This is a genomic window from Collimonas silvisoli, from assembly GCF_018305005.1.
Taxonomy (GTDB): Bacteria; Pseudomonadota; Gammaproteobacteria; order Burkholderiales; family Burkholderiaceae_D; genus Collimonas; species Collimonas silvisoli.
The window spans coordinates 1-57,671 of the sequence record NZ_JAGQEG010000014.1 but is presented as its reverse complement, the minus strand read 5'-3'; the positions used below and the strand labels follow the sequence as shown (position 1 = coordinate 57,671).

Here is a 57,671-nt window from a genome sequence, read left to right as displayed (position 1 = left end):
GTAATCGAAAAGCCATCGTGGCCGTTGGCGACGGCGGCCGGTTTTTGCATCAGCGACAAGCCGATCTGCAGGTTGCCGTTGGGATTGGTCTTGATGCCGTCCACCTGGAAGTCGTGGCGATTCGCCAGGTGAGGCTGGAATTGCGCATCCTGGCGGAACCAGGCGTAGCTGTACTTCAAGCCGTTGATTTCGACATTGTCCATGCCGACGCCGGTGCCGGTCGGATTCCAGTAGTAATAATCAATCGAATGAATATCGTTGCGATGGTAATAAATCCGGCCGGCCCAGATACGCGCCTCCGGGTTCAGTCCGGGCAGGTTGGTCGCTTGCAGATAAGCCTGCGGCAGCCGCACCGAACCATTGGTGCTGGAGTTGAAATGCGGCAGGACATTGTTCGGGTTATACAAGCTGGCCATGGCGTCGGCGCTTACTGTCAGGCCGTTGTCGAAGGTGAACAGCTTTTGTTTCACTTCCAGTTCGCTATAGTCCTCGCACTCATTGCCGAGCCGGTATTTGCTGCTGGCGCCGGCCAGCTGGAAGCACGGTTGCGAGCTGCTGCTGCCGTTACCGCCTATCGGGGTGCCGGTGCCGGCGCGCAGATAGCCATGAAATTCAAAGCCGTCCAGGCCGGGGAAGCCGCGTTGGACAGTGCCGTCATCGGCACAGGCGATGCTTGTGACGGTCGCAGAAAGTACCGCGCAGAAAAGTTGTTTTCTCAATTTTGTCTCCTGTTTATAAGTTTTGTAAGCGGTTACAATCCGCCTTTTTAAAAATCGGGATAAAGCTCTTCTTTGATTGCTTTTATCCCGAGGTTGCTTTGTAAGCGCTTACAAGATATCTTTCCACTATTCCGGTGTCAAGCACAAAATGCATGCCGGAGGAGTTTTTCCGGCAGCATGGCTGGACAGCCGGTTGGCTCTTGATTCTCCGTGCGTCAGCTCAGTCTCGGATTCGGAATTGATGTATAAACGAAACAAAATGTCGGGCTGACGTAAAAACAGACGTGAAAGCATATGAAGATAAAAATCGATGATGTTGCCAGGCTCGCGGGTGTTTCCACCGGCACGATCAGCCGCGTCATTAATGGCCATTCGACGGTTGCCAAAGCTACTCGCATCAAAGTGCTGGGAGTGATGGAGCAGCTCGGTTACGAACCCGATCCGGTGGCGCGCGAATTGTCGATGCGCTCCAAGTTTACGCTGGGCATCTGGATCGGCGCCGGCGAAAATCGTCTGTCGCCCTATTTCAACCGCTTCTGGTTTGCCGTGTTGCGCGAAATGCAGGAGCGTGCCATCCAGTTTGTCGAGGTTCCTGTCGCGCTGGAGCAGATCAAGCGCCGGCTGGATGCGGTACTGATGTTCAAGTCGACCGACATCGACGAACGTTTGCGGCAGCTGACCGAGCGCAAGGTGCCGGCAGTGCTGATCGGCCATGATCCGCGCATCTCTTGCGTCGCCCCCGACGATGTCGCCGGCGGCACGCTGGCGGCGCAGCAATTCATTGCGCGCGGCCATACCAGGCTGATGCTGTTGAACGGCAACGCCGGCGTGCAGTGGGAAATCGACCGCAGAAAAGGATTTGTCGACACCCTGCTCCGCCACGGCTTGGATACCGAGCGCTGCGTGGTGCAGGGCGAGGCGTCGGTACTCGGCGGTTATCGCCTGATGCGGGAAGTGTGGAGCGCCGGCATGCGCCCCACCGGCGTGTTTTGCGGCACCGATGAAATGGCGATCGGCGCTTTAGGCGCGTTGCAGGATTTGCAGGTGCCGGTCCCCGAGGCCGTATCCATCATCGGCTTTGACGGATTAACCGCTGAACTATGCCCTGCCCTTACCTCTGTCGCGCAGAATATCGAAGCCATTTCACAGCATGCGGTGACGTTGGCGCTGGAGGCGATCGACGGCAAACCGTCGCGCCAGGTGGTGGTGCCGGTCACGCTCTACGACGGCAAAACGCTGGCCGACGCTGCTCAGCTCTGAACGGAGTCGACCAGTAAGTTAAGCTATCCGGCTATCCGCTTATCCGGCATCCACCGCGCGCGGCGCCGGATACACCTTGACCAGCACAATCCGCGGGCCGTTCATTTTCTTGACCACGATATCGAAACCGTCGAATTCGATTTTTTGCCCTTCATGCGGCAGATCGCCTAGCTTGGCCATGATCAGGCCGCCCACCGAGTCGACGTCTTCGTCGCCCTCGATCACGACGTCGATGCCGAGTATCCGCTCCAGACTGAAGATCGGCAGGCTGCCCTTGCCCAGCAAGGTGCCGTCGTCCAGGCGGCTCCATTCATTGTCGTTACGACGGAATTCGTCACGGATCTCACCCACCATTGCGCCCAGCAAATTATCGAGGGTGATAAAACCTTCAGGCTTGCTGCCCCTTTTACCGATGACGGCAAAATGCGGCGAGCCGGTGCGGAAGCGGCGGAACAATTCCAAAGCCGGCATGCGCGGCGACACGTATTCCACCGGCCGCAAATAAGCGTTCAGACTGTCGATCGACTTGCCTTCCTGCTGCGCGATAAACAAATCCTTCAGATGGATCACGCCCAGTACGTTGACGCCGCTCTGGTCGAAGTAGGGATAACGGCTGAAACGATGGCGATAAATGGTCTGCAGGTTTTCCGGCAGGCTGCGGGCCTGATGCAGGGCCGTGATTTCATTGATAGGGCGCATCAGGTCGGAGACCTCAAGTTCGCTGAAATCGAGCGATTGCGCCAGGACATTCCATTCGTCGCGGTTGAATTTTTCACCGATGTGACTGCCGCGCAGAATCAATTTCAATTCATCTGCCGAATATTGCGCGTCATGGCCGTGGGCGGCGGCCAGGCCGGCCAGGCGCAGGATCCAGTTGGCGCTGGCGTTGAGCGTCCAGATGGCTGGATACATGGCCCAGTAAAAGCCATACAGAGGCAAGGCGCACCACAGCCCTATCACTTCTGGATTGCGAATCGCCACGGTCTTCGGCGCCAGTTCGCCGATCACGATGTGCAGGAAGGAAATCAGGAAGAAGGCGAAGAAAAAGGAGATCCCGTGTATCAGCTCCGGCGAACTGACGCCGATCCAGCCGAACAGCGGCTGCAACAAGCTGGCGAAAGCCGGTTCGCCGATCCAGCCTAGCCCCAGCGAGGCCAATGTAATGCCGAGTTGGCAGGCGGACAGATAGGCGTCCAGTTGATGATGCACGGTCGCCAAAATGCGGCCCCGCAAGCCTTGGGTCTTGGCAATGGCGCGGATACGGGTCTGGCGTAGTTTGACCAGACCGAATTCGGCAGCCACAAAAAAACCGTTGAGTGCTACCAGAAATAATGCTGCGATAACCAATAACAGGTTGTTCAATGAATCTCTTTCATGAGTAATGACGGATGACAAGTATAGGGGATGGGGATGCTTTTAACAAAAACCATCAATCAGCCATGCAGAAGAACCGCTGCAGCTTCAGAGAAAGAGATAAGGACAGCACGTCATGGTCAGGGATCGTTCATCTTGTAAAACCCATTTCCCCTTACTAGGATGAAGAGTCATCCGGGCACTCGCGCTGTGCCAAGCGGTACCGTGGCCCCAATCGGAGGCGCCTCATGAATAATCACAAATACCTTATCATCGCCAGTGCCGTCGCCATCCTTGCAGCCGGCCCCGCACTTGGCCACGACGAAGAACACTCCCATGGAGAGCCGGGTACTGCAAAACTCGGCACCGTGAAGTTCCCAACCTCGTGCACTCCCGCAGCACAGCTCCAGTTCGAGAAAGCCTTGGCGATGCTGCATTCGTTCTTTTACCCGGCGACGCTCAAAGCATTTGAAGCCGTCATGCAGACCGATCCGCACTGCGCTATCGCTTACTGGGGGCTGGCCATCGCCCAACGTCCCAATCCGCTGGTCGGTCCGTTCGACGAGACAGCGCTCAAGAGCGGGTTGGACGCAGTGCAAAAGGGCTTGGCCCTGAACCCCAAGACCGAGCGGGAACGTGACTGGCTGCTGGCGGCCGAGGCGTTTTTTAAAGACTACGATAAGGTCCCGCAAGACCAGCGCACGATGGCCTACGAGCAGGCAATGGAACGGCTGATGCAGAAGTATCCCGATGATTCGGAAGCCGCAATTTTCTATGCCCTCGCGCTCAACGAGACTGCGTTGCATAGCGACAAGACCGACGCCAAGCAACTCAAGGCTGCGGCGATCCTGGAAAAGATTTACCGGGAACAGCCCGACCATCCGGGCGTCGCCCATTACCTGATCCACAGCTACGACTACACGCCGCTCGCCCAGCGCGGATTGCCGTTCGCCAAGCAATACGCGCAGATCGCACCGGCCGCGCCGCACGCGGTGCACATGCCCTCGCACATCTACTCGATGCTCGGCATGTGGGAAGACTCGGTTAAAGCGAACCAATCCGCGCTGGGGGTGATGCACGAAGAGGCCGCCATGCAAGCGACCCCCAACCGCCTGCGCGGCCTGTACGGTGCGGCGAAGGCGGCAGAGATGCTGAAGGACAAGCCGAAAGCCAAGGCGTATTACGAGAAGCTGGTCGTGCTCACGCAAAACGCGGACACGGTACGGCCGGAACTGCAGCAAGCGAAGTTGTATCTGAGCCGACGCTGAGTGTCCGCGCGGTCCGGTTTCTGGAGGGTATATCCGCTACTACAGCGTGGTCGCCAGCGCACACTGGCGGTAATGCTCCGCTGCCAACGCTTGCTGATCAATCGCCTCATGCAATTGTCCCAGTTTCAGATGCGCCTCGCGCACCGTGGCCGGCGCTACTGCATCCGACAAGGCGTGCTCCAGATGACGCTGGGCCTTGCCCCATAATTTTTGCTTGAAGCAGAAGCTGCCCAAGGTCAATTCCAGTTCGGCATCGTTCGGCGCCTTGATCGCCCAGTGTTCGCAATGCTCGATTTGCGACAGCAACTCGGGGCTGGCCTCGGCAGCAGCCGCATCGCGGTAGACCGCCAGCAGGCGCTGGTCCCACTCGACCGCCAGCGATTTTTCGACGATGGCGCGCGCCTCGCCATGCAAACCGCATTTGTTGAAAGCCTGGGCGCCGCGCATGGCGATGAACGGCTTGATCCGGTCTTCGCTGGGCACTGTGGCCCACAACCGTGTAATCGATTCGGCGTCGTGCGCATCGTCCGACAACAAACCGTCGTAAGCCAGCTCACGCAAGCGGGTCGACAGGGCTGGATGCAAGGCGTCGTGCTTGTTCAGGGTCCGCACCAGGCGCAGCACTTCCAGCCAGTTCTTGGCTTGCTGGTTGGCTTTCAAGGCCAGCCGCAAGGCGTGGATATGACGCGTGCCGCGGCCGTTCAGTTCGCTGACGGTTTGCAACGCCGCTTGCGACTTGTGTTCATCCACCAGCAAATCCAGGGTGGTGATCAGGCGCGCGGTTTTCAGCGGCTCGTTTTCTTCGATACTGGCCAGCCAGATATCGCGGCGCTCGGGTTGCCCCATGCGATGGGCGGCACGAGCGCCGATCAAGGCCGCTACGCCGAGGTTGTCTGGCAGTTCGGCGGCGCGCGTGGCGGCTTTTTCAGCCTGGCCGAAACGGCCCTCGAACAAGGACTTGAGAGCATCGCGCAAGGCATTATTGGAGGTGGTTTCAAGCTTGTGCCGGCGATAGCCGATCACCCGCGCAGGCAATTTCTGGGTCACCCGGATCGTCCGGATCACCACGTACAGGATGATGAATAGAATCGCCAGCGCTACGACGAAGAAATTCAGCGACAGGTCAATCCGGTATGGCGGGAAAAACAGCACCACGTTACCGGGGTTGTAACGCGCCAGCACGGCCAGGCCGATGGCGACTGCAAACAGAGCAACAAGCCGGAGAAAGAATCGCATAGGACTATGGCTTGCCTTTATAAGTACGGATCGCCGCGGGGCTGTCCAGCGCCGGCATGGTGATCGAAAGATTGCTGTTCTGGACCTGCTTCAGCATGGTCTGTACGGTCTGGGTCTGTTTGGCGCGGGTATCGAAATACTTGCTGATGGTTTCCTGGGCCGCGATCAGATCGCTGCGGAACGCCGACTCGTTACGCGACAGCAGACCGAGGCGGGCGTTGAGCAAACGCAGCTTCAGGTTCTCTCTGGCGTAGTAAGCCTGGGTTGGCGACAACAGCAAGGCGTCAGGCGTGGCAACCGTACGCACTCTGATCAACTGGCTGATCTCGGTCCACATCTCGGCGCTCCAGCTTTGCCATTTATCCTTCAGGCTGTTCTTCCAGTCAGCCACCACGGCATCGGCCGCAACTTGCGATTTGGGGATGCTGGCGCTGCCGGACGATTTTGCCTTGCTGCCGGCAAGCGCCTGGTTGTTCGGCTTGCTGACGCCGACGATCGGCTTCTCATCGGACAACAGCGGCATGCTGTCGATCTGGCCGATGACGCTGTCAAGGCGCACCGCGATGCCGGTGACATCCAGCGTCGGCAAGGCTTTCAGTTTTTCGATATCGCTGGCGATGGCGCGCCGCACGATGATGAATTGCGGCTTGTCGGAACGCGACAGGTTCTTGTCGGCATTTTGCAGCGCAATCAGTGCGCCCTGGACGTTGCCGGCCAGTTGCAATTGCTGGCTGGCGGTCGACAGCACGTCCTCGACCTGGGCCAGAGCCCAATCGTCGCTGTTGCGCGACAAATCCTTATACAGCTGCTCCAGCGCCAGTTGCTGGCTTTGCGACTCGACCTGCTTGCTTTCCAACACGCTGACCTTGCCTTGCAATTCCTTGGTCTCGTCCTGCACCGACTTGACCAGCACCTTGGTTTCGGTATTGGTGCTGTCGCCGACTTGCAGACGGCGCGCGATTTCCTGGCGCAGTTTGTTGTTCTCGCTATGCATCACCCACCATTGCCCGGCCAGCAGCACGGCAAGCAGCAGCAACGCAATGTAAATCAGGCCAAGCGGCCTTTTTGAGCTGTTGTTCGAACGCTTGTCTTGATTGACCGCATAAGGTTGCAGCACGGGCTGCGACGACGGCGATGCCGCCGCACTGACGGCAGGACCAGCAGGCTGGTTCGATTCTGGAGTGGGTATCGATTCGTTCATAGCGGGAATTGTAACGCGTCGAGTAGCCGTTCGTCGCCTGAGCCGGTGAGAGTCACATCGTTAAATCCAAGCGCATGTGCCGTTTCGGCAATACGGGCATGCGGGACAAGGAGTTTCTGCTGTTGGATTTTTGCAACACCGGCGCTGCCTTCGACCGCCTGCACCAGGTCCACCAGATGCCTGAGCGCCTCCGAACTGGTCAGTATCCAGTCGTTTTCGGTATTCAGCAATAATTGCAGCCGGCTTTTCAAGGCTGCATCGAGGACCGGCGCCTGGCGTCGATAGGCGGCGACGGCCTGCACCTCGACACCCGCCGCCAGCAAGCTGTCGGCAAAAAAATCACGGCCGCTTTCGCCGCGCACCAGCAACACTTGCAAACCGCGCAAGGCAGTCAGATCAAGTGCCTGCAACAGCCCTTCGGAATCGGTCCTGGCCGGATCCGGCGGACTGAAGATGGTGGCATTTTGCGCCGTCACGCCATGCCGCGCCAGCGCCGCCCGGCTGCCCTCGCCGACAATCCCGACCGCGAGCTGCCGCGGCCAGCTTGCGATATGGCGAAACGCGGCGTCGATCGCATTCGGGCTGACAAACACTACCAATGCATAAGTATTGAGTTGATCGAGGACGGCCCGTAAAGCGGTGGTGTCGCTTAGCGGCAGGATCTCCAGCAAGGGAAAAATCACCGGCTGGCGTCCGCGCGCCGTAATCTGCTGCGCCAGCGCGGTGGCTTGCGCCGCCGGCCTGGTGATGACGATCGGACGCAAGATCGGACTAGACTGCATGGCAGCCATCTGCTTGCCGGTATAGGAAAAGGTCACTGCGCCGTAACACTAGGCCTCCTTGCACAACGCCAGAATCGCCGCGGCATCCTGCGCTTCCAGTGCTGCGGCGATCTGTTCTCCCAAAACCTCAGGTGCGTCGGCGGCGCCGCTGGCGTCGGCAATTGCCACCCGCAGGCCGTCCGGCGTGGCGATCATCGCCCGCAAGCGCATCTGGTCGCCGCTGATGGTGGCGAACGCCGCCAGCGGAATCTGGCAACTGCCGCCAAAGGCGCGCGACAAGGTGCGCTCGGCAGTCACCGCCAACTCTGTGGGCCGATGATTCAATGGCGCAAGTATTTCTTGCAGATCGGCACGGTCGGCGCGGATCTCGATCGCCATCGCACCCTGCCCCGGCGCCGGCAAACTTTGTTCAGGCTCGATCAGGGCTTTGATGCGCGCGGCCAGGCCGAGCCGCTTGAGACCGGCAGCAGCCAGGATGATGGCGGCATATTCGCCGCGATCGAGCTTGGCCAGCCGGGTATCGAGATTGCCGCGCAAAGGCTTGATTTGCAGCAAGGGAAAGCGCGCAGCGATCAGGGCTTGGCGGCGCAGGCTGCTGGTGCCGACGATGGCGCCGGCAGGCAATTGCTCCAGGCTGGCATAGTCATTCGAGACGAAAGCGTCGCGCGGGTCTTCGCGCTCAAGCACGGCGCTCAGCGCAAAACCGGGCGGCAACTCCATCGGCATATCCTTCAGCGAATGCACCGCCAGATCGGCGCGGCCTTCCTCCATCGCCACTTCCAGCTCCTTGACGAACAGACCTTTGCCGCCGACTTTGGACAAGGTGCGATCAAGAATTTGATCGCCGCGAGTAGTCATTCCGAGGATTTCTATATTACAGTCTGGATATAATGCAGATAACCGGGCGCGCACGTGTTCCGCTTGCCACATGGCCAGCCGGCTTTCGCGCGATGCGATCACTAACTTGGAAGGGGAGGAGATTTTCGACACAGGTACTTTCAAAATTCAGCCATGCAGCGCTGTTACGGTAAATACAGAGCGACGCAGCCAAGACAGAGTTATCCAATCGCCAAGATTCTTCATCAAAACGCGTAATTTTCGCGCCGGATTTTAGCATGCGCTCTCTGCTGTCTCAGTTGTACTCTCTATATCAGATAGTTTATATAGTACGCGCTTAACCAGTTACAAGCCCTCTCGTTCCCCACCCCAGAAAAGCTGATTGCACTCGTCCATTATGGCAAAACAATTGAATTCTGCTGTCCAGGTAAAAAACCCCGCCCCTAATAAAGATGCTCCACTCAAAGAAGATATCCGTCTGCTGGGCCGCTTGCTGGGCGACGTGCTGCGCGATCAAGAGGGCGACACGGTATTTGAAGTAGTAGAAACCATACGTCAGACGGCGGTGCGCTTCCGCCGCGAATCGGATCCGCAAGCCGGCGCCGATCTCGACAAATTGCTCAAGAAACTCACGCGCGACCAGACCAATTCGGTGGTGCGCGCGTTTTCCTATTTTTCGCACTTGGCCAATATTGCCGAAGACCAGCATCACAATCGCCGTCGCCGCGCCCATCTGCTGGCCGGATCGGCAGCCCAGGCCGGCAGTGTTGCGCATGCGCTGAGCAAGCTGGATGACGCCGGCGTCTCGGGCGCTACCGTGCGTGACTTCCTGAAAGATGCGCTGATTTCGCCGGTGTTGACCGCCCACCCGACCGAAGTGCAACGCAAGAGCATCCTCGACGCAGAGCGTGAGATTGCCCGCCTGCTGGCCGAGCGCGACCGGCCGCTGACCGCCAAGGAATTGCGTGACAACACCGAGCTGCTGCGCGGCCGTATCGCCACGCTGTGGCAAACCCGCATGCTGCGCTATACCAAGCTGACGGTTGCCGACGAAATCGAAAACGCCCTGTCTTACTATCGCATCACTTTCCTGCGCGAGCTGCCGGCGCTGTACGACGACATCGAAGGTGAAATCGCTACCCAGTTTCCGACCCGCGCCCGCCACACCGGCGCCAGCGCCGAACTGGCGCCGTTCGTGCAGATGGGCAGCTGGATCGGCGGCGACCGCGACGGCAATCCCAACGTCAACGCCAGCACCATGCAGCGCGCCCTGACACGGCAATCGACCACCATCTTCGATTTTTACCTGGAAGAAGTGCACGCCCTCGGTGCCGAGTTATCGGTGTCGACCTTGATGGTCAGCGTCAACCAAGAACTGCTGGCGCTGGCGGAACGTTCGCCCGACACTTCCGACCATCGCGCCGACGAACCCTACCGGCGCGCCCTGATCGGGATTTACGCGCGGCTGGCGTCGACTGCGCGCGAACTCGGCGCCACCAACATCCTGCGTCAGGAAGTCGGCGCTGCCGCCCACTATGACAAGCCGCAGGAATTCACCCAGGAATTGCAAATCGTCGAAGATTCGCTGCGCGACAACCATGGCGGCGCCCTGATCAAACCGCGGCTGGCAACGCTCAAGCGCGCCTCCGAGATTTTCGGCTTCCATCTGGCCTCGCTCGACATGCGCCAGAGTTCCGACGTCCACGAGCGGGTGCTGACCGAGCTGTTTGCGCAAGCCCAGGTGGAAGGCGCTTACGACAAGCTCAGCGAAGAACAGAAGATCGAACTGCTGCTGGCCGAGCTGGCCAAGCCGCGCCTGCTGTACTCGCCGTATATCGCCTATTCCGACGAAACCAATTCCGAACTCTCGATCTTGCGCGCCGCCGGCGAAATGCGGCAGCGCTACGGCGCACGCTCGATCCGCAACTACATCATTTCGCACACCGAGACCGTATCCGATCTGCTGGAAGTCGTGTTGCTGCAACAGGAAACCGGCCTGCTGCGCCCCGAGTTGGCTGCCTCGGCCGCCGGCAAGGACAAAGCCGTAAGCGTGCCCGGCGCGCTGGATGTGATGGTGATTCCGCTGTTCGAAACCATTCCCGACCTGCGCCGCGCCGCAGCGATCATGGAGCAATTCATGGCCTTGCCGCCGGTGGCGCGGCTGATTGCCAAGCAAGGCAAGCTGCAGGAAGTGATGCTGGGTTATTCCGACTCCAACAAGGATGGCGGCTTCCTGACTTCCAACTGGGAACTGTACAAGGCCGAGATCCAGCTGGTGCGCGTATTCGATAACGCCGGCGTCAAGCTGCGCCTGTTCCATGGCCGCGGCGGCACAGTCGGCCGCGGCGGCGGCCCGAGCTACCAGGCGATCCTGGCGCAGCCGCCGGGCACCGTCAACGGCCAGATCCGTTTGACCGAGCAAGGCGAGATCATTGCCTCCAAGTTTTCCAATCCGGAAATCGGCCGCCGCAATCTGGAGTTGCTGGTGGCGGCGACGCTGGAAGCCAGCCTGATGCCGGATAACGCCGACAGCAAGCAGACCAAAAAGCTGGGCGAATTCGAGCAATTGATGGACGGCTTGTCGGAACGGGCTTACCAGTCCTACCGCAACCTGGTCTATGAAACTCCCGGCTTCACCGACTATTTCTTTGCAGCGACGCCGATCGCCGAAATCGCCGAGCTGAACATCGGTTCGCGCCCGGCTTCGCGCAAGGCGACCCGCCGCATCGAAGATTTGCGTGCGATCCCATGGGGCTTTTCCTGGGGCCAGTGCCGCCTGCTGCTGCCGGGCTGGTATGGCTTCGGCAGCGCCATCGAAAGCTGGCTGGAAGAAGGCCAGGACAGCAAACTCAAAAGCCAGAAACTGGCGACGCTGCGCGCCATGTACAAGGAATGGCCGTTCTTCGCCACCCTGCTGTCGAACATGGACATGGTGCTGTCGAAGACCGACCTGGCGGTGGCCTCGCGCTATGCCGGGCTGGTCACCGACCGCAAGCTGCGCAACAGCATCTTCAAGCGCATCGTCGATGAGCATGAGCGCACCAGCAACATCCTGTCGGCGATCACCGGCGCCAAGGATCGCTTGTCGGGCAATCCTTTGCTGGCGCGCTCGATCAAGAACCGCTTCGCCTACCTCGATCCGCTGAATCACTTGCAGGTCGAACTGATCAAGCGCCACCGCAGCGTGACTGCGGCCGGCCGGACCACCGAGGAACGGGTGAAACGTGGCATCCATTTGAGCATCAACGGCATTGCTGCGGGCTTGCGCAATACCGGCTAGCCGTCCGGACGGGGGAGCCGGCAGCTCCCCCCTGCAGTCATTGGCAAGTCAGACTGGATCGCTAACACCGACGTCAATACATGGGATTGAAATGCAATTTCTTCTGCTGTTGTTCTTTTTCATCGTCGGCCTGGCGCAAGCAGCCCCCCAGGCATCGATACAGTCGCTGACATTCCAAGGCAAGACTGAGCGTGGCGACGTGGTGGCAGCCAACCAGATCATGATGCCGTTCGTGACGATGACGAACCAGAAAGTGGCCGCAAAAATCAACGACTATCTGTTCAATGGCCAGTTTGGCGTCCTGGCGCCGAGACAACCCGGAAAAGTTTTCAGCGCCGCAGACGGCGTCGCCATCGACGGCATGGCGAGCCAGGAATTTTCAGTTTCCCGCAACGATGGACGCATCCTCACCATCGCGTTTGAGAACGAAGGTTGCGGCGCCTATTGCGAGAACTACCAGACCTATTACAGTTTCGATATCAAAACCGGGCGCATGCTCGACGCCGATGATGTCTTTACCGCTTCTGGCATGCGCGCTCTGGAACGTAGAATGGTCAAGGAACGGCAATCCCAGTACCGGGAGCTGCTGATATCGCTTAGAAGTGAACTGAAGGCAATCCAAAAAGCGCACGATGCAAAGAGCCAGGACACAGTCAACGATTTAAAAGAGAGGATTGAACTCAACAGCAACTGCTCCGGCGAGGGCACGCATACCGACCGCACCCCGGGCGCCAGCGAAGCGGCGCCAATGTTCAAATATTACAAATCCGAGTTCTCCGAAGATGCGTTCAAATTGACCGCAGAGCGATGCAGTAACCACGCCATGCGGGCGCTGGACGACGTTGGCGCAGTCACTTTGACGATTCCCTACGCGGAGCTCAAGCCGTATTTGACCGGCTATGGCACGGCGCTCCTGCTGAACCAGGGCAGCACAACGGCAAAAAGCAGCGTATACGGACAGTTTTTACGTGGCCGGATGGACGGCAAGATCGCCATCACCATGCTGCTGTACAAGGAAGCCGGCGACGCCGTCAGGGGGATATATTTTTATGACAAGTACCGCAAGCCGATCAGTGTCGCCGGCCGCGAGAACGGGAATCAGCTTGAGCTGACCGAGGCCGCTGCGGACGGTACGGAGGGTACCGAAAAAGCCAAGATGCAGCTGACCGTCACGGGCGATCACCTGCAGGGTCGCTGGATAGGCAAGACAGAATTCCAGGTTGAACTGGCGCCTTAAGGACGCACGCCATGGCCGCCATTCGAATCACCTGCTTCATTGCGCCGCTCGCTGCTTTATTGCTGACGATGAGCGTCAGCTCGCCAAGCCAGGGGCAGTCGCCCGGCCAGACCGATGATTCCATGCTTTTTTCCCGGGTCCGTTTATGCCCTTGCCGGCCGCAGACAACAAGGCTGCCGATAGTGTGGCGGGCTGGGAAGTGGGCGGGAAAGATTTTCGGAGCGGCGCCGGCTGGTGGGCACTGGCGTGCGAGCGCAACTGCGCTTTGTACGCCACCCGGCTCCAGGTCCGCAATGCCAAACATGCGACGGCGGACGGCTCGCAAGTCGATAGCCAGCTGCTGTCCTGGTCGCCGCTGCCATTCGCGCTGGACCGGGCGACACCCGCCAAATATGCGGCCGACGCCGGTGATCCACCGCAGCCGTTTCTGGTCGGCGTATTCAAACCGGTTGGCGCGCTGGCAGCGCTGCGGCTCCAGGCTGGCCCGCTGCAAACATGGCTGCATGCCGCAATGAAATTCTACCCCGCACCTGATCGTGCCGACACGATGGAAATCAGGATTCCACTTTCCGGCAATCAGCACGCCTCGCTGGTGCCGCGCGCGCAGCCTGCCGCCGCCGACCATATCGCTGTTCTCGAATTGCGTGCCTATGGCAAACGCCAAGCCTTGAATGGCTACAATAATCTCAGCCAGAATGAAGTTCTCAACCCCCGGCAAGTGTTGTTATGGGCAGGCGACCTCGACGGCGACGGTAAGCTTGATCTCATCATCAGCCACGATCGGCAGGACATCGATGTAGCCGTCTACCTGTCCTCCCTGGCTCAGCCCGGTGAATTGGTAGGCTTGGCCGGCAGCATGAGATATGTGTTTCCTGCTTCTTCCGGACGATGAGCGTGACAAGATTTCCAGCAAGCGCGGCCATGTGCGCAATGCTCGCAGGGGGTCTGGCATTCTTGGCTGCAGGGCCCGCTTACCCCCAGCCGCCGGTGACAGCCGCCGATAAGCCCGTCAGCATCGACTCTCTCTCCGGGGAATCCTGGCGCACTACCTTTGCAGTGCCGCTGGCAACCGGTGAGCGGGAAACCTTGTATTTCGAAAGGAACGGCGCCCAAGCGCGGATGTGGCGGCTCGACTGGAAGCACCTGAGCGCAAGCCCGTTTGTCATCGATGCGCTGCCGTTGACAGACAAACTGCGCTATACCGTCGTGCAATCCACGACAGGCATATGGTTCATCGGATCCACGGTGCTTTTGCTGAAGGCCGATGGCACCCAGGTCAGCGCGTCATTCGACGCCGATGAACCAACCGCGGTCGCCTTGAAAGACGGCTCTGTCCTGGTGCTGGGACGCAACCAGCACAACCATACGGAACAAATGCGCCGCCTGACGCTGACGGCACAGGGCATTGCAGTAGAGGACAAGGGATTGCTGCCGCACGCATCAAGCGGCTTGAAAGTGAATTACATGGCGCGTTACGGCGTTGCCGCGATCACTTTGGCCGACGGCCGGGTACTGACCGCAGGTGGCGGCAGTGGCCCCGATTCGCGGCGTACTGCCTTGATCGAGCCACTGAACGGACAGGTTCAACCGGCCGCCGATATGCCGCACAAGCGCACTTTCGCTACCTTGCTTGCGTTGCCCGACGGCCGCATTCTCGCTGCCGGCGGCGAACACCTGCGCTGCACCGACCACGATGTGCGCACGGTCGATGTCTATGATCCCAAACGCAACACCTGGCAAGCGCTGCCCGATCTGCCGTTTCCATTGTGTACGGACGCCTACTACGCCACCGGTCCCGCTAGCGCCGTGCTAGCGGACGGAACGCTGGTACTAGGCGCTCATCTGGAGCAGCATCTGCTGGCGCTGCGGCCGGCGCCGCAATCCGCTACCGGCTACGCAGCTTTCTGGGAAGTCATCGGGCCGACCAGGCGCCAGCGCATCAGCGGTGTCCTGCAAGCAGTCTCGCGCACCGAAGTGGCATTTGCCGGCGGCTTGCACCGAGGGCAGAACGACTGCTGCTACGGAACCCCCGGCGCTGAGCTGGTTTCATTGCCGGCGCAGCCTGGCCGGCAGCCGGACTTCACAAGCTTCGGATTGCCGCTGCAGGCGCCGGGCGCAGCGCAACGAGGCAAGCATGTATTCATCACTGCCGGGCATGTGTTCTCCTTCACCGGCAGCGGCCAGATGCGCTACAGCAGCCTGGCGGAAATACTCGATCTGGATACGGGGCAAGTCCAGCAACTGCCTGCGTTGCCGTTTGTCAGCGGCAGCGCGCAAGTCGTCTGGCTCGACGACGATCGTGTCTTGGTCAAGGGCCAGGTGGAGGACAATGACCGCGGCTTTTCGCCGGGGTCCAATTTGTCGTCTTACATGCCTGGCAGCGCCGGTTCGCTGGCAATCTACAGCCTGAAAAACCAGCGCTGGAGCAATCCGACGGCAATTCCGGAGCTCAGGGACGCCATATTGCTGGAAGGGCATGACGATGAGGCGATTCTGGGCAGCAAGGACGCCACGCTTTACCGGCTGCGGCTCTCCACGATGCAGATGGAACGTCTTGCGTCGTCGCCAGGCAAGCACACGGGCGCTGGCATACGTTGGCTGACCGGCGGCCGCGCCGTGTTCGCCGGAGGAGCGATGCAGCAAAAACGCATATCGCTGATCGATGAAGATTGCGAGAGCGCCGCCGACGACCCCGCCGCCGCGTGCCCGGAACATTTCGCTGGCTGGGGGCCGCTCCTGCCTGCGACGCGTTACCAGCGATTCACTTTGTCAGAGCAGCCCGGCCAGAGTCAATGGTCGCTTAGCGCGGCGAGCGCAAACCTGGCGGTTGATCCGGAGACACAGGATACGCATGGCGAAGAGCTGCAGACAATCATAGACGTGGATGGCAGAGTCACGCGCCTGCTGCTCCGCCCCGCCGCCAATCCGGCCTCTGTCGGCCAAAACGCCAGTCCCGGGCTGGCGATCGAACGCAGCAACGGCGCCGGGTCGGCATGGCAGCCCTTGCCCATACCCGACGGCGCCGTCGAATTCAATGATCGTCGTGATACGCAAGCATGTCCGCGCGGCTGCAGATTGTTATTGGCCCAAGATCCGCGGCAGCCGGCAAAGGAGCTCTTGTTTCTGCGCGAGGGAAAGCTCGAGGATGACTGGCTGTCGCAGGATTATCTGGCAGATGGCCCGGCTGGCGGGACGAAGGAACACACCCGCCAGCTGTTACGCGTCTGGTGGCTGGACGAGGGCACGCATCAGTGGCGGGAAATCCTGCAAGCAGAAGCTGGCGCCATGCGCAGCCGGCCGCTGGCCTTGAAGGCTCCGCTGTCTGGTCCGGGAGCGCAAATGCAATCGCTGGGATGGCACCTCTCTCATCCGGTCCTGTGGTTATCGCGCTGAACTGGATTGCAGCGTAGGCCGCTCGACGCCAGGCAAAGCCCGGCACGTGCCAAAAAAGCGCAGCCGCTCCCCTTTTTAGTGACAATTATCGGCAGCACACCCCAATTTGGTGAATTGGTACATCAATCTTGTATATCAGATTGGTGTATCAGCCTGTAATGACTGCCTGGCACACGACTTGCTGAGACAGCGGCATGACCGCCACCGCCAAATCATCGACCCACATCGCCGAACGGATTACCGAAGCGATGCTGGCGCGTAAGCTCGCGCCCGGCACCCGGCTCGGCGAGCAGCAACTAGCCGAATTGTTTGGCGTCAGCCGGACCCAGATCCGCGAGGCCCTGACGCGCCTGGTGACACGCGGCATCGTCACCGTCAGCGCCCGCCGCGGCTGGTATGTGATCGAACCGACGCCGGAAGACGCGCGCGACGCCTTCGAAGCGCGCCGCGTGCTTGAACTGGGCCTGTTGCGTCACGCCCGGCCGATCAGCCCGGACGCCATCCGCAAGCTGCGCCGGCATGTCGAACGCGAGCAAGCCTCGCTGGAGGGCGACGATGTCGCCACCCGCAGTTTCCTGCTGGGCGATTTCCATGTCTGCCTGTGTGAATCATTCGGCAACACCTTGCTGGCCGATACCCTGCGCGACCTCACCACACGCACCACGCTGACCGCCATGCAATACCAATCCTCGCATCACGCCAGGCAATCCTGCGCCGAACACGTCGGCATCGTCGCCGCGCTGGAAGACGGCGATCTGGCGCTGGCAGAACAATTGATGCACGATCATTTGTGCAATGTCGAAGCTGGCCTGGAACAATCGCTGCGCAGCGATCCCTTGTCGCCGCTACGGCAGGCACTGGCGCCGCTCGCACAGAATTCCGACTTTGCAACATCACCTCAGCTGAAGGAGTTTTAACATGAAATTTCCAAAAATTCTGCTTGCCGCGATGGTCGCGACCGCCCTGTTCAGCAGCACCGCAAGGGCCGATGCGCTTGATCAGATCGTCAAGAACGGCGTACTGAAAGTCGCGGTGCCGCAAGACTTCCCGCCGTTCGGCTCGGTCACCAGCGATCTCAAACCGCAAGGCCTGGACATCGATGTCGCCACGTTGATTGCCAAGAAAATGGGGGTCAAGGTCGAACTGGTTCCGGTCACCAGCGCCAATCGCGTGCCCTATCTGCAAACCAAGAAAGTCGACCTGATCATTTCCAGCCTCGGCAAGAATCCGGAACGCGAAAAGGTCATCGACTTCAGCGACGCTTATGCCCCTTTCTATAACGGCGTATTCGGCAGCGCCGATCAGAAGGTCAGCAGCGCGGCCGATCTGGCCGGCAAGACCGTCGGCGTAACCCGCGGTGCGGTGGAAGATCTGGAACTGTCGAAGATCGCCCCCGCCAGCGCCACCATCAAGCGCTATGAAGACAATAACGGCACCATCAGCGCTTTCCTGTCGGGTCAGGTGCAACTGGTAGCGACCGGCAACGTAGTGGCCGCCGCGATCATCGCCAAGAATCCGCCAAAGAAACCGGAAACAAAATTCCTGATCAAGAATTCGCCATGCTCGATCGGCCTCAACAAAGATGAAAAGAAGCTGCTCGACAAAGTGAATGCGATCCTTGCCGAAACCAAGAAAGACGGCGAATTGAATGCGCTCAGCGTGAAATGGCTGGGGCTGCCTCTGCCTGCCAGTCTGTAAGCACAGCTTACGATCTTAGGGCAAGAGATGAGTTACCACTTCGATTTTCTAGCGCCGTTCGACTATCCCGCCGTGCTCATCAAAGGCGTGCTGGTGACGATCGAACTGATCGCCATCGGCGGTCTGCTCGGCATAGCGCTCGGCGTCTTTGGCGCCTGGGCGCGCACCCAAGGGCCGCGTTGGTTGCGGCCGCTGGTCAGCACCTATGTTGAACTGATCCGCAACACGCCGTTCCTGATCCAGCTGTTTTTCATTTTCTTCGGGCTGCCGGGGATAGGCTTGCAGATCAGCGAGATGGAGGCGGCGCTATTGGCAATGGTGATCAATCTCGGCGCCTACAGCTGCGAAATCATCCGCGCCGGCATCGCCGCCGTAGCGCGCGGCCAGATCGAAGCCGGATTGAGCCTGGCGATGACCAGGATGCAGATATTCCGTCACATCATCCTGCCGCCTGCCCTGCAAAAAATCTGGCCGGCGCTGTCGAGCCAGGTGGTCATCGTTATGCTGGGTTCCGCCGTCTGTTCGCAAATTGCGGTGGAAGAACTGGCGTACGCCGCCAACTTCATCCAGGGCCGCAACTTCCGTTCATTTGAATCGTATCTGCTGTCGACCGCGATCTATCTGCTGCTGGCGATCGGCTTGCGGCAGTTGTTGCGCTTGATCGGCAACCGGCTGTTTGGCCGGCCCGTTGCCAGGGAGGCCGCATGATTTCGTTCTCGCTATGGGATATCGTCCGCAACCTGCTGCTGGCGCTGCGCTGGACCGTGCTGTTGTCGCTGGCGTCGTTCGCTCTGGGCGGCATGCTGGGATTGATCGTCTTGTTCCTGCGCACTTCCAAGCAAGCCTGGCTGCAGCGCCTGACCAAGATGTACATCGAACTGTTTCAAGGCACGCCCTTGCTGATGCAATTGTTCCTGGCGTTTTTCGGTCTGGCTTTATTTGGCCTGGAAGTGCCGGCCTGGCTCGCCGCCGGCCTGGCGCTGACTTGCTGGAGCAGCGCTTACCTGGCCGAAATCTGGCGCGGCTGCGTTGACGCCATTCCACGCGGCCAGTGGGAAGCATCGTCGTGCCTGGCGATGAGCTATATGCAGCAAATGCGCCATGTGATCCTGCCGCAAGCCTTGCGCATCGCGATTCCGCCCACGGTCGGCTTCAGCGTGCAAATCGTCAAAGGCACTGCCGTGACCTCCATCATCGGCTTCGTCGAACTATCGAAAGCCGGCACTATGATCACCAACGCCACGTTTCAGCCGTTCACCGTGTATGCGCTGGTGGCGCTGATGTATTTTGCGTTGTGCTGGCCGCTGTCCAAATACAGTCAGTCTCTGGAAAGGAAATTCAATGCCACTCATCGCCATTGATAACGTAAGGAAAAGCTTCGGCGACAACCAGGTGCTGAAAGGCATCCGGCTCGACGTCGAACCCGGCGAGGTGATTGCCATCATCGGCAAAAGCGGCTCCGGCAAGAGCACCCTGCTGCGTTGTATCAACGGCCTGGAAAGCATAGACGAAGGCAATATCAGCGTCGCCGGCGCGCACCTCGGCAAATCCGAACTGGAATTGCGGGCGCTGCGCCTCAAGGTCGGCATGATCTTCCAGCAATTCAATCTGTTTCCGCATCTGACTGTCGGCCGCAACGTGATGCTGTCGCCGATGATCGTCAAGGGAACATCGGAAAGCGAGGCGCGCAAATCGGCGCAAGAAAACCTGGCGCGGGTCGGCCTCGCTGAAAAATTCGATGCCTATCCCGATCAGCTCTCCGGCGGCCAGCAACAACGGGTGGCGATCGCACGCGCGCTGACGATGCAGCCGCAAGCCCTGCTGTGCGATGAAATCACTTCGGCGCTCGACCCGGAACTGGTGAACGAAGTATTGACGGTGGTGCGCGGGCTGGCGGAAGAAGGAATGACGCTGCTGATGGTGACGCACGAAATGCGCTTTGCGCGTGAAGTCTGCGACCGCGTAGTGTTCATGCACCAGGGCAAGGTGCATGAAATCGGGCCGCCGGAGGAAATTTTTGCCAATCCCAAGACGCTCGAATTGCAGCAGTTTCTGGGCGCCTCGCACTGAGCGGAAGCGCAACAATAAGTTGACGGAAAATTGGCAAACAGGGGGAGCTAATCCGCAATTCTGTAAAATTGCGGATTAGCTCCTGTTAACCATGGAAGTACACATGAAATCACTCAGCACCACCCCGCCGCTCGCTGCCGACCTGATCTCCTTCATCGAAGGTTTGCCGAAAGCGGAATTGCACCTGCATATCGAAGGCACGCTGGAACCGGAATTACTTTTTTCGCTGGCACAACGCAACAATGTCGAATTGCAGTACGCCTCGGTGGAAGAGCTGCGCGCCGCTTACGCCTTCACCGATCTGCAATCGTTTCTCGATCTGTATTACGCCGGCGCCGCCGTGTTGCAGACTGAACAGGATTTTTATGAAATGACGATGGCCTACATTGCCCGCTCACGCGCCGACAACGTACGCCACTCTGAAATTTTCTTCGATCCGCAAACCCATACCGAGCGCGGCATCAGCATCGAGGTGGTGTTTTCAGGCATCGCCCGCGCCCTGCGTGAAGCGCGCGACAAGCACGGCTTCAGCAGTGCCATGATCATGTCGTTTCTGCGCCATTTGTCGGAAGAAGATGCCTTCGCCACCCTGGAGGAAGCGCTGCCCTTGCGCGCCCAGTATCGCGACCTGTGGATAGGCATAGGCCTGGATTCGGCCGAACGCGGCAACCCGCCGGAAAAATTTGCCCGCGTCTTCGCGCGTTGCCGCGAACTCGGTTTTCATCTGGTCGCCCACGCCGGCGAAGAAGGCCCGCCGCAATACGTCAAGGATGCACTCGATGTGTTGCATGTAGAGCGCATCGATCACGGCGTGCGCAGCGAGGAAGATCCGGCCCTGATGAAACGGCTGGCGCGGCAACGGATTCCGCTGACGGTATGCCCGCTGTCCAACCTCAAGCTGTGCGTGGTCGACGATATGCGCAAACACAATCTGGCGCGCATGCTGCACGCCGGCCTGGCGGTCACCGTCAATTCTGACGATCCGGCGTATTTCGGCGGCTACATGAACGCCAATTTCCTGGCGGTCGCTGCGGCCCTGCGCTTGAGCCGCACTGAGCTGGTGATGCTGGCGCGGAATGCCTTCGAAGCGACATTTCTACCGGCAGCGGCGAAGCAGCAATTGTTGCTGGAACTGGACGGTTACTGCATGGCGCATTAGTTCTGCAGATCGATTTCCGACCCTGCTCGCAAGCCGCCGCGCCACACCGGTCCGGCGGTTTTTTTGCGCCTGCTCGGGAGCGGCAAAAAAAAAGCCCGCGGACCTTGCGGTTGCGGGCTGAATCCAAACCTAGGAGGTATTGGAGGAGACAGGCGCAACTATAGCTTTATGCCCCATATTTGTATGCTTTATTGTTCGCATACCTGATATTCGACAGCAGCATAACAAATCTGCAGCTAGCTGCCGACGCAGTATTCTCCTTGCCAGCCGGGCGGTTTGCGTGCACCATGGGGAGGCAGCCAGATAGCCTGCCCTATCGATCCCGTCTGACTCTGCGCAACCGTATTATCGTGGAGACCATGATGGACAACGTACTTGCCGCACCTCGCCTGACCAACGCCGGCATCCTGTTTTCGGTCATGGTCGAATTTCAACAGTATCAGTGCCTGGTGCCAGCAACCACACTTTCAGATCTGTCGCATTCGAAAGATCCCAAACTCGATTTGCTCGGCACCTACCGCGCCTTCCAGACAAAAATCGAAGGTGTCGCGCGGCGCTTGATCGGCGCTGGCATTGTCGGCAAGCCGCTGATTATCGGCAGCGGTTATTTCCAATAACTTCAAGGCTGGCCTGATCGCTTCAGTACATCGCATGCGGCCTGCGCATGCGATGTACTATCACGCGTTGGCCAACCCGCGTTTCTTCAGCAAGGATGCGCGCAGCTTGTCGTACACCAGGTTGAAGGCGAAGGTGTAAGGCAGGAAGAAAAGCAGCAAGCCGATGTCGAGAATCAGTGCATCGAGCAAACTCATCTCCAGCCACCAGGCAACCAGCGGCACCACGATTGCCACCAGTCCGGCTTCGAATGCGATTGCGTGCACTACCCGCATGAACATGGTACGGACCAGGCGCAAATGCCGTTCCATGCGCTCAAACAAGCTGTTGAAAATCATGTTCCAGGTCATCGCCACCAGCGAAATCATCAGCGTCAGCAAACCCGCGTGCGCCATCGGCACCTTCATTACCCACGCCAGTACCGGCGCGGTCAAACCTACTGCCACAACTTCAAATATCAATGCGTGAGTAGCACGCTCGGCCCAGGTTTTATGCGTATTCATATTGCCTCCATTGCTTCAATAAATTCTGATGAAGCTATTTTCTTCGATTTACCTGATACTATAAAATCAATAACCATCGGATAAACCGATATATAGGAGCCACCACGCCATGCGCCATTCACTGGAAACACTGTTCATGTTTGCCGAGGCGGCCACGCTGGGATCGTTTTCTGCGGCCGCGCGCAAACTGGGCAAACAGCAATCCACCGTCAGCGAGGCGATCGCCAACCTGGAAATCGATCTGGGACTGACACTGTTCGATCGCAGCACCCGCCGCCCGACACTGACCGAACAAGGGCGAGCGATGCTGGTCCATGCGCAGCAAGTGATGGAAGCCACCGACCGGCTGGAGCGATCGGCGCATCGACTGGCTGACGGGCTGGAGCCGCAACTGACCTTGGTGTTGTCCGACACCTACCAGTCGGACCGTTTCGAACACATTCTCACCAGTTTCGAGCAGCGTTATCCGGAACTGGAACTGGAATGCATGATTGCGGAGCGCAACGACGTGGTCTCTTTGGTGCAGGAAGGACGCGCCAATCTTGGGCTGGTGGCGGCGCAGCCGGACTACCCGCCGGATATCGGCTTTGAATCGGTCCCCGATCGCTCCGCCATCGGCTTGTACGTCGGCAAGCAGCACCCGCTGGCAAAAGCTAAACACATCTCCAGTGAGATGTTGCATGGCGCACGCGAGTTGCGCCTGAGCACCTACGCCGACGACGTGGTGCAGCGTCGGCGCGGCAAATGCTGGACGGCGTCCAGCTACCTGCTGCTGCTGGAAATGACGGAGCTGGGTTTTGGCTGGGCCGAGTTGCCATACTGGCTGGCCAAGCGTTTTGCCGCCAACAGCCTGCTCGAACTGCAGGTGCTCGGCTGGCCGAAAAGCATACAGGTTGATGCAGTCTGGTCGCGGCAACGCGGACTGGGGCCGGCTGGCAGCTGGCTGCTGGATACCCTGATGGCGAGATAGATAGGTATATTCGCAGCGTATCGGCTGCGACAATAATATCTGGCGCGAATTTTGCTGCTATCTGGTACCACTCAGATAAACAGCCAAATTAGCAGCCCAAAAATGTTAATCCTTCTTGCCTCCATCACTTTTGCCGCTCTTCTTGCTCTTTTCCTGCTGCGCAAAGAACTCAAGACACGCGGCTTTCTGTCGACATACAACCGCAATGCCCGCTCCGACGCCAGGTTGCGAAGCCGGACGATCAAGCCGCACCAATGAGCCGTCAGGCAGCGCAGACGCGTGCTATTTATATCCTTCCTGACAACAAATCGCAGCCAACGCGTGACCATAGGCCTGCTTGATGCATCTGGCTTGGCTCATCTTTTCCGACAGGCAAAAAAAAAGCCCGCTGGACCTTACGGCGCGGGCGGAATCCAAACCGTGGAGGATTGGAGGAGACAAATCAACTATAAAATAAAATATGACGCACTGCAATATAGTAAAAATACGGTATCAAATGCAAAAAACCTGCGACCGTGAGGTAAGCAGGTTTTCATAATTTTCAATACAGGAGAAGATTCCCGAAACCCAGTCCTATCTGGAAAGTGGCTCCGACGTGTAACGAATCTACTCTTGTATTGGCCCGAATTGCGTATATGCATATTGTACGCGAAAGGCAATTTTTAAATTATACACAGATTTCCCCGGCAAGGCAAGCCTACAGGCTAATGCAGCATCTATGCCACAAATCAGGCAAGCAAAAAAAAGCCCGCTGGACCTTTCGGTGCGGGCTTGAATCCAAACCTTAGGAGGTGTTGGAGGAGACAGGTGTAACTATATCGAGGCGCCCCGGGAACCGCCAATTTATTTAACGCATATCAGTTATTCACACATATGATAGCGTTACCATCCTGTTGCCACATAGGGTAGACGACGGCCCTCTTCCGCGCTCTGGCGCGCCAGTTCGAGGATTTCCGCAACACTGACAGCGGCATCCGCCGTCACCGGAAATGGCAAACCATCCTGAATCGACGCTGCCAGCGCGCGATAAAATTCCACATAGGCGCCGTCCAGAGTGCCCAATTCACCGCGCAGATCAAGTTCGCCCTCAACTTCCCTGAGCAGGCCAGGCGGGTTTTTAGCCCAACCCGGCTGGCCCGGACGCAAACCGGCCTTGAGTTGATCTTCCTGGCTGTCGAGCCCGGTTTTCAGATAACTGCCGCGCCGGCCGTGAATCACAAAACGCGGTGCCTCCAACGCGCTCAGGGCGCTGGCGTGCAACACCACCTGCTTGTCCGGATAAGCGAGTTGCAGATGGACATAATCCTCCGCCTGAGCATGCTCGCGATAAGCGCCAATGGTCGCATTGACGCTTTGCGGGGCACCAAACAATGTCAACGCCTGGTCGATCAGATGCGGCCCAAGGTCGTACAGCAAGCCGCCGCCAGTCAAGGCATTCTCACGCCAGCGCTGCCGCACCTCGGGCCGGAAACGATCGAAATGCGACTCGAAATGCGTGATGTGGCCTAGCCGGCCGCTGGCGATCAACGACTGCACAGTGCGGAAATCCCCATCCCAGCGGCGGTTATGAAACGGCGCCAGCAACAGCTTGTTGTCGGCCGCCGTGCGCGCCAGGATGCGGGCCTCGGCCGCGCTGAGCGTGATCGGCTTGTCGACCACCACATGCTTGCCGGCAGCCAGTGCGCGGCAAGCAAACTTGAAATGCGTATCGTTGGGCGTCGCGATCACGATGCACTCAATCGCGGCATCGATCAGCAAGGCATCGAGATCGGCAACGATGCGCGCCTCCGGCCAAGCCTTCGCAGCAGCCTCGGCTTGACTGCTGGCAATTGCACTGACCACGGTGCGGCCCGAGTGTCCGATCAGCGGCGCATGAAAAGTAGCGCCCGCGTAACCGTAACCTAAAAGACCTATTCTCAACATGGACATGGTTTTCTCTGTAGATTGCATGATGGATTCAGCCGCACGGCCAAATAAGCTTTCTTTGGAAGTTACCCACAGAAATTGTGGACAGTCCTGTGGATAACCATCAAGAATTTTAATCAAGTCTTTGATTTATATGATTTTTTACTAAGCGCACAAGCTTAATACTTCGGGCATAACTTGGATTGCAAGTTATGCAATCAAAAACGGCAACTCAAACCGCCGAAGAATCAATATCCGCCAGGGATTCACGCCCTTTTTCAGTGATGTCATAACCATCGCCATCGGGCCTGGCGCTGACATGCCCCTTTTTTCCGAGGAACATGGCAACATCAGCCGCAAGCTTGGCGCCAGGGTCGCTGGCCACGGCGCGCAGGCCGTCTATGCAATTCTTGATGAACAAGGTTTGCCGCCCTTTATCCGTCAATGACAGGCTGCCGTCTTTTTCATAGGCGATGTATTTCAGACCGGTCAGGCGCTTGGTGTTTCTTGCAATACATGCACTCACTCTGCCGCGTTGCGGCGTCTTGCTGATTTGCCCCAGGGCGTCGAATTCGTCTTTTGTCAAACCGTCGTTCATTACTGCTTCCTCTGTAAGAATTTGTCTTGCTGCGACCCTCATGGTACGCGCCGGGATGGATAGCAGCAATGGATAGCAACAAGACGGCGATGTGCAACGCCAGGCGAGTCAATTGATCACGGGCGAATTGATTACTACAACAGCGAAATAAAATCTGGTATCGTTACCGCAGGTATTCCAACCTCGCGTACAAGGAGACATTTATGGATTTAATAGAAAAATTCGACGCCAAAGGCAAGGAAACAGGAGATGCCTATCATGTTGAGTGTTATGAAAGCCCGATTGAAAGAGCTACCGCAAACGGCGTTGTCAGCTCCCTGCCCGGACCGAAAATCTATCAACTGGCAGATGGACGTGCGCTTAATCCATATTCCGAAGGAAAATTTGTGATTGTTCAGACTGGCGAGAAAATCTACCGGATCTGATGATGGCTTTGACCGGCCGCTTTGATCACCTCATTGATCACCTGCTTTAACCGTCAACATGCAAGCCTGCGACCGCTGAGGACGCAGGCTTTTTCATTGAAACGGCATGATTGCATTGAAGCAGATCGACCTAAGCTCGGCCACCTTCGCGCAAGGTCCTGATCAGCAGATCAGCCATGACGTTTCCATCGAACTCGCGGAAACCTCGCTGATAAACCAACGCGCCGACCGCGATCAGCCGGTATAACTCGTCCTCTGTCAGCTTATAGGACAATTTGGCGATTTCGTTGGCAAACATCTGCACGATGTCGTCGTCGCTGGTGAGCGGTACCTGGCGACTTGCCCTACCCCACATCTCGATGATCTTCGCAGCCTTCATAACAAAACCTCCTGAAGACTTTTTATTATAGATGCCGCCGCGCAAATATCCAGCCCTGGAGCCGTATAGATCAGGCGTCAGAACAGGCATAAGGTCGCAATATTATTTGAGAAATAACTATAGCGAATGCAATACAGGCTGCCTTTGACGCATGACGGCGACAAGCTTGTCGCCAATCTCAGCATGATGCAGGATTGCTGTTCTTGCAATTCGCAAACCTCGACATCCAGAAAATCGAAATATCGCCCGACAAAAGGATAAAGCGCTTTGAACAGGCTTTCCTTGGCCGAAAAAATCAGGCTCAGCCAATGTTCAAGAGCCAGGCCGGCGGCATTGCCTATGGCCAGTTCTGGCGCCGTCATCAAATGCTCAACCAGAGGCTGCGCGGCCTCATTAGTGAGGACGCGCTCAATATCAATTCCCAACCCGTGCCATTCCCCAGCTGCAGCCACCACCGCAATCGCCAAGCCGTCGCCGTGGCTGATCGAGCCTAGGTAGCCGGCCGGCCAAAGCGGCGCCCGATGCTGGCCGATAGCCAGCGTCGCCGGGCTGTCGCAGCCGCGCTTTTGCAGCGCCTCGCGGGCGCAAAACCTGCCTGCGGCGAACTCCACCTGGCGCTTCAAGACCGCGTTTGCCAAGCTCTCGGGCAAGACCACGCCATCGACTTTCAGCCGTGCCAGTTGCGCGGCGTCGACTGTGTAACACAAGCTGGCCTGGCAAATAGACTCGGGCATTGCTGGCAAAATAATCTCGGTCATAAGCTCTGCTGGAATTTGCATGTGAGTCAAACGGATCTCTGGACAAGTTCAGGGGCTGCGTCGGAACCGACGGCAAAACATTATAGCGGCCGCAGGGCTTCCCACGACTCCGCCGCGGGCAAGTAAAACAAAAACCCGCGCACCTTGCGGCGGCGGGTTGATTTGAAGCAAACAAAACTGGTGCCGGTGATCGAGGCTACCGGCTGACCTGTTGACGGCAAAACACTCTTCGAAAAGCTCCCGCCCGGCTGGATTGGGCTTTATGAGTCAGCACTAAATCAACACCTGACATCTTACCCATCCAACATGACAATGGTATGACTGCTAAATGACAACTGCCGATAACTGCTGACGCTCCCTATGCAGCACAGACCAAAAAAAGCCCGTGATACCTTGCGGTCACGGGCCGAAGTCAAACTCGGGGAGAGTTGTAGAAGACGGGTCTATTTTAGCTCCCCTACGGCGTCGGTACAGCTGTCAGTAATCACAGCTGTCACTAATGACAGGCGTAAAGTGCCTCGGAAGACGGGTCAAGAATGAGCTCAAATCAACACACCATTAAAAAAAACGACGAACCGGCTTGACAAATGAGATGACCGGTCATATTGTCTATTCATGCCAAAGCCAAATGTACACGACAAAATCTTCGACGCAGCATTGAAACTTCTTCCTGAGAAGGGCTTCAATGGTTGCAGCGTGCAAGACATCACCGTTACAGCCGGCGTGCCAAAGGGGTCGTTTTACAACCACTTCGAGAGCAAGGAAGCGCTCGGCGCGGAGATTGTTGATTATTATGGAACACGCGGCAACTGGCGGGATGTATTAACAGACCAGTCCATCGCGCCAATGGAACGGGTGAGAAGATATTTTATGGAGCTCAATGAAATGATCGTTAGCCGCGATTTTGAACAAGGTTGCCTTCTTGGAAATTTTAGCGCAGAACTGTCAGATCAAAGCCCGGTCATCAGAAGCCAGTTAGCTGGGGTCTATGGGAAGTGGACCAGACTTATTGAGGAGGCCATCGCCGCCGGCCAGGCCGACCACTCAATAGGGAGTGAACTAAACGCGCGTTCACTCGCCGGATTTTTGCTCAACGCGTGGGAGGGAGCCACCTTGAGGGCACGAGTTGAACGCAGTCGTGATGCATTTGACGTGTTCATGGATGTGACGTTTCGTAAAATTTTAACCTGAATGCCCATCGTAACCTGGTGATGTTTTTTTTCTGGTATTTTTGAGATGACCGGTCATATTAAAAAGGAGATTTACATGACTGCCAAAAGTCCCGTCGCTTCGACGAGTGCGCCACTTTACTGGCTGGCATTGGGTAGGACCCGCAGGAACGTACTACAGATCGAGTTGGCCTGAGTGGCGCTTAAACACAACTGATGACTCCCACAGATCAAAGGAGGCAACAACATGACGAATTCGTGAGGCGGTAAGAAGACCGGCTGGGAACGCCCTGTTGGCTTTACAAACGGGCAAGAGCACGGCCTGCAGCAAATTGTGTCATCAAACAAACCAAACAAGAGGAACAGAAAATGAAACTGAGTGGAAATACGATCTTTATTACAGGTGGTGGTTCAGGAATTGGGCGTGGCTTGGCTGAGGCTTTGCACAAACTGGGGAATCAGGTAATCATCTCGGGCCGACGTAAGGGCCATCTGGAGGAAACGACCAAGGCGAATCCCGGAATGCAGTCGGTGGAGCTCAATGTCGAGGATCCTGCGAGCATTGCGGCGGTCGCGCAGAAGCTGATTGCAGAGTACCCAAAACTGAATGTGCTGATCAACAACGCGGGCATCATGCAGATCGACGATGCCGCAAGCGTGGTCGATGAGGGTCTTCTAATGTCGACCATCACGACCAATCTGATGGGCCCGATCCGGATGACTTCGGCGCTGATCGAACACTTGAAGAAACAAGATGCGGCTACTGTCATCAATGTATCGTCGGTGCTGGGGTTCGTGCCATTGGCGATGACGGCGGTGTATTCCTCCACCAAGGCGGCGATACACTCGTACACCCAATCGCTGCGCTACAAGCTGAAAGACAGCTCGGTGAAGGTGCTGGAGTTAGCTCCGCCCTGGGTGCAGACGGACCTGCTAAATAGCAATGACGAACCGCGGGCGATGCCTCTGGCACAGTTCATCGACGAAACGATCAAGGTCCTTGGAACGGATGCGGAGGAGGTGCTGGTGGAGGGAGCAAAAATGCTGCGCAATAACCCTGGGCCTGGCGAGGCTACGTTTGTGACGCAGTTCAACGACATGATGGCGCAACCGCCACATTGATCGGAGATGGTTAGGGCGGGCGACGATGGCGCGTTGTGGCGATCTCCCTTCGGGGCGGGTTCTTTCCGCGCGCCATCGCCGTCCCAATACGGCTGTAGATCAAGCGGCTGTAGATCAAGCGGCGCTGTGATCAGCGAGGCTTTGTTGATAAGCAGTGCGGATATCTCTACGGCAGAAAGCATAACCGTGATTTGGAGAACAAAATGAATGAAACGATTGCATCGAAAAATAAAGCGCTTGTCCTTGAGGCCTTCAATACCTTGTTCAACAAGCGTGATTACGTGGCGTGCGAGCGCTATTGGTCACCCAACTACATCCAGCACAGCGCTCATATCGAGCCCGGTCGCGACGGCCTGTTCAATCTCATCAAAAGCGCTCCACCAACGCTGAAGTATGAACCGGGCGTGATAGTGGCCGATGGCGATTTCGTGATCATCCACGGGCGATTCTCGGGCATGGGCCGGCCGAAGAATTGGATCGCGGCAGACATTCTGCGCATCGTCGATGGCATTCTGGTCGAGCACTGGGACGTCCTTCAAGACGAGGCTTCGCACGAGGAGTCAAAGAGCGGCCTTCCCATGTTCAGCAACAAGTTCGTAGAGTGACACGAAAGGTGAAACAGGAAAATACCAAAATCAATGACTTGGCGGCAGTTTTGCCACAGAAGATGAGGCGAAATGACAGATAAGTTGAGATTTTCTGCGATTCCGCCACAAAAGATGAGATTTTCCGGAAAGCCTACTTTTTAAGCATAATACGAATGAAATTGGACCTATCAGGAATCCAGATAATATTCTGAATTGCCATATTGGGATCGACACTTGGCTGCGTTGCCAGGAGCGCTATCACCTCGGCTGTAAGCACGTTTTCCCGATCCTGATTAAGTCGGAACTACTACAAAACCTGCCGCAGCCATTCGCACTCCTCTTGGCATTACTCCTTCACTTGACTCGCCGAGCTGAAGTGAGTGAGCCTCAACGCCCTGATCCGATCAATCCAACTCGTCACCTCCGCCTCACTATGTTGATGGTCTCTGACACCCTCGAATATCAGCTGATGCTCCATGCGTAAGGCCGTCGGGATGATGCCTTCTTGGTCATCTGTGTTGGTTGTCACCGACAGACGGCGCTTACGCAAGCCGAACTGATTGTACTTTCCGATATCATTCAAATCCTTGTCATTCAAAGGCGCCCACCGAAAAATGGGATGATCCGCATGTGAAGAAATTTGTCCGATGTAAACATTCGAACCGGGATTCGACTCTATCGAAATTCCAGCCTCAGCATAGCGCTCCATTACCCTCCTCCCCTCCCCGATATAGGAGAAGAAAGATCAAAACTACAACCTACATGCGCTTCCATGTGCTGGAATCGTGTAGACGCAGCTTAACAACCAACGAGATAAAAGTGATCACTATGAAAACAATGAACACAATTGCATTGACAGCACTTGGTGTTGATTCCAATTTACGACTAAGCCAAAAGGCTGACCAAGGGATCACTACCCCAAGCAACATAAGAACTAGATGAAGGAAATTTCGGCAGAAACGCACAATTTTCGATGCAGGACGTGCCTTATCTAAGAAACGGCGAGAAAGCAATGCAATCGGCAGTGGAATTCCTGCAATGATGCCCAAGCCGATATGAATCAAGATTTCCAAACTTTACCCCTAGTTATTGCTGTCAACGTTATCTGACTAACCATCAAGAAAACATGGTAACGGCTTACCTTAATTTACTTGCATCCACATCCATCATCCGATGCGGGCAAGAATCCCCCAAGCGGCGTTGGGATTGGTAAATTAGGATATATGGTGGCAGCACCACCGCCAATCGCTCCAGCAACACCTGCTTGATTAATTGCAGCCTTGCTTCCAAATCCATATCTAACAGCTTTTAAGGCTCCTGCCAATCCCGCTCCCCAACCAACTCCGGCCCCAACTCCGGCTATTGCACCTTGTAGCGTTACTTGTTTCCAATTGATACATTTCAAAGATGTGCCTGTGGCGACTTGACTTCCTACGTTACCTGCCCCGCCAATAAACGCCCCCGCCGCCATAGTTCCTAGCGCACCCCAATTCGTGGGAATAGCGCCAGCAACTCCACCAGCCAACGCTCCTACAGCAGCTGCCTCTGCGACTTGCCATCCGTTGGCACCAGAATTAATAGCTTGAACAGCTCCGGCGATGCCGCCAATGGCCGCCCCGATCCCCGCCCCGACACACCACGGACAATTGCCGGTCGGATCGGTATAGTTGATCGGATTCCCATTTGCATAGCTGAACCCGTTCGTTTGTCCCGCATTCCACCCTATCGGGTCCTGCGACACAAACCGTCCCACGGACGGTGAATAATACCGTGCCCGGTAATAATACAACCCGGCTCCATCATTCTCCCGCCCCGTGTACTGCTGGCTATTGTCGTTGGCCCCTACCTGCGTCGTATTGCCATAGGCATCGTAGCTGTAACTTGTCACCGTCGCCTGCGTCGCGTCGGTCGCCAGAATAATGCTGCCTAGAGCGTCGGTCAGCATCGTTTGATTGCCCGCGCTAGTTTGCCGTGCGATCAGATCGTCTGCACCAAGTCCCGTGATCAGATTGGCTGTCACACCAGCACTGCTGCCGGTGCCGCTCTTCTCCTGCACAAAGTTGATGCCATCATACAAATACCCAGTCGAGGTCTTGCCAATCGTCTTACCGATCCGGCTTCCCAATGCATCGTACTGGAAGCTGGCCGTGTTACCGCCGCCGATACTTTGCAGTTGATTTCGCGCATCCCAAGTGTAGATATTGGTACCGTCGCTGGTCAAATTGCCGTTGGCATCGTACGTCAATGTCTGCGCGCCATACTTGATCAATTGATTAACCGCATTAAAACCAGTCGCACTGACCGGCGTGCCTGGATTAGTTTGCGCCAGAGAGCCTCCTATGCTGGTACGATGCCCTATCGTGTCATAGGTGTAACTCAGATCGCCAATGACCGTACCGTTCAATTTCACATAGCTGATCCCGGTTAGCTGATTGCCGTTGTCGTAGCTATAACTCGCGTTGATACCGTTTGCAAATACAAGCTTCGTCAAGCGGTTGGCGTTGTCGTAGGTATAACCGGTGGTTTGCACCACATTGCCGTTGCTGCTGCCGGCCGCCTGCTGGATCTGCGTCAGCCGATCCGCCACGTCGTAGCTATAGCTGATCGTCGGCTGGCCGGTGACCGTCAGCGTCAGGCGCCGTCCACCCGCATCAAACGTCCGGGTAACCGTCCCTTGCGGCGTGGTTTCGCTCAGCGTTCTGTCCAGCAGATCATAACTGCGCGTAATCGTGCCAGAGACTGAATCGACGACCTGCGTGAGCCGGTTGCCATTGTCCCAGGTGAATGCCGTGCTGCTGGCGCTCGTCGTGCCGCTGGTATTGGCGCCGTAGCTGATGCTGGTGAGACGGCCCAGCGCATCGTAAGTGCGATTGGTGATTTGCCCCTTGTTGTCGATGCTCTGGCTTACATTGCCGCCTGGCTCGTACGAGGCAGTCGCCTTGTGCGCCAGCGCATCTGTCATGCTGCTCATCCGGTCACGACTGTCGTAAGTAAACCCAGCGGAATTATTGTTCTCATCGATCTGCCTCAGCACATTGCCGTTGCCGTCGTAGCTGATTTGCGCGACACCGCCCTTGGCATTGGTGATCGCCGTGGCGCGATCGAGATCGTCATAGCCCACATAGGTACGGTTGCCCAGCATGTCCGTCACGCTGGTCGTACGGCCGATAATGTCGGTGTAAGAACTCACCGTGCGTCCCAAGGCGTCGGTCACTGCCTGCAGATCGGCGCCGGCATAGGCGAAGCTGGTGGCATGGCCCAGGGCATCCTTGACGCTGGTGCGCCGGCCCTTGCTGTCGTAGGTCATCACCACCGCATGGCCCAATGCGTCCGTCGCCTGGATCAGGTTGCCCAGGTTGTTGTAGGTCAGCGTCGTGTTGTGGCCGTTCGGATCCGTGATGCTGGTCGGCAGGCTGTAGGTCAGGTCATAGACAATATTGGTTGTGATCGCATTGCTGGTGCCCGACAATTGCGTGATCTGTGTCTTGTTACCCAGACGGTCGTATTGGTACGCCGTCACCCGCCCCATGGCATCGGTGCGGCTGTCGAGCAAATGCGTGGTGCTGTTCCAGTTGTTGCTCGCCGTTTGCTGGAGGGTCGTGCCGAACGCACTGATAACGCTGGTTGGTGCACCATTCGTATCGAAGCTATAGCGGGTGATGGTGCCTCGTTCATCAGTGGCGTCAGTTTGCACGACCGTGTCGAATCCTGCCGTGCTGGTCCCGGTGCCTGTTTGCGACGATTGCAATACATAGCTGAACTGGAAGAAACGCCCATCGGCATAGGTCTGCTTGCTCAGACGGCCATTACCGTCAAAGACATTGGTGGTCTTGACGTTGCCGTTCTTGTCCCTCACCGTCAACATGTTGGTGCTGCTGGTGACGCCACCCACGGAGTGCGCAGGATCAAGCGTCTGGGTGCCGTAGGTGTATTGAGTGGTCTTGCCCAGCGGATCGGTGACCGTGATCAATCGCCCGCTGGCATCGTAGGCATAGCCGACCGTGCGCGCCAGATCATCCTTGACCTGGGTGATGCGATTGCTTGCATCATAGGTCAGGTACACGTTGCGACCATTGGGCGAAATGATCTGCGTCAGATTCGCGTTGGTGCGCACCAGTTGCGTCAGGTTGCCGAAGCGGTCCTTCATGGCCAGCATGGCGCCCTGCCGTGCCGTGCCGCTACCGTCGCCAACACCTGGGAAATAATAGATATCGCCGGTTTTTAAGGTAACGCTCCAGTCGGCCCCAGGATAGGTCGTATCCCATTTCACAATGGCGCCGTAATATGCCGTAGTCGGATCCGACGTACTCTGGAACACCGCATTGGTGTAGCCGGTGCCGCCAGAGACGCGCGTAAAATTAATCTGGCCGCCGTCAGGCTTGATCAGCGAAGCATATGGCAGGATCTGGTCTTTACTGGTGTCGTAGCCACCGGTCAAGAACATGTCGTAGGACAGGTTGGTGCCAACACCGAAGGCACGGCTGACATCGTCGGCCTGACGATAGCTGCGACTGACCCGGATCGGCACGATATCGGCGATCGCCAGATCGGTTTCATTATTCATAAACAGACCGGAATACGTATCGACCGGATCGGCAGTCTTGCATCCACAATCTTTCGGACCGGTCGACGGTGCATTAGTCGACGGCGCAAACGTCGTGATCATTGCCCCTGTAAATTCATAGATCCGCACATTCGCATCCGGCATGACCTGCTTGCCGTCCGCTGTCACAACCCCCTGACCGTATTCAAACCAGCCACGCTTGGCCGCGTCATAATCCCAGAACGTCATGCGCGTGCCGGGCTTGGCGTGCAGATAGTTCGGATAGACGATTTGCGCACCTTTGGCGCTGGCGGCATTGATGCCTTCCAGATGCGAGCCGCCCGGCTGCACCGTGAAATACACTGGCACATTGATATGCGGCAGCGGGAATGGCGGCTGGTTGACCGGCACCGCAGTCATGCTAATTTCGGTCACGATCTTGCCGTTGGCGTCGCGAATGACCATGCCGGCCGGGATACGCAGCTCCAGGCCCGGGATTTGCGGATTGCTCAATACCGTATCGCTTTGGGTCGGCGAGGCAATCTTCAGCGTTTGCGGGTTCAGGCGCGACATCCAGATAATGAACGGCAGCAGATTGGGCTTGCCGGCCTCCACATTAAAACCATATTCATAGCGGCCGTAGTGCTGTTCGCCGATGGTCGCGGATTCGCCGTTGATCACGATGGTCTGGCGTCCCGATGGCACCGGAGAAAGTGTAAATTCACCGTTGTCATCGGTTTTGACTTGCTGCTCTCCTATCGACAGCGTGGCGTTGACCAGCGGCTTGCCATTCAACCGCAGTACCTGGCCGGAGACAGAGGTGACCCCAGTAGATGTCGGCTCGACGTTCGGAATCCGTTTAAGCGCGACGTCGGCAGGTGTCAACGACATCAGTTCCGGATAACCGTACAGCACACGACGCAGCGCAAGATTCTTGGGCAAATGTTGTTGCGAGACATTGCGGTCGCCGCGCCGCCACTGGCCGTAATGGTCGCCAACGCCAGGCACCCACAATTCGCCTTCTTCGGCCATCGCTTCGGTCGTCACCAGGTCATTGGTCGGCGCCTTCGGCGCCGGCACCGGCGCCGCATCCTTGCTGGCAGGGCCAGTGGTGCTGCCGGTTGCAGTGCCGCTGTTGACCGCAGCAGCAGCACCCTGCACCAGGGTGGCCTGGGCGACGGCGGCAGCGGCGCTTGTCGTATTCAGCGCCACGGTCTTGAAACCAACTGCCGTCAGCGGTAATGGCTGACCAAACTGGTCCGTGGCACCCTGCACAAACAAGGTATAGGAGCTGGCGGGCAGCAGTTCCTGTTTCGGTGTCGCAAACAGCAGAACGCCATTGTCAGCGGCTACCGGCAGTACGCCCACCGCGCCGTTCGGCCCCATCAGCGTGACCGTCGCGTTATTGAACGATCCGACTGCCATCTTCTGCGAGAAACGCAGCACAACACGTTGTGCAACCGGTACATTCGTAGCACTACTTGCGGGCGACTGGCCCAGCACAGCTGGCGCCGAGCTGCGATTTAAACCACCGGCAAGTTGCTGAACCTGATCCATCGACAGGATCGAGAATTGGCCGCTGTCGGAAGAATACACTTCCGCTGTTGATTGCACCTGTCCGTTCGCCGTTGTACCGGACCAGATCAATACGCGATTGTCTGGCAGCAGCAAGGCGATTGGTGCGATACGGTCGCTGCCCAGCTTTGCCGTCAGGCGTTCGATCTTGCGCGAGAGGGGATCGTAGACATCCACATCGCGGATCGGATTGCTGCGCGCGTCAACACCGCCTGCCAACAATACACGACCATCCATCAACATGGTCGCACTGTGATCGCTGCGCCCTGCCAGTCCCAGACTGCCGAGGTCGGTGAATGAACCAGTGGCCGGATCGAACAGCTCGGCATCCGCCACTACTCCGCCATGGGCGTCCACACCGCCCAGCACCAGCACCCGACCATCGGGGAGCAGCGTGGCGCTATGGCGTGTACGTGCCAGGTGTAGCGTTGCCGGCAGTACCGTACGTTGACCGTCAACGCCAACCCGCCAGGCCTGGTTACCGGCAGCGCCAGCGCTCGCGCCGCCGATAACCAGCCATTGGCCGTCCGCCAGTTGCGTCGCGCTTTGACCGGCAAGCAGGACCGGTTGCGCTGCCAGCAACCGCGACAGTGCATCGACTGCAGTGCTGTTCATCGTTATTGCAGGCGAAGCAGGCGCCGCAAGCGTCGCCGGCATCGCACCGGCAAATGTCAACGCCAGCAACCAGGCGCCGGCAAGCCGACGCGAACGCAACGGTAGAGTCCCGTGCTGCGTCGTGAAATCTAACGAGTTCTTCATAGTGCTGGTGATATCCGTCATTGTGTTGGGATCAATGGCAAAGTGATTGATATAGGAGATGTTGCGTGTCATGGCGTCAACCTGAATTTCTTGATCGCAAATGTGCCGCTTACAGAAGTGCTCGCACTAGCCGGGTTAATGACCACGGTATAAGTGCCGGTCGATGGCAATCCGGTGCTGCCGGACGACACTTCAGGAATATTCCAATTGGTCGTTCCCGCGCTAATCGACTGACTATTTACCACGACTCCATTGGGGCCGAGTACTGTTAACGTGACCGCGGAGTTGGCGGGGATTGTCGCGAGATTCGATAGCGAAACGTTCAAATACGTACCTGCAGTGCCCGCAAAGGTATAAAAGCCACTTTGCCCGGCCGCTTGAATAAGGGCCAGCGGCACGCCATCAACCGTCAACGCCCCCTTCGCAGGTGACAACAGCTGCAGTGCCACTTGCCCGGCGCTACCGCCATAAGGGGATACGGCTACGGTGTAAGTACCGGTCTGCGTCAGATTGCGGAGTTGCACTATTCCTGAAGGCAAGTCGGCTGCATCGAAATAGGGCGCAGCAACTTGCGACCCGTCTGGGGTGTACACAGTCAGGTACGACCAGTTGCCAGGGAAAGTTGCGCCAGTCCAGATCAGATTGTAGTTATCGCCAGCCGTCGCAGTAAACGTGTAACGGGCATTCTGACCGGCACGTGCTGTCGCAAACGTCGTCGCGGCAGCATTCGATGTGAGTGTACCGCGCACCTCACTCGATAACGTTAACGTCGCTTGCACTGCCGTCGTCGCACTGCCCGGCACCAGCACTACCGTGTACACACCGGCTGCATTCAACTGCGGCAGGACACACCCGCTACTGCTGCTGAAACTACTACAGTCGACCAACGTCGCTCCATTAGGGCCAATGATCGACCAGCTAGCTAAACCGCCGGCTGGAGCGAAGGTGACACCCGAGACGCCCAGGCCGAGGCGCTGACCGACGCTGCCGTTAAACGTGTAGCGGCCCGTGGCACCGGCCACCTGGTTGATCGCCAGCGGTGTTCCATCGACCGTCAACGCCCCCTTTGCGGGTGACAGCAACTGCAGCGCTACCTGCCCAGTTTCACCGAGATAAGGAACAACGAGCACCGTATAGGTACCGGTCTGCAACAAGTTGTTGAGTTGAAGTTCACCGGTCGGGGTGCTCGCACTGACATAAGGATAAGAAGCAACTTGCGAACCATCAGGTGCGTAGACAGTGAGGTACGTATAGGATCCACTGAAAGTAGCCCCCGTCCAGGCCAGGCTGTAGTTATCGCCAGCGGTCGCAGTAAATGTGTAACGGCCATTTTGACCGGCACGCGCCGTCGCAAACGTCGTCGCGGCAGCATTCGCTGTTAGCGTACCGCGCACCTCACTCGATAACGTTAATGTCGCTTGCACTGCCGTCGTCGCACTGCTCGGCACCAGCACCACCGTGTACACACCGGCTGCATTCAACTGCCGCAGGACACAACCGCTACTGCTGCTGAAACTACTACAGTCGACCAACGTCGCCCCATTGGGGCCAATGATCGACCAATTTTCGTAATTGCCAGCTGACGTGAAAGTGACACCCGAAACGCCCAGCCCAAGACGCTGGCCGACGGAACCGTTAAACGTGTATCGACCGCTGGCGCCAGGCGCCTGATTGATCGTGAGTGGTGCGCCATCGACCGTCAACGCCCCCTTCGCAGGTGACAGCAACTGCAGCGCTACCTGCCCAGTTTCACCGAGATAAGGAACAACGAGCACCGTATAGGTACCGGTCTGCAACAAGTTGCTGAGTTGAATTTCACCTGTCGGGGTGCTAACGCTGACATAAGGATAAGAGGCAATTTGCGAACCGTCAGGCGCGTAGACCGTCAGGTACGTATAGGATCCACTGAAAGTGGCCCCTGTCCAGGCAAGGCTATAGTTATCGCCAGCGGTCGCAGTAAATGTGTAACGGCCATTTTGCCCGGTACGCGCCGTCGCAAACGTCGTCGCGGCAGCGTTCGCCGTTAGTACCCCATTCACTTCGCTCGACAACGTCAACGTCGCCTGCACTGCTGTCGTCGCACTGCCCGGCACCAGCACCACCGTGTACACACCGGTAGCATTCAACTGCGGCAGCACGCAGCCGCTACCGCTGCTGAAGCCACCACAGTTAACCAACGTCGCCCCACTGGGTCCAATGATCGACCAACTTGCGGAATCGCCAGTTGGCGTGAAAGTGACACCCGAAACACCCAGACCAAGGCGCTGTCCGACGGAACCGTTAAACGTGTATCGACCGCTGGCGCCAGGTGCCTGATTGATCGTCAGTGGTGCGCCATCGACCGTCAACGCCCCCTTCGCGGGTGACAGCAACTGCAGCGCTACCTGCCCAGTTTCACCGAGATAAGGAACAACGAGCACCGTATAGGTACCGGTCTGCAACAAGTTGCTGAGTTGAATTTCACCTGTCGGGGTGCTAACGCTGACATAAGGATAAGAGGCAATTTGCGAACCGTCAGGCGCGTAGACCGTCAGGTACGTATAGGATCCACTGAAAGTGGCCCCTGTCCAGGCTAAGCTATAGTTATCGCCAGCCGTGGCAGTAAATGTGTAACGGGCATTTTGACCGGCACGCGCCGTCGCAAACGTCGTCGCAGCAGCATTCGCCGTTAGTACCCCATTCACTTCGCTCGACAACGTCAACGTCGCCTGCACTGCTGTCGTCGCACTGCCCGGCACCAGCACCACCGTATACACACCGGCTACATTCAACTGCGGCAGGACACAACCGTTACCGCTGCTGAAGCTATTACAGTTGACCAACGTCGCCCCACTGGGTCCAATGATCGACCAGCTTGCGGAATCGCCAGCGGGTGTGAAAGTGACACCCGAGACACCCAGGCCAAGGCGCTGGCCGACCGAACCGTTAAACGTGTATCGACCGCTGGCGCCAGGTGCCTGATTGATCGTCAGCGGTGCGCCATCGACCGTCAACGCCCCCTTCGCGGGTGACAGCAACTGCAGCGCTACCTGCCCAGTTTCACCGAGATAAGGAACAACGAGCACCGTATAGGTACCGGTCTGCGACAAGTTGCTGAGTTGAATTTCACCGGCCGGGGTGCTAACACTGACATAAGGATAAGAGGCAATTTGCGAACCGTCAGGCGCGTAGACAGTGAGGTACGTATAGGATCCACTGAAAGTCGCGCCGGTCCAGGCCAAACTGTAATTATCGCCAGCCGTCGCAGTAAACGTGTAGTGGCCATTCTGCCCGGCACGCGCCGTCGCAAACGTCGTCGCTGCAGCGTTCGCCGTCAGTACCCCGCTCACCTCACTCGATAACGTCAGCGTTGCTTGCACTGCCGTCGTCGTGCTGCCCGGCACCAGCACCACCGTATACACGCCGGCAGCATTCAACTGTGGCAATACACAACCGCTGCTGGCGCTAAAACTGCCGCAGTTGACTAACGTCGTGCCGTTAGGTGCCATCACCGACCAGCTTATCGGGCCTGCGGCGGATGTGAGGGTAACGCCCAAGCCAAGGCGTTGGCCAATTGCACCGTTAAAGGAGTAATGTCCACTGACGCCCGCCGCCTGATTGATTGCCAGCGGCGCACCGTCGATTGCGATCGTGCCATCCGATGCCACTGCACCAGGAGTCGTTGTTCCAGTCGACGTCAGCCCTAAAGATACCTGACTCAAATTTGATGCATTTGTCTGATACGGATCAACAAAAATAGTGTAGGTACCGGTTTGCTGCAAATTGGTCAATGTCACAGTGGTATTCGTTCCATTACCAAACGATGCAGAACCTACAGTGCTACCATCCGGCGCATACACGGTCACCATGTTATTGGACGTCGCTAACATCGAGCCAGTAATACTGAGAGACAAGTTTTGCTCCATCGTCGCGCTGAACGTATAGCGCCCATTCTGACCTGCCCGTGTTATCAAGAATGCTCGTGCCGGCGCATTCACAACGAGTGTTCCCGTGCTCTCCGTCGATAAGGTCAGATTGGCTGTCAGTGCCGCCATAGCTGTCGATGGCGTCACCAATATGGTGTAAGTCCCGTTCGCCGGCAGTGTAGGCAAATTACAGCTTGTATCCGTCGAAAATCCACCGCAATCGATCAATATCGCGCCGGTAGGCGTCACTATTGACCAGATCAATGTCCCGCCTGTAGGTGTAATGGCGGTATTTGAGATGCCCAAGCCTAACTCTTGACCGGTCGTCCCAGCAAACGTATAGCGACCAGTTGCACCAGCTACCTGGTGGATTGCGAGTGACGTGCCATCGATCGTCACTCCTCCCGTGGACGGCGACAACAACTGCAGCGCTACCTGCCCGGTGTCACCGGGATTGGGGGCGAAGAATACCGTATAGGTGCCAGTCTCCAATAAGTTGTTGAGTTGGATTTCTCCCTTCGGATTGCCCGCACTGACATAAGGAGAAGAGGCAACTTGCGATCCATCTGGCGCGTAGACAGATAGGGTATTGTAATAATTGCTGAATGTGGCTCCCGTCCAGGCCAGGCTGTAGTTATCGCCAGCGGTCGCCGTAAATGTGTAACGGGCATTCTGACCGGCACGTGCTGTCGCAAACGTCGTCGCAGCAGCATTCGCTGTTAGCGTGCCGCGCACCTCACTCGATAACGTTAACGTCGCTTGCACTGCCGTCGTCGCACTGCCCGGCACCAGCATCACCGTGTACACACCGGTTGCATTCAACTGCGGCAGGATACAACCGCTGCTGTTGGTGAAACTACTACAGTCGACCAACGTCGCTCCATTAGGGCCAATGATCGACCAGCTAGCTGAACCGCCGGCAGGAGCGAAGGTGACACCCGAGATACCCAGGCCAAGGCGCTGGCCGATGCTGCCGTTAAACGTGTAGCGGCCCGGGGTACCGGCCACCTGGTTGATCGCCAGCGGTGTACCATCGACCGTCAACGCCCCCTTCGCGGGTGACAACAATTGCAGCGCTACCTGCCCGGTATCACCGGGATTGGGGGTGAAGAATACCGTATAGGTACCGGTCTCCAATAAGTTGTTGAGTTGGATTTCTCCCTTCGGATTGCTCGCACTGACATAAGGAGAAGAGGCAACTTGCGATCCATCCGGCGCATAGACTGATAGGGTATTGTAATAGTAGCTGAATGTGGCCCCGGTCCAAGCCAGGCTGTAGTTGTCGCCAGCCGTCGCAGTAAATGTGTAACGAGCATTCTGACCGGCACGTGCTGTCGTAAATGAGGTTGCCGCAGCGTTCGCCGTCAGTACCCCGCTCACCTCTTTCGACAATATCAATGTGGCCTGTATTGCCGTCGTCGCGCTGCCCGGCACCAGCACCACCGTGTACACACCGGCTGCATTCAACTGCGGCAGGACACAACCGCTACTGCCGCTGAAACTACCACAGTTGATCAACGTCGTCCCATTGGGGCCAATGATCGACCAGCTTACTGAACCGCCAGCAGGAGCGAAGGTGACACCCGAGACGCCCAGACCGAGGCGCTGGCCGATAGAGCCGTTAAACGTGTATTGACCGCTGGCGCCAGGCGCCTGATTGATCGACAGCGGTGTGCCATCGACCGTCAACGCCCCCTTCGCGGGTGACAACAACTGCAACGCTACCTGTCCAGTGCCACCGAGATAAGGGACAACGAGCACCGTATAAGTACCGGTCTGCAACAAGTTGCTGAGTTGAATTTCACCGGTCGGGTTGCCAACGCCGACATAAGGAGAAGAGGCAACTTGCGAACCGTCAGGCGCGTAGACAGTGAGGTACGTATAGGGTCCACTGAAAGTCGCGCCCGTCCAGGCCAGGCTGTAGCTATCGCCAGCGGTCGCAGTAAATGTGTAACGCGCATTTTGACCGGCACGCGCCGTCGCAAACGTCGTCGCAGCAGCATTCGCTGTTAGTGTACCGCGCACCTCACTCGATAACGTTAACGTCGCTTGCACCGCCGTCGTCGCACTACCCGGCACCAGCACCACCGTGTACACACCGGCTGCATTCAACTGCGGCAGGACACAACCGTTACCACTGCTGAAGCCACCACAGCTAACCAACGTCGCCCCACTGGGTCCAATGATCGACCAACTCGCGGAATCGCCAGCTGGCGTGAAAGTGACACCCGAAACGCCAAGGCCAAGGCGCTGGCCGATGCTGCCGTTAAACGTGTAGCGGCCCGTGGCACCGGCCACCTGGTTGATCGCCAGCGGTGCGCCATCGATCGTCAGCGCCCCCTTCGCAGGCGACAAGAGTTGCAGGGCTACCTGTCCGGTACCGCCGGCCGCCGGTACGACGAACACCGTATAGGTGCCGGTCTGCGATAAATTGTTGAGTTGTACTTCCCCCGTTGGATTGCCAGCACCGAAATAAGGCGCAACGACTTGCGAGCCGTCTGGTGCGTAGACATTCAAGTAAGACCAATAGCCATTGAAAGTCGCGCCAGTCCAGGCCAGGCTGTAGTTATCGCCAGCGGTCGCACTAAATGTGTAACGACCATTTTGACCCGCACGCGCCGTCGCAAACGTCGTCGCCGCAGCGTTCGCCGTTAGTACCCCACTCACTTCGCTCGACAACGTCAACGTCGCTTGCACTGCCGTCGTCGCACTGCTCGGCACCAGCACCACCGTGTACACACCGGTAGCATTCAACTGCGGCAGGACACAGCCGCTATTTGTGCTGAAACTATTACAGTTGACCAGCGTCGCCCCATTGGGGCCAATGATTGACCAACTTTCGTAATCGCCAGCGGGTGTGAAAGTGACGCCAGAGACGCCCAGACCAAGGCGCTGCCCAGCTGTACCATTAAAGGTATAACGACCACTGGCGCCAGGCGCCTGATTGATCGCCAATGGTGCGCCGTTGACCGTCAAGGCCGCCTTCGCAGGCGACAGCAACCGTAGCGCTACCTGCCCAGTGCCAGCACTATAAGGAACGATAGATACGGTGTAGGTGCCCGTTTGCGACAAATTATTGAGTTGAACTTCCCCCGTCGGGCTGTCAATACCAAAATAAGGGGATGCGATTTGCGAGCCGTCTGGTGCGTAGACATACAAGTAAGACCAAGTGCCGTTGAAGGTAGCGCCTGTCCAGGTCAGACTGTAGTTATCTCCAGTCACAGCAGTAAATGTGTAACTCGCGACCTGGCCTATCCGGGTCGTCGCAAACGTCGTCGCGGCAGCATTCGGTTTGAGGACGCCAGTGACCGGATTGGACAGCAGCAAACTCATATTCGCGGTGTGACTGCTGTCGATACCGATCAGTATCCGATAGACCCCGGTTTGCGGTAAAGCCGCAAACAAACATTTGTCCACCCCAGATAGAGAGCAAGAACTCACGACGCTGCCAGTAGGAGCATACAGCTGAATCGAGACTGTCCCCGAGCCACTCGGCGCAGGCGCAAACACCGACATCCCGAGGCTAAGCTGTTGGCCGGCGCTGCCGTCAAACAGCAACATCGCATATTTACCGACAGTAGTAATCGCCGGTGTTGCAGCAGCACCGTTGACGACAATGCGCCCAGTAGTCACGACGTCCGTCACCGCGATGCCAGAGGGCACCACAAAGAAATCCGCGCTACTCGTGCCGGTGCCTGCGGCAGTTTGCACGGACACTTTGCCAGATTGCCCTGTACTCGGGACTGTCGCAACAGCTTGACTCGGCGCGGTCACCGCCGTTGTGCTCCCGCTGACACCACCAAAGGACACTTTGTTATTGACCACACCGGCCTGGAAATTCGTCCCGTTGACTGTCACTGCCGTACCTGCCGCGCCAATCGTCGGCGTGAAGCCGGTAATCGTCGGCGCCGATAAATTCGATCCCACCGTAAATGGTTGTGTCGACGTCGCACTACCGTTCGCATTGCTGACGGTTATCACACCTGTTTTCGCCGACGCCGGCACCGTCAACTTGAGTTGCGACGCACTGGCCGAGGTAACGGTTGCGGCGACGCCATTGAAGGTGACTGTGTTTGACGCCGCAGTCGTACTGAAACCACTGCCGTAGATCGTGACATTGGCGCCGGCAACACCGGCAGTGGGCGTGAAACTGGCAATCGCCAGCGTGTTGACCGTGTCGGCCTTGACGGCCGTGATATTACCCGCCGCATCGTAGGCATATTGGGTGCTGCTGCCGTCGGCGGCGACCACCTGCACCAGCCGGCCGAGTTCATCGTAGACATAGTTCGCGCTGGCGGCGTAGGCGCTGCCGGCGCAGGGAAGGAGGATACAGGCCAGGATGACGATCAGCGGACGCCGCAATGCTCGTTGCAAGAACAACGAAACCGCCAAGAAAGTCTCTTGCGCAGCATACTGCACGCGACGTGTCGCCGCGCGGTTCGAATTCGCCATCTACCCTACTCCCTGACTAAATTTTATTTTCCTCGACAATCATGTCGATGTTTTTTTGCAATCTTGCTACTCTAAACAGCTAGGGCAGGTGACGAATGACAACACAACCATACCACTACCATTTTCAATATATCCGTACGGCAATATTATGATTCATTAGCAATACCTTAAGTGTCTAACGCATAGATTTCTTTTTAACGTCAGATTTTTGCAACGCAACAAATTTTTCCCTCAAACCATATTGACTAAACCAGCCTCATGGATAGTAATAAAATAACCAATCGGCGTAGCGCTCCAATTGATTAAACGCTTCAAAGGGCGCCACGTATCCCACACGTCGGATAGGTCGATCCGGTGATGCGCTGTGCAGCCCCATGATGCCGCCCTCCGGGGCCAAGATCAGTACCCATTCACTGCTGCTGACCGGGTCCGAGTAGGCAGTACGCAGATAACGGCGAACGTCTGGATAGCGAGGATCCTTCAGAAGCGCGTCAAGGGTGAGAGGAAACCGTTTCTGGCCGGGCGGCGTGGCTTCGACGTACAACTGGATTGCGGTGCGATATTGGCGGCCGACATCGAGCAGGCGCTCCTCAGCAGCGCGGCGAGCCACCAGCGCGCTAGTCGTGGCGACAGCAGACGTCAGCAAGCCCACCATCGCAAGAAAGATCAACAGTGCCAGCAGCGCAAATCCATGCTGACGTGATGAGGACATCGGAGTACGCGGCCTCTGATCGGCGTGTTTCATTTTACTCATTGAGTTATAGCTGACCGAACCCGACGCCGTCACGTGTGGTGCCCTGCGCTCCGCTATGCAAGTCAAACAATTTGCCTAATTTACTATCTTCCGGAGCGATCAATATCCAGGTGGCGGCGCTGCTTGTGATTGGATCGACTGGTAGTGCCCGTAGATATTTTTTGCTGACCAATTCGTCGAGATCATCAGGATAGTGCCCGGTATCAGAATAGTACTGGTCGATCGTTTTGCGCACCACGCGCAGGTTCTCCTTCAGAATCACTTCCTTCGAATAATCGAGACTATGAAAATACTTCGGCACCGATATCGACAACAACAACGCCACAATCGACAGGACGACCAGCAGTTCGATAAGTGTGAAACCGCGTTCGCGTTGCCACGGCTGAATGCGATGCGAAATTTGGCGCATGACGATTACCATTTGCGGTAAGCGATGCCGTTGAGACCTATCGCGCTTGACAGCGAATAGACGTCAAATACATCAGCACCTTCAGCCGGGGCGTCGGGTTCACTGGCGTAGCTTCGTTTGCCCCACGTGTCGGCGTTGGCGACCGATGCGTCCGGCATGAGCGGGTCGCGCGGAATACTGCGCATGAAATAGATCTTGTGCTTGGCCGGGTCGCGCGCATCTTCGACGCCGCTCACCAGGCTATCCAACGTAGCGGGATAGCCACTGGCTCCCAGGGTGCGAGCGATGCGGCCGTTGTCATAAGCGCGCTTGTAATCGTCGATGCCAAGTCGGATCTCGCGCAACGCACGCTCTAGCGCCGCCTCCCGTGTGCGCTGCACCTCGACCTGCGCCACCGGTAACGCAATCGTCGCCAATATCGCAAGAATGGCAAGGCTGATCAGTAATTCGATCAACGTAAATCCACGCAATTGCGGCCACCGACCAGAGCATGCCGATATTTTGGGTGGGCGGAGTCAATGACAACGAACTACCGCCGACCACTGACGGTGTGATCGATAACACTTTCAGTTGAGTCGAGGTGATTGCTTTCAGCGGCGTTACATTCAACGTTACCAGCGCCGCCTGTCCAGTGGCGCCCGCAGCAGCACCGCTGCTACGCACGTCACTGATGAAAACCTGGCCGGTTGATGCATCGACCCGCTGCGTGAAAGTGGTCGCCGTGCCATCCGCGTTCAAAAACGTGCCTTCGGTGGCCCGATCAATCCGCAGTGCGGTCGGATCATAGCCAATGACAAGGTTTATTCCGCTTACGCCCTGGCCGCTGGTCAGAACCAACTGTTGCTGGGCGCTGGTGCCGACGACGCCTTGCGATGCGCCCACCCACGCCAATGCATTGGCATTGGCGCCGCCGGAGGCGCCAATGCCGCTGGTATCGGTCATTGCGCCGTTGGGGGCACTCACCGGGTTTCCAGCACTTCCAACACTACCTGTGCTCGCTGCACCTGCGGCAGCATTGGCAGCGGCTGCGCCATTCGCACTTCCCCCATTTGAACCTATGCCACCGCTAGGCCCGCTTGGCGTTGTTGAGGTCGCAGTGGGCACACTGCGGGCGCTGCTGTCGACCGGCGGGGTGAAACCGCCGCCCCCAGCACCATGCAAGCTAGACTCCGTACCACTCTGGAAGTCCAGCAAATGCGCCGCAGGTAACACGCTATTGCGTATTAAATGCGGGGTAATAGACAACACGATTTCTGTCTTTTTATGGTCGCCGTGATGGCTGGAGAATAATCGGCCAAGATACGGAATATCGCCCAAACCGGGGATCTTCGTTACCGCATCCGTATCGTTGTCGCTAATCAGGCCGGCAAGTATCTGATTTTCTCCATCCTTTAGCCGCAGTACTGTGGAGGCTGAACGTGTACCTATCTGGTACGCCACTGTGCCGGAGGTGGTCGTAATTTGGTTGGCAATATTACTAACTTCCAACGCCACTTTGATCGAAACCTCGCCGTCAATCGTTATCACCGGAGTCACTTCCAATTTCAAGCCGACATCAAGATATTGCACACTCTGCGACACAAAGCCAGTCGCGGTCGCCGTCGAGGTAATGTTCGGTACCCGATCTCCAATTAGTATCTTGGCTGACTCTCGATTCTTGACCCGAATACGCGGATTCGCCAGCAACCGGATGTCGGTATCGGTAGCGCTCAGGTTTATCGCTAGAGGATCGATGGTCGCTCCTGTCGTGCTGGCGTTTGCGTGAATCAAGTTTGCCAACGTTACTGTGCCGCCGCTAGTCGATGCCAGTGGGGACAGCGAAAGTTTTGCTGGATAGCTGACGCCAAGGTCTTTGAGTAGATTGCGATTAATTTCCAGGATTTCAACTTCCAGCATGGTTTCTGGTGTTGGCAGATCGGCCATCGAGACAATCTTCTCAGCCATATCGATCGCGTCCGGCGTATCCCGCATAACGATCATGTTTTGATTCTTGTCGACAATCAAGTCACGTGTTTTCAGAATGGTCTTCAACGTGTTGGCAAGCTGCTCGACATCCGCGTTCGCCGTGTAAAACGTGTGCACGCTCAACGCCTGATAGTCCTTCTGCTTGGCGGGTAAATTGGGATAAATCATGATGGCGTTGCGGCCGATTGTGCGTTGCTCCAGCTGGTTGGTCATCAGAACCACCTCCAGCGCTTCCTTGACGGTCACGCCCTTCAAGAAAACCGACGTCCGCTGGTCGCTCTTGATATCCTTATCGAGTACAAAATTGATGTCAGAGGTGCGTGACAGTACTTCGAACACCTGCTTGAGCATTGCATCCTTAAATTCGATCGACAGCTTGCGGTTTAAGGCAGCCTGCAATTCAGGATCTACCGTGGGCTTGGACACCTTGTCCATCAACGCTTTTATCAAGCGTCGGCCAGCAGCGTTGTAGGGATCTTCTGCCAACACCGCGCGCACAATACGGGTTGCCGCGTCGTAGTCCTTGGCGTCAAACGAAAACTGCGCATCCAGCATCAGCTTTGCCAACTGCCCGTCACGATCAATTTTTTCCAGTTCCGCAGCGGCACGGCGATTATCCGGATCAAGCACCAGAATCCTGCGCAGCAGTTGGGTACGTTCGCCGGTTGATGTCGACGTCGACTGCTGGCTCAGCCAGTGGTTAATGGCACGTTCGCGCAAGCTAAGGTAAGTCACTCGCAACTGCGCATCCTGAGGATTCTTAGTTAATGCCTCCTGCAACTGCGCCATGCTGTCTTCAATCCGCCCCTCATCGAATGCCTTACGGGCACTTTGTTGCACAGCGATCTCACCGCAGGCAGCCATCGAAGCTGTCAAGGCGAAGAGCACAATGGTGCGACTGCTTGTCTGCAACAAGGTAGCTGTACGCGGTAAGGCGGCGAAAAAGGTGGAACAGCGGATGCGGCCGAAATTCATGTAGGTCATTCAATCTGAAGAGAGGATTGCTCATGCGTCGGCAGATACTCAAAGGTAATTGCCGAGGCCGTAATGGAGACAACCTTGTAGTCGTCGCCAACGGCGTCAGACGCCTTGACGATGAAGGTGGTGTCATTTTTTTCAAGGAATACCGTCCAGCCTTTGCCGCTGTCCTGCTTACCGAGATACTTGAACGGCAACTCGCGCGGGGCTTCTTGGATTGGCGCAGCGCTTGCCACTTGCACCGGTGCAAAGGAGTGTGCTGCGAACAGATTGGCATGAGGCTCGCCGGTATCGCGCCCGATCAGTGACTCGCGCGGCAGCACTGCCAGCAGCGTCGCGGATGGCAGCGGCGCTGGCACTTTACCAGTAACAAGTTGGCCAACGGCGGCAAGAGCAACAGGCGATGCGAGGCTCTTTGGCTGCTCTCGAGCCAGAGCAGGCGCAATATCAGCGTTGGGCGTACGGTCACCGAATACGGCTATGCTTGCAGCGGCTAAGAACAATATGGCAAGAACCCAATGGCGGCGCGTCATCGCTTAATCTCCCCTGGAAGAATAGCGACAGATGACAATCCGGCCGCGTCAATGACACCGTGCGACACCGGAGTAGCCAACGATAGTGGCTTAGCCGGCTCTATCTCCGTTGCGGCCAACCCGGGGCCCTGCGTTGTGGGCAGCAAATACAACGTAAAGCGCACCTTTGCTTCCACACCGTCGGTAGCCACTGCCTCACGCCGGAACTGGATAGCATCCAGTGCCGCAAACGGCAGCTCTAGCAGCACGTCTTCACAGAAAGCTTGCAACGCCGGGTAAGTACCTTTTACGGGGAGCGTGATTTCATACGTAAGAAAACCGCCTTGCGGGCTGTTTGCGGCACGATACTCACCTTCGGGCAACGCAACTGCGTGCCGATGTGCGATCGCAAAAATCGTCTTGATATATTGCTCCGTGCGCTCTGTCTTGCCTAATGTATCGGTGAAGGCCTGCTGTCGCTGTGCCGTCTGGCGAGGCCCATCGGTGGCCTCCTTGGAGGCTTTGTCGTGACGCTCACGAATCCAATCGCGAATGTCTTGCGCCATCTGCTCTCCAAGGCGTCGCTCCCAGGTCACGCCGACTGTAAAATATGTAATGCCCAGCGTAAGCAGCAGCATACCGATCCAGTGCAGCAAGCCCGCCCGCCTGAAAAAGAGCGACAGCTGCAGTACGATATGACGCGGAGAGAGCGATTTCAGTGAAAGCGATTTCATTTGGCCGCCTGCCCGCTTGCTGCCAGCGATAGCGCCACTGAAAATCGAAGGACATTGTTGGGATCCTGGACATCTAACTGGTGTCGCTTCATGCTGACTGCCGAAAAAACGGGTTGCTGTTTGAGATTCACGACATAATCCAGCATGGCCTCCGACGATGCGGCCTCAGCGGTCAGCCGCAACAACTGATGCTCCGGATCCGGGTCCAACGCCAGCAAGGCAATCTCCGGCGGCGTGGCGGCTTCGATCGCGTCGAACAGGTCGCGCCAAGGCAAATTCAAATGACGCACCGCCTCGTTAATAGCGGCGATTTGCGCAGCGCTCAATACCAGAGTTGGCGCACGACGAGTCGAGACTGACGCCGAATCCTTTTGCTGCTCCGTTGCCAATCGTACCTGCATCCGCTGATAGTCTCGCTGCCAGCTATTGGCGTGCCATAGCGCGCCACCCATCAGGACCAGCCCGGAAAAAAACATGATCAAACCGAACGCGGTTGCACCGAGGCGCTGGCGTCGTGCGGGCGCGAAATCGATCGGCAGCGACTTCATGCTGGATACTCCTGTGCCAAACAGTCCGGGCGCAACGCCACAATGCTGACATCAGCGACGCGCAGACCATGCAAGTTTGCCATCGCACCGGCGCTATCCTGGCTGATATACAACGTTGACGGCAATGGCCGGTCCCAGCGCAACGATTCACGCAGCAACAATGCTTTTAATGCATCCATGGTTACCGGTGGCGATCCGACGGATAAATTGACAGCGGCAATGTGGCCACCGGCACTTGCAGCGAGCAGCAGATGCCCTGCCCCGATCCGCGCCAACCACCCGCCTGAGGCGCGCATGCGACGTGCACAATCATTCCAGACCCAGACACTTTCCGGTTTCATCCCACCTGAATACCAGCCGCCCGTCTTTAACTCAGTCAGCGCCGTTGTCATCAAGGCGCGCGGCAAGGCACAAACGAGGAAAGGCCGGCCAATGGCCCAATCGGCTTGCATCACCCAGTCCACCGCCCTATCGCCAAACAGCGTCGCAAAGCGTAAGGTGGCAATCGTTTGCAGATCAGAAAAACTAGCGACCTGTTCGGGCGGCGTCACGATGAAATAGCGTGCCAGCCGGTCGGCGATGACGATAGACACTTCCCGGCCGCGCGGCACATGATCTGACAACAGCTGCCGCACACGGGGTTGCAAGGCGCTTGACGCGATCTGGGCGGCATAGGTGATAGTCGCCCTGACACGCCAAGATGTACCCCGGGTACGCGCCGCCAAGGTAAGTGTGTCGACGCCGACCGTCAGTCGGAAGCGCTCAGGATTGAAGAGTGACACGTTTTACCTCTTCCAATGTGGTGATCCCCCGCCGAGCCAAGTCGAGTGCGACTTCGCGCAGGCTACGTGTACCGTGCCTGGCAGCGGCGTCCTTGATCTGGCGTACCGGGGCTTTTTCGACGATCAACTCACGGATTTCATCGTTGAGCGACAATATTTCCGCAATCGCCGTACGCCCCTTGTAGCCGGTACCGCGGCAATCACCGCATCCCGTTCCGGCGCGTAACCGAAAACCGCTGACATCGGCCATCGACATGCCGAGACGTTCCAGCTGCGCCGCATCCGGCGCGACATCGACAGCACAGTGCGGACAATTATTGCGTACCAGCCGCTGAGCCCAGATGCCGTTCAAGGCGGAGACGAAAGCATAGGGATCAATCCCCATGTGGGTAAAGCGGCCAAACACATCGAACACGTTGTTGGCATGGACGGTGGTCAATACCAAGTGCCCGGTCAACGCCGATTGCACGGCAATTTCTGCCGTCTCCCGATCTCGGATTTCACCCACCATGATCTTGTCCGGATCGTGACGCAAAATCGAACGTAGCCCGCGCGCGAAAGTCAGTCCTTTTTTGTCATTGACCGGTATTTGCAAGATGCCCGGAAGCTGATATTCGACCGGATCTTCGATGGTGATGATCTTGTCGCGTCCGTTATTCACTTCGGTCAGTGCGCCATACAACGTCGTCGTCTTGCCGGAACCGGTCGGTCCTGTGACCAGCAACATACCGTAGGGTTCATCCGCCAGCCGACGCAGAGTACGCAGCGATTGCTCATCGAACCCCAGTGCTTCCAGCGACAGCGAGCCATAGGACTCAATCATTGCTCGTTTGTCGAGAATCCGGATCACCGCGTCTTCGCCGTGGATACTCGGCATGATCGACACGCGCAAATCTATATCCCGACCGCCGGATTCAACCCGAAAGCTGCCATCCTGCGGCGTACGGCGTTCGGAAATATCCAGTTCGGCGAGTACTTTTAGCCGCGAAATGACTTGCCCGGCCAATTCGCGCCCGCCGATCGAACGAGCGTGATCCAGCACGCCGTCGATACGGTATTTAATGGTCAGACCCGAGGTTGTGCTTTCGAGATGGATATCGGAGGCGGCGGCCTTCAGTGCGTCATACAGCGTCGAATTAACCAGCCGCACTGCTGGGCTGGAGGCGACATTCAGGGACGCAAAGGACAACACTTCAGCCGAACGGCCGTCGCGGTCGCCATCGCTTCCATCGGCGACAATATTATCGACCGCTCGGACAAATTGCTCCTGCTTGCTTAAATAAGCCTGGATATCTGCCCGTAACGCGAGATGAAACAGCAACGGCTTGGGACATCGAGCGCCGAGCCAGGTCTGCAGATCGGCGTCAAACGGATCGCCGATTACGGCTAACACGCTGCCCGCTTGTTCTAGCAGCACAACTTGGCGCTGCATGGCGTCGGCCAGCGGCAATAGAGAGAACAATGGCGTCGTCAGATCCATCTCGGCTGTTTCAATCACCGGCCAACTGAACATGGCAGCTAGTGCTGCCACCGCTGCGCGACCTTGTTCCGGATAACGGTCTTCAATCTCGGCCATGACCGATCGGCCAGCTATGCGCGCAGCGGCACGCAAGTCGCGCAAGACAGTGGCATCAATAAACAATCCAGTTTCCGGATTCGATATTGCTGCGGCATTATTGGTCTGCGGCATAAACGTTGCCGTCAGCGCGACAGAAGTAGGATCAAGGAAGGTCATTGCAGTGTCGTCGCCAGGTCAAAGATCGGCATATATAGCAAGACGACGATGCCACCCACCACCAGCCCGATGACCATCATCAGAATCGGTTCGAACGCCCTGGTAAAACGGTCGATAAAGCGCGTGATATCACCTTCATAGAAATTCGAGGCCTGGATCAGCATGTCGCCCAGTTGACCTGAGCGTTCACCCACGCGCAGCATCCTGTAGGAGATGGCAGTTGTCAGTCCGCACTCCTGAAACGAATCGGAAAACAATGCCCCCGATTCGATCGCCAAGCGCGCCTGCTGCAATTGGGTCAAGACGCGGCGTGAAACCACACCCTCACTCATCGCCAATGCCGAGACAATTGGAATGCCGCTCTCGAGCAGCATGCCTAGCGTCAAATATAAGCGTGAGGTTTCATAGAGACGAATGCGCACTCCTACGCCGGGTAATCGCGCGGCCCCCCGTGACAAAGCGCCGGAGCGAGATAACTGCCAGAACAATCCGGCCAGCGCCGCCAGCAAGAACAAGGTTGTGCCAGCGACGGTCGCAGCATGGGCTGATACGAATGCACCGAATTTCAACATCAACGCAGACATCAAAGGCAATTCACGTCCGGTGTCCTTGTAAATCGTGGCAAATCGCGGTACTACGTACCCTCCCAGAAAGGCCGTCACCGCCGCTCCGACTACCAATAGGATGACTGGATAGATGGAGGAACTGATGATTTTGTTGCGCACAACATCAACCCGCTGCTGGTAGATGACGTAACGCGCCAATACTGACGGAATATCGCCGGTGCTTTCCGCTGCCTTCATCAATCCAACCAACAGCGGCGGAAAGACATCAGGCAATGCAGTCAATGCATCGGAAAAGCGGGATCCGTCTCGAATGGTGTTGATCAGGCGTTGCAGGACCGTGCGCGATTCACTGGCGGCATCTTTCTCAATGAGACCTTCAAGCGCCTCCATCAGCGTCAGGCCAGCGAGCAATAAGGCATGCAATTCCTGGCAAAACAACAGCACCGAAAACTGGCGCCGACGCCAACGCAGGCCGGACATCCGCTGGCCGAGCGCTTGCACGGCAACAATTTGCAAAGACTGGCTTTCCAGCTGGCGTCGGGCATCGGCCTCACTGGCGGCCTCAACTGTGAGACGCGACAGTTGGTTTGCCGGTGACAGAACTCGGATATCGAAACGCATGGGAAGGACGGAGAAGGAGTCGTGTGGAGTGGGCTGATGCGGCTAAGGCAGCACGATATCGGCGTCTTCGCCCGTGCCGCCCGGTTGTCCATCCCGGCCATAACTCACGACTTCCATCTCACCACGCGCACCAGGTGTACGGTACAAATATGGATGTCCCCAGGGGTCAAGGGGAATCGCAGTCTTCATATAAGGGCCATTCCACTTGGCGGCATCGTTCGGCGGCGCCACCATCAGCGCTTGCAATCCTTCTTCATTGGTAGGATAACGTCCGATATCCAGCCGGAACGTATCCAATGCCTTGTCAAACGCGCCCATCTGACTTTTAGCGACGGTCACTTGCGACTTGCCAACCTGGGAGAAATATTTGGGCCCGACGTAAGAAGCCAGCAACCCGATAATCACCAGCACTACAAGCAATTCCAGCAACGTAAAGCCGCGTGCACGCCGCGGCGACGAAACAAAGTGGGCGTTTGACGGGATAAAAGAATATCGGATAGGCATGGCACTCAAAAAAGAAAGATCAAGGGTGGGATGGCATGACGTAAGCGGCTTTATCAGAACTGGCCAGGCAATCGATATGTCTTACCGCTTGTGACCGGAGGCAGCATCTGTTCTGCCACCCGTGACGCTTTCCGCTGTGCCTCTGTGGGCATCAATGCTTTCAACGACTCGGGACTGCTGGTCAACGATTCGAGGAAGGTGATTAAATCCTGGCGCTCTGGCGGGGTCAGTAACAGCGGATGGCCCTGCTCATTGCTGCGATAAAACACTTCCAGATCGACAGCCTCAGCCAATGTCTTCACGCTACCGTCATGCATGTAAGGCGCCGTCATCGCAACATTGCGCAAAGTCGGCGTACGAAACGTACCGATATCTTGTGGCTGCAATGTCACCACAAAGCGCCCTAATTCGGCAAAATCATCATCTGTCAACACGATGTCGTCGATCGGTACACCGCGTAATTTCTCGGCCGACAGTTTTACGGTCAACTCGGCAAGGCGCGGCGCGATCTGATTCAAGCCAACTGACAAAGCGTGAAATTCGTTGTCAGTAAAAAGCGCGTTTCCCTGATCAATTGTGTGGCACTTGACACATGCCGCCGCACCGACGAACAGCTTGTAGCCACGCAGTGCTCCGTCCGACATCGCATGTGCGTCAGCACCATAGCGGTATCGATCAAACGGTGAATCACCCGCAACCAAGGTTCTTTGATAAGTCGCCAGCGCACTTACCACACTATCGATCGTGATATCGGTAGCCGAGCGTGTGTTGAAAACACGCTTGAAATCCGCCAGGTAGTCCTTATCGCGGCGAATCACCGCCAGCACCGCCTCGTGATCCGGCTGCCCCATTTCTCGTGGATTGATCAATGGTCGCAGGGCCTGATGTTCAAGTGTGTCCTCACGACCATCCCAGAACTGGGTCGGGTTATAGCTGACGTTCAACAAGCTTGGTGCGTTACGGGTTCCCAATTTGTTTCCTACGCCACGCGACACATCCAAGCCATCAGCAAAGTATTTGTCTGGCTGATGACAACTGCTGCAACTATGCAGACCATCTGCACTCAGCCTGTTGTCGTAAAACAGCTTAGCGCCCAGACTTGCCAGCCGATCATCATTGACTGGGACGTTGGAAGATATTAGGGTGCTTGGCGAATAGGGAGACGGCGGCAAGCCCAGCAAGCGGTTGAGACCTGGTTGAATGGCGGTGGCGAAACTTTGCGAATAGGCAATCGGTAAGGAGGTGCCTAATACACAGGCCAGTCCGACAAGCGCGCGACGGCCACACATTTTTCCGAAGAGGTTCATGCTTCTCGCGTCGCCGCTTCTCTGCTCTGACCAAGTCTTCTCGCGCACAGGCAGCGAACGTAAAGAAAGCCAAGAATTATTAATTAAATATGCAACATATAACAAACTACTACAAAAAGTGGCCGAAGTTTATCATGGGGAACTTATTGCCATTCAATTTTTGCCATAAAACAACGTTGTATTTGAGCAACATCAGCTTTCCGCGCCACAGAATGTTGTGCATTAAATACGTATATCATGCCCGCAAATTTTTACTGTCCCCTTCCTTCCGGGAACAAAGAAATCTCTTGATATCCAGAGTAGCGGTCAGACAGATCGGTACAACAATTCCGGCATTTTGCGAGACCTTGAGCCGGCGTGCATAGTCATTTTGACCGTACCCCAATAAACAGTCGCATTTAAAAGTAGAATTTCCGACGTGATTTTTCATTAGATGAAACAGGAGTCATGTCGTGAAGAAAAGCAAATTTACCGAGCAACAAATCGCATTTGCGCTGA

At 57.1% G+C, this 57,671-nt stretch carries 46 protein-coding genes and 1 pseudogene (1 of these 47 running past the window's edge); 20 read left to right on the top strand and 27 right to left on the bottom strand.

Annotated elements, in window-relative coordinates; genetic code table 11:
- Positions 1-719, bottom strand: the 5' portion of a protein-coding gene (locus tag KHU33_RS05500; RefSeq protein WP_211461503.1) for a maltoporin. Its footprint begins 541 nt before the window's first position; only the first 719 of its 1,260 coding nucleotides appear in the window; its start codon is at positions 717-719; the stop codon falls past the left edge of the window.
- Positions 720-1,013: 294 nt separating this feature from the next.
- On the opposite strand from KHU33_RS05500, the gene KHU33_RS05495 reads away from it, so the two are divergent.
- Positions 1,014-1,979, top strand: coding sequence for a LacI family DNA-binding transcriptional regulator (locus KHU33_RS05495; protein WP_211461502.1), 966 nt, complete (start codon positions 1,014-1,016; stop codon positions 1,977-1,979).
- Between the two features lie 39 nt (positions 1,980-2,018).
- Here the strand turns inward: KHU33_RS05495 and KHU33_RS05490 are convergent, their stop codons facing one another.
- Positions 2,019-3,341: a hemolysin family protein gene (locus tag KHU33_RS05490; protein ID WP_211461501.1), complete on the bottom strand. Its 1,323-nt coding sequence runs from the start codon at positions 3,339-3,341 to the stop codon at positions 2,019-2,021.
- A gap of 239 nt (positions 3,342-3,580) precedes the next feature.
- Here KHU33_RS05490 and KHU33_RS05485 point away from each other — a divergent pair, with 239 nt between their 5' ends.
- Positions 3,581-4,600, top strand: coding sequence for a hypothetical protein (locus KHU33_RS05485; protein WP_211461500.1), 1,020 nt, complete (start codon positions 3,581-3,583; stop codon positions 4,598-4,600).
- Between the two features lie 39 nt (positions 4,601-4,639).
- Here the strand turns inward: KHU33_RS05485 and KHU33_RS05480 are convergent, their stop codons facing one another.
- The 4 genes from KHU33_RS05480 to hemC are packed head-to-tail and all read right to left on the bottom strand — an operon-like array spanning position 4,640 to position 8,809.
- Complete coding sequence (locus KHU33_RS05480; RefSeq protein WP_211461499.1) at positions 4,640-5,836, bottom strand: heme biosynthesis protein HemY; 1,197 nt, start codon at positions 5,834-5,836, stop codon at positions 4,640-4,642.
- A 4-nt stretch (positions 5,837-5,840) separates the two neighbouring features.
- Positions 5,841-7,037 (bottom strand): uroporphyrinogen-III C-methyltransferase, encoded by a 1,197-nt coding sequence (locus KHU33_RS05475; RefSeq protein WP_211461498.1) that lies wholly within the window; start codon positions 7,035-7,037, stop codon positions 5,841-5,843.
- Positions 7,034-7,819, bottom strand: coding sequence for a uroporphyrinogen-III synthase (locus KHU33_RS05470; protein WP_211461497.1), 786 nt, complete (start codon positions 7,817-7,819; stop codon positions 7,034-7,036). The genes KHU33_RS05475 and KHU33_RS05470 overlap by 4 nt, the downstream gene beginning before the upstream one ends.
- A gap of 48 nt (positions 7,820-7,867) precedes the next feature.
- Positions 7,868-8,809, bottom strand: coding sequence for a hydroxymethylbilane synthase (hemC, locus tag KHU33_RS05465; RefSeq protein WP_211461496.1), 942 nt, complete (start codon positions 8,807-8,809; stop codon positions 7,868-7,870).
- A 244-nt stretch (positions 8,810-9,053) separates the two neighbouring features.
- Between hemC and ppc the strand changes: the two genes are divergently transcribed.
- The 11 genes from ppc (at position 9,054) to KHU33_RS05410 (ending at position 22,110) form a co-directional block, all read left to right on the top strand.
- Positions 9,054-11,936 (top strand): phosphoenolpyruvate carboxylase, encoded by a 2,883-nt coding sequence (ppc, locus tag KHU33_RS05460; RefSeq protein WP_211461519.1) that lies wholly within the window; start codon positions 9,054-9,056, stop codon positions 11,934-11,936.
- 91 nt (positions 11,937-12,027) lie between these two features.
- A complete protein-coding gene (locus tag KHU33_RS05455; protein ID WP_211461495.1) occupies positions 12,028-13,173 on the top strand; it encodes a hypothetical protein in 1,146 nt (381 codons plus the stop codon).
- Positions 13,174-13,318: 145 nt separating this feature from the next.
- Positions 13,319-14,065 (top strand): hypothetical protein, encoded by a 747-nt coding sequence (locus KHU33_RS05450; protein WP_211461494.1) that lies wholly within the window; start codon positions 13,319-13,321, stop codon positions 14,063-14,065.
- 62 nt (positions 14,066-14,127) lie between these two features.
- Positions 14,128-16,566, top strand: coding sequence for a Kelch repeat-containing protein (locus tag KHU33_RS05445; protein WP_211461493.1), 2,439 nt, complete (start codon positions 14,128-14,130; stop codon positions 16,564-16,566).
- A 194-nt stretch (positions 16,567-16,760) separates the two neighbouring features.
- Positions 16,761-17,483: a GntR family transcriptional regulator gene (locus KHU33_RS05440; protein WP_211461492.1), complete on the top strand. Its 723-nt coding sequence runs from the start codon at positions 16,761-16,763 to the stop codon at positions 17,481-17,483.
- Position 17,484: 1 nt separating this feature from the next.
- Positions 17,485-18,264 carry a transporter substrate-binding domain-containing protein gene (locus tag KHU33_RS05435; RefSeq protein ID WP_211461491.1) on the top strand — a complete coding sequence of 260 codons (780 nt, stop codon included), beginning with the start codon at positions 17,485-17,487 and terminating at the stop codon, positions 18,262-18,264.
- Between the two features lie 27 nt (positions 18,265-18,291).
- Positions 18,292-18,972: an amino acid ABC transporter permease gene (locus KHU33_RS05430; protein ID WP_211461490.1), complete on the top strand. Its 681-nt coding sequence runs from the start codon at positions 18,292-18,294 to the stop codon at positions 18,970-18,972.
- Positions 18,969-19,625: an amino acid ABC transporter permease gene (locus tag KHU33_RS05425; protein ID WP_211461489.1), complete on the top strand. Its 657-nt coding sequence runs from the start codon at positions 18,969-18,971 to the stop codon at positions 19,623-19,625. The genes KHU33_RS05430 and KHU33_RS05425 overlap by 4 nt, the downstream gene beginning before the upstream one ends.
- Positions 19,606-20,334 carry an amino acid ABC transporter ATP-binding protein gene (locus tag KHU33_RS05420; RefSeq protein WP_211461488.1) on the top strand — a complete coding sequence of 243 codons (729 nt, stop codon included), beginning with the start codon at positions 19,606-19,608 and terminating at the stop codon, positions 20,332-20,334. The genes KHU33_RS05425 and KHU33_RS05420 overlap by 20 nt, the downstream gene beginning before the upstream one ends.
- A gap of 103 nt (positions 20,335-20,437) precedes the next feature.
- Complete coding sequence (locus KHU33_RS05415) at positions 20,438-21,493, top strand: adenosine deaminase (protein WP_230414068.1); 1,056 nt, start codon at positions 20,438-20,440, stop codon at positions 21,491-21,493.
- A 359-nt stretch (positions 21,494-21,852) separates the two neighbouring features.
- Positions 21,853-22,110 carry a DUF1488 family protein gene (locus KHU33_RS05410; RefSeq protein ID WP_211461486.1) on the top strand — a complete coding sequence of 86 codons (258 nt, stop codon included), beginning with the start codon at positions 21,853-21,855 and terminating at the stop codon, positions 22,108-22,110.
- A gap of 60 nt (positions 22,111-22,170) precedes the next feature.
- Here KHU33_RS05410 and KHU33_RS05405 read toward each other — a convergent pair whose 3' ends face one another.
- The gene (locus tag KHU33_RS05405; protein ID WP_211461485.1) at positions 22,171-22,611 is read right to left on the bottom strand and encodes a multidrug/biocide efflux PACE transporter; all 441 of its coding nucleotides are present in this window, start codon (positions 22,609-22,611) and stop codon (positions 22,171-22,173) included.
- Between the two features lie 109 nt (positions 22,612-22,720).
- On the opposite strand from KHU33_RS05405, the gene KHU33_RS05400 reads away from it, so the two are divergent.
- Complete coding sequence (locus KHU33_RS05400) at positions 22,721-23,581, top strand: LysR family transcriptional regulator (protein ID WP_211461484.1); 861 nt, start codon at positions 22,721-22,723, stop codon at positions 23,579-23,581.
- 102 nt (positions 23,582-23,683) lie between these two features.
- The gene (locus tag KHU33_RS05395) at positions 23,684-23,839 is read left to right on the top strand and encodes a hypothetical protein (RefSeq protein ID WP_211461483.1); all 156 of its coding nucleotides are present in this window, start codon (positions 23,684-23,686) and stop codon (positions 23,837-23,839) included.
- Between the two features lie 624 nt (positions 23,840-24,463).
- On the opposite strand, the gene KHU33_RS05390 is transcribed toward KHU33_RS05395, so the two are convergent.
- Both KHU33_RS05390 and KHU33_RS05385 read right to left on the bottom strand, forming a co-directional pair.
- Entirely contained in the window at positions 24,464-25,510 is a 1,047-nt protein-coding gene (locus tag KHU33_RS05390; RefSeq protein ID WP_329956027.1) for an oxidoreductase, read from the bottom strand.
- A gap of 208 nt (positions 25,511-25,718) precedes the next feature.
- Entirely contained in the window at positions 25,719-26,084 is a 366-nt protein-coding gene (locus tag KHU33_RS05385) for a hypothetical protein (protein WP_211461481.1), read from the bottom strand.
- Positions 26,085-26,287: 203 nt separating this feature from the next.
- On the opposite strand from KHU33_RS05385, the gene KHU33_RS05380 reads away from it, so the two are divergent.
- Positions 26,288-26,509 carry a hypothetical protein gene (locus KHU33_RS05380; RefSeq protein WP_211461480.1) on the top strand — a complete coding sequence of 74 codons (222 nt, stop codon included), beginning with the start codon at positions 26,288-26,290 and terminating at the stop codon, positions 26,507-26,509.
- 130 nt (positions 26,510-26,639) lie between these two features.
- Here KHU33_RS05380 and KHU33_RS05375 read toward each other — a convergent pair whose 3' ends face one another.
- A complete protein-coding gene (locus KHU33_RS05375) occupies positions 26,640-26,978 on the bottom strand; it encodes a hypothetical protein (protein WP_230414067.1) in 339 nt (112 codons plus the stop codon).
- Entirely contained in the window at positions 26,966-27,646 is a 681-nt protein-coding gene (locus KHU33_RS05370) for a 4'-phosphopantetheinyl transferase family protein (RefSeq protein ID WP_211461479.1), read from the bottom strand. Before KHU33_RS05370 ends, KHU33_RS05375 begins: the two co-directional genes overlap by 13 nt.
- A gap of 615 nt (positions 27,647-28,261) precedes the next feature.
- Between KHU33_RS05370 and KHU33_RS05365 the strand changes: the two genes are divergently transcribed.
- From KHU33_RS05365 to KHU33_RS05355, 3 genes are all read left to right on the top strand, one after another.
- Positions 28,262-28,837, top strand: a complete 576-nt coding sequence (locus KHU33_RS05365; RefSeq protein WP_211461478.1) for a TetR/AcrR family transcriptional regulator — start codon at positions 28,262-28,264, stop codon at positions 28,835-28,837.
- 347 nt (positions 28,838-29,184) lie between these two features.
- A complete protein-coding gene (locus tag KHU33_RS05360; protein WP_211461477.1) occupies positions 29,185-29,937 on the top strand; it encodes an SDR family oxidoreductase in 753 nt (250 codons plus the stop codon).
- Between the two features lie 203 nt (positions 29,938-30,140).
- Positions 30,141-30,542 carry a nuclear transport factor 2 family protein gene (locus KHU33_RS05355; protein WP_211461476.1) on the top strand — a complete coding sequence of 134 codons (402 nt, stop codon included), beginning with the start codon at positions 30,141-30,143 and terminating at the stop codon, positions 30,540-30,542.
- A gap of 328 nt (positions 30,543-30,870) precedes the next feature.
- On the opposite strand, the gene KHU33_RS05350 is transcribed toward KHU33_RS05355, so the two are convergent.
- The 16 genes and pseudogenes from KHU33_RS05350 to KHU33_RS05275 form a co-directional block, all read right to left on the bottom strand.
- Entirely contained in the window at positions 30,871-31,233 is a 363-nt protein-coding gene (locus KHU33_RS05350; protein WP_211461475.1) for a hypothetical protein, read from the bottom strand.
- A 49-nt stretch (positions 31,234-31,282) separates the two neighbouring features.
- Positions 31,283-31,597 carry a hypothetical protein gene (locus KHU33_RS05345; RefSeq protein WP_211461474.1) on the bottom strand — a complete coding sequence of 105 codons (315 nt, stop codon included), beginning with the start codon at positions 31,595-31,597 and terminating at the stop codon, positions 31,283-31,285.
- A 74-nt stretch (positions 31,598-31,671) separates the two neighbouring features.
- On the bottom strand, positions 31,672-37,473 hold the full coding sequence (locus KHU33_RS05340) for an RHS repeat-associated core domain-containing protein (protein WP_211461473.1): 5,802 nt from the start codon (positions 37,471-37,473) through the stop codon (positions 31,672-31,674).
- Positions 37,470-45,758 (bottom strand): IPT/TIG domain-containing protein, encoded by an 8,289-nt coding sequence (locus KHU33_RS05335; protein WP_211461472.1) that lies wholly within the window; start codon positions 45,756-45,758, stop codon positions 37,470-37,472. The genes KHU33_RS05340 and KHU33_RS05335 overlap by 4 nt, the downstream gene beginning before the upstream one ends.
- Before the next feature lie 256 nt (positions 45,759-46,014).
- Positions 46,015-46,503: a type II secretion system protein gene (locus KHU33_RS05330; RefSeq protein ID WP_211461471.1), complete on the bottom strand. Its 489-nt coding sequence runs from the start codon at positions 46,501-46,503 to the stop codon at positions 46,015-46,017.
- A gap of 13 nt (positions 46,504-46,516) precedes the next feature.
- On the bottom strand, positions 46,517-46,921 hold the full coding sequence (locus KHU33_RS05325) for a type II secretion system protein (protein WP_211461470.1): 405 nt from the start codon (positions 46,919-46,921) through the stop codon (positions 46,517-46,519).
- A gap of 5 nt (positions 46,922-46,926) precedes the next feature.
- Positions 46,927-47,265: a hypothetical protein gene (locus KHU33_RS05320; protein WP_329956028.1), complete on the bottom strand. Its 339-nt coding sequence runs from the start codon at positions 47,263-47,265 to the stop codon at positions 46,927-46,929.
- Positions 47,266-47,479: 214 nt separating this feature from the next.
- Positions 47,480-49,054, bottom strand: a pseudogene (locus tag KHU33_RS26315) (type II secretion system protein GspD); the annotation flags it as partial.
- Positions 49,055-49,866: 812 nt separating this feature from the next.
- Positions 49,867-50,397, bottom strand: a complete 531-nt coding sequence (locus tag KHU33_RS05310; protein WP_211461469.1) for a hypothetical protein — start codon at positions 50,395-50,397, stop codon at positions 49,867-49,869.
- The gene (locus tag KHU33_RS05305) at positions 50,394-51,110 is read right to left on the bottom strand and encodes a hypothetical protein (RefSeq protein ID WP_211461468.1); all 717 of its coding nucleotides are present in this window, start codon (positions 51,108-51,110) and stop codon (positions 50,394-50,396) included. Before KHU33_RS05305 ends, KHU33_RS05310 begins: the two co-directional genes overlap by 4 nt.
- Positions 51,107-51,658 carry a PilN domain-containing protein gene (locus tag KHU33_RS05300; protein ID WP_211461467.1) on the bottom strand — a complete coding sequence of 184 codons (552 nt, stop codon included), beginning with the start codon at positions 51,656-51,658 and terminating at the stop codon, positions 51,107-51,109. Before KHU33_RS05300 ends, KHU33_RS05305 begins: the two co-directional genes overlap by 4 nt.
- Positions 51,655-52,440: a hypothetical protein gene (locus KHU33_RS05295; RefSeq protein WP_211461466.1), complete on the bottom strand. Its 786-nt coding sequence runs from the start codon at positions 52,438-52,440 to the stop codon at positions 51,655-51,657. Before KHU33_RS05295 ends, KHU33_RS05300 begins: the two co-directional genes overlap by 4 nt.
- Positions 52,421-54,130: a GspE/PulE family protein gene (locus tag KHU33_RS05290; RefSeq protein ID WP_211461516.1), complete on the bottom strand. Its 1,710-nt coding sequence runs from the start codon at positions 54,128-54,130 to the stop codon at positions 52,421-52,423. The genes KHU33_RS05295 and KHU33_RS05290 overlap by 20 nt, the downstream gene beginning before the upstream one ends.
- Positions 54,131-54,171: 41 nt before the next feature.
- Complete coding sequence (locus tag KHU33_RS05285; RefSeq protein ID WP_211461465.1) at positions 54,172-55,362, bottom strand: type II secretion system F family protein; 1,191 nt, start codon at positions 55,360-55,362, stop codon at positions 54,172-54,174.
- A gap of 42 nt (positions 55,363-55,404) precedes the next feature.
- Positions 55,405-55,866, bottom strand: a complete 462-nt coding sequence (gspG, locus tag KHU33_RS05280) for a type II secretion system major pseudopilin GspG (protein WP_211461464.1) — start codon at positions 55,864-55,866, stop codon at positions 55,405-55,407.
- 53 nt (positions 55,867-55,919) lie between these two features.
- The gene (locus tag KHU33_RS05275) at positions 55,920-57,173 is read right to left on the bottom strand and encodes a cytochrome-c peroxidase (protein ID WP_211461463.1); all 1,254 of its coding nucleotides are present in this window, start codon (positions 57,171-57,173) and stop codon (positions 55,920-55,922) included.
- On the opposite strand from KHU33_RS05275, the gene KHU33_RS05270 reads away from it, so the two are divergent.
- Complete coding sequence (locus KHU33_RS05270) at positions 57,172-57,342, top strand: hypothetical protein (RefSeq protein ID WP_211461462.1); 171 nt, start codon at positions 57,172-57,174, stop codon at positions 57,340-57,342. The genes KHU33_RS05275 and KHU33_RS05270 overlap by 2 nt on opposite strands.
- The last annotated feature ends 329 nt before the right edge of the window (positions 57,343-57,671 follow it).

Coding starts and splice junctions, on each gene's coding strand:
- KHU33_RS05455 (WP_211461495.1), top strand. CDS start 12,028: ATGCAATTTCTTCTGCTGTTGTTCTTTTTCATCGTCGGCCTGGCGCAA.
- KHU33_RS05475 (WP_211461498.1), bottom strand. CDS start 7,037: ATGAACGAATCGATACCCACTCCAGAATCGAACCAGCCTGCTGGTCCT.
- KHU33_RS05420 (WP_211461488.1), top strand. CDS start 19,606: ATGCCACTCATCGCCATTGATAACGTAAGGAAAAGCTTCGGCGACAAC.
- KHU33_RS05380 (WP_211461480.1), top strand. CDS start 26,288: ATGGATTTAATAGAAAAATTCGACGCCAAAGGCAAGGAAACAGGAGAT.
- KHU33_RS05290 (WP_211461516.1), bottom strand. CDS start 54,130: ATGCCGCAGACCAATAATGCCGCAGCAATATCGAATCCGGAAACTGGA.
- KHU33_RS05405 (WP_211461485.1), bottom strand. CDS start 22,611: ATGAATACGCATAAAACCTGGGCCGAGCGTGCTACTCACGCATTGATA.
- KHU33_RS05340 (WP_211461473.1), bottom strand. CDS start 37,473: ATGACACGCAACATCTCCTATATCAATCACTTTGCCATTGATCCCAAC.
- KHU33_RS05360 (WP_211461477.1), top strand. CDS start 29,185: ATGAAACTGAGTGGAAATACGATCTTTATTACAGGTGGTGGTTCAGGA.
- KHU33_RS05410 (WP_211461486.1), top strand. CDS start 21,853: ATGATGGACAACGTACTTGCCGCACCTCGCCTGACCAACGCCGGCATC.
- KHU33_RS05285 (WP_211461465.1), bottom strand. CDS start 55,362: ATGCGTTTCGATATCCGAGTTCTGTCACCGGCAAACCAACTGTCGCGT.
- KHU33_RS05425 (WP_211461489.1), top strand. CDS start 18,969: ATGATTTCGTTCTCGCTATGGGATATCGTCCGCAACCTGCTGCTGGCG.
- KHU33_RS05450 (WP_211461494.1), top strand. CDS start 13,319: ATGCCCTTGCCGGCCGCAGACAACAAGGCTGCCGATAGTGTGGCGGGC.
- KHU33_RS05440 (WP_211461492.1), top strand. CDS start 16,761: ATGACCGCCACCGCCAAATCATCGACCCACATCGCCGAACGGATTACC.
- KHU33_RS05350 (WP_211461475.1), bottom strand. CDS start 31,233: ATGGAGCGCTATGCTGAGGCTGGAATTTCGATAGAGTCGAATCCCGGT.
- KHU33_RS05400 (WP_211461484.1), top strand. CDS start 22,721: ATGCGCCATTCACTGGAAACACTGTTCATGTTTGCCGAGGCGGCCACG.
- KHU33_RS05435 (WP_211461491.1), top strand. CDS start 17,485: ATGAAATTTCCAAAAATTCTGCTTGCCGCGATGGTCGCGACCGCCCTG.
- KHU33_RS05390 (WP_329956027.1), bottom strand. CDS start 25,510: ATGTCCATGTTGAGAATAGGTCTTTTAGGTTACGGTTACGCGGGCGCT.
- KHU33_RS05310 (WP_211461469.1), bottom strand. CDS start 50,397: ATGACGCGCCGCCATTGGGTTCTTGCCATATTGTTCTTAGCCGCTGCA.
- KHU33_RS05480 (WP_211461499.1), bottom strand. CDS start 5,836: ATGCGATTCTTTCTCCGGCTTGTTGCTCTGTTTGCAGTCGCCATCGGC.
- KHU33_RS05415 (WP_230414068.1), top strand. CDS start 20,438: ATGAAATCACTCAGCACCACCCCGCCGCTCGCTGCCGACCTGATCTCC.
- KHU33_RS05325 (WP_211461470.1), bottom strand. CDS start 46,921: ATGCGCCAAATTTCGCATCGCATTCAGCCGTGGCAACGCGAACGCGGT.
- KHU33_RS05270 (WP_211461462.1), top strand. CDS start 57,172: ATGCTTCTCGCGTCGCCGCTTCTCTGCTCTGACCAAGTCTTCTCGCGC.
- KHU33_RS05495 (WP_211461502.1), top strand. CDS start 1,014: ATGAAGATAAAAATCGATGATGTTGCCAGGCTCGCGGGTGTTTCCACC.
- KHU33_RS05305 (WP_211461468.1), bottom strand. CDS start 51,110: ATGAAATCGCTTTCACTGAAATCGCTCTCTCCGCGTCATATCGTACTG.
- KHU33_RS05470 (WP_211461497.1), bottom strand. CDS start 7,819: ATGCAGTCTAGTCCGATCTTGCGTCCGATCGTCATCACCAGGCCGGCG.
- KHU33_RS05385 (WP_211461481.1), bottom strand. CDS start 26,084: ATGAACGACGGTTTGACAAAAGACGAATTCGACGCCCTGGGGCAAATC.
- KHU33_RS05275 (WP_211461463.1), bottom strand. CDS start 57,173: ATGAACCTCTTCGGAAAAATGTGTGGCCGTCGCGCGCTTGTCGGACTG.
- ppc (WP_211461519.1), top strand. CDS start 9,054: ATGGCAAAACAATTGAATTCTGCTGTCCAGGTAAAAAACCCCGCCCCT.
- KHU33_RS05370 (WP_211461479.1), bottom strand. CDS start 27,646: ATGACCGAGATTATTTTGCCAGCAATGCCCGAGTCTATTTGCCAGGCC.
- KHU33_RS05485 (WP_211461500.1), top strand. CDS start 3,581: ATGAATAATCACAAATACCTTATCATCGCCAGTGCCGTCGCCATCCTT.
- KHU33_RS05335 (WP_211461472.1), bottom strand. CDS start 45,758: ATGGCGAATTCGAACCGCGCGGCGACACGTCGCGTGCAGTATGCTGCG.
- KHU33_RS05430 (WP_211461490.1), top strand. CDS start 18,292: ATGAGTTACCACTTCGATTTTCTAGCGCCGTTCGACTATCCCGCCGTG.
- KHU33_RS05365 (WP_211461478.1), top strand. CDS start 28,262: ATGCCAAAGCCAAATGTACACGACAAAATCTTCGACGCAGCATTGAAA.
- KHU33_RS05300 (WP_211461467.1), bottom strand. CDS start 51,658: ATGAAGTCGCTGCCGATCGATTTCGCGCCCGCACGACGCCAGCGCCTC.
- KHU33_RS05375 (WP_230414067.1), bottom strand. CDS start 26,978: ATGCCTGTTCTGACGCCTGATCTATACGGCTCCAGGGCTGGATATTTG.
- KHU33_RS05355 (WP_211461476.1), top strand. CDS start 30,141: ATGAATGAAACGATTGCATCGAAAAATAAAGCGCTTGTCCTTGAGGCC.
- KHU33_RS05330 (WP_211461471.1), bottom strand. CDS start 46,503: ATGAAACACGCCGATCAGAGGCCGCGTACTCCGATGTCCTCATCACGT.
- KHU33_RS05395 (WP_211461483.1), top strand. CDS start 23,684: ATGTTAATCCTTCTTGCCTCCATCACTTTTGCCGCTCTTCTTGCTCTT.
- gspG (WP_211461464.1), bottom strand. CDS start 55,866: ATGCCTATCCGATATTCTTTTATCCCGTCAAACGCCCACTTTGTTTCG.